54 protein-coding genes, 1 other RNA gene, 1 pseudogene and 1 riboswitch (2 of these 57 running past the window's edge) are annotated in these 56472 nt (G+C 62.0%); of the genes and pseudogenes, 40 read left to right on the plus strand and 16 right to left on the minus strand.

The genetic code is table 11. The features are described 5' to 3' along the window. Together mqo and BT179_RS20635 are read right to left on the minus strand one after the other, a co-directional pair. Window positions 1-841: the 5' portion of a malate dehydrogenase (quinone) gene (gene mqo / locus BT179_RS20630; protein WP_072396860.1), read on the minus strand. The gene continues 668 nt to the left of window position 1, outside the view; only the first 841 of its 1509 coding nucleotides appear in the window; it begins with the start codon at window positions 839-841; its stop codon lies beyond the left edge, outside the window. 737 nt (window positions 842-1578) lie between these two features. After that, window positions 1579-1812: a hypothetical protein gene (locus BT179_RS20635; protein ID WP_072396871.1), complete on the minus strand. Its 234-nt coding sequence runs from the start codon at window positions 1810-1812 to the stop codon at window positions 1579-1581. 198 nt (window positions 1813-2010) lie between these two features. On the opposite strand from BT179_RS20635, the gene BT179_RS20640 reads away from it, so the two are divergent. Then, the gene (locus BT179_RS20640; protein ID WP_072431558.1) at window positions 2011-2595 is read left to right on the plus strand and encodes a YajG family lipoprotein; all 585 of its coding nucleotides are present in this window, start codon (window positions 2011-2013) and stop codon (window positions 2593-2595) included. A 115-nt stretch (window positions 2596-2710) separates the two neighbouring features. Here BT179_RS20640 and BT179_RS20645 read toward each other — a convergent pair whose 3' ends face one another. Then, the gene (locus BT179_RS20645; RefSeq protein ID WP_003185312.1) at window positions 2711-2917 is read right to left on the minus strand and encodes a hypothetical protein; all 207 of its coding nucleotides are present in this window, start codon (window positions 2915-2917) and stop codon (window positions 2711-2713) included. A 349-nt stretch (window positions 2918-3266) separates the two neighbouring features. On the opposite strand from BT179_RS20645, the gene BT179_RS20650 reads away from it, so the two are divergent. Next, complete coding sequence (locus tag BT179_RS20650; RefSeq protein ID WP_072396875.1) at window positions 3267-3551, plus strand: hypothetical protein; 285 nt, start codon at window positions 3267-3269, stop codon at window positions 3549-3551. Window positions 3552-3753: 202 nt separating this feature from the next. Here the strand turns inward: BT179_RS20650 and BT179_RS20655 are convergent, their stop codons facing one another. After that, window positions 3754-4920 carry a 1-acyl-sn-glycerol-3-phosphate acyltransferase gene (locus BT179_RS20655; protein WP_072431559.1) on the minus strand — a complete coding sequence of 389 codons (1167 nt, stop codon included), beginning with the start codon at window positions 4918-4920 and terminating at the stop codon, window positions 3754-3756. Between the two features lie 140 nt (window positions 4921-5060). On the opposite strand from BT179_RS20655, the gene BT179_RS20660 reads away from it, so the two are divergent. Genes BT179_RS20660 through BT179_RS20670 form a run of 3 tightly spaced genes read left to right on the plus strand, consistent with a single transcriptional unit; the run spans window position 5061 to window position 6174 of the window. After that, window positions 5061-5243: a CPXCG motif-containing cysteine-rich protein gene (locus BT179_RS20660; protein ID WP_053146513.1), complete on the plus strand. Its 183-nt coding sequence runs from the start codon at window positions 5061-5063 to the stop codon at window positions 5241-5243. 11 nt (window positions 5244-5254) lie between these two features. Then, on the plus strand, window positions 5255-5515 hold the full coding sequence (locus tag BT179_RS20665; protein ID WP_072396879.1) for a putative signal transducing protein: 261 nt from the start codon (window positions 5255-5257) through the stop codon (window positions 5513-5515). A gap of 35 nt (window positions 5516-5550) precedes the next feature. Beyond that, window positions 5551-6174 carry an SOS response-associated peptidase gene (locus tag BT179_RS20670; protein ID WP_072396881.1) on the plus strand — a complete coding sequence of 208 codons (624 nt, stop codon included), beginning with the start codon at window positions 5551-5553 and terminating at the stop codon, window positions 6172-6174. Between the two features lie 57 nt (window positions 6175-6231). On the opposite strand, the gene BT179_RS27310 is transcribed toward BT179_RS20670, so the two are convergent. Both BT179_RS27310 and BT179_RS27315 read right to left on the minus strand, forming a co-directional pair. Next, window positions 6232-7074: a methyl-accepting chemotaxis protein gene (locus BT179_RS27310; protein WP_371264418.1), complete on the minus strand. Its 843-nt coding sequence runs from the start codon at window positions 7072-7074 to the stop codon at window positions 6232-6234. A gap of 15 nt (window positions 7075-7089) precedes the next feature. Continuing rightward, window positions 7090-8370: pseudogene (locus tag BT179_RS27315) on the minus strand (HAMP domain-containing protein); the annotation flags it as partial. Window positions 8371-8586: 216 nt separating this feature from the next. On the opposite strand from BT179_RS27315, the gene BT179_RS20680 reads away from it, so the two are divergent. Continuing rightward, window positions 8587-9402 (plus strand): M48 family metallopeptidase, encoded by an 816-nt coding sequence (locus tag BT179_RS20680; RefSeq protein ID WP_053146507.1) that lies wholly within the window; start codon window positions 8587-8589, stop codon window positions 9400-9402. Between the two features lie 109 nt (window positions 9403-9511). Here the strand turns inward: BT179_RS20680 and BT179_RS20685 are convergent, their stop codons facing one another. The 3 genes from BT179_RS20685 to BT179_RS20695 form a co-directional block, all read right to left on the minus strand. Further along, the gene (locus tag BT179_RS20685) at window positions 9512-10096 is read right to left on the minus strand and encodes a TMEM165/GDT1 family protein (protein WP_072396885.1); all 585 of its coding nucleotides are present in this window, start codon (window positions 10094-10096) and stop codon (window positions 9512-9514) included. A gap of 91 nt (window positions 10097-10187) precedes the next feature. Continuing rightward, window positions 10188-10308, minus strand: a riboswitch (yybP-ykoY riboswitch). Between the two features lie 50 nt (window positions 10309-10358). After that, window positions 10359-11357 carry a class I SAM-dependent methyltransferase gene (locus BT179_RS20690; RefSeq protein ID WP_072431560.1) on the minus strand — a complete coding sequence of 333 codons (999 nt, stop codon included), beginning with the start codon at window positions 11355-11357 and terminating at the stop codon, window positions 10359-10361. Window positions 11358-11390: 33 nt separating this feature from the next. Next, on the minus strand, window positions 11391-12356 hold the full coding sequence (locus BT179_RS20695; protein WP_072431561.1) for a 2-hydroxyacid dehydrogenase: 966 nt from the start codon (window positions 12354-12356) through the stop codon (window positions 11391-11393). Window positions 12357-12472: 116 nt separating this feature from the next. On the opposite strand from BT179_RS20695, the gene BT179_RS20700 reads away from it, so the two are divergent. The 6 genes from BT179_RS20700 to BT179_RS20725 all read left to right on the plus strand — a co-directional run bounded on the left by BT179_RS20700 (window position 12473) and on the right by BT179_RS20725 (window position 22379). After that, window positions 12473-13102, plus strand: a complete 630-nt coding sequence (locus BT179_RS20700) for a LysE family translocator (RefSeq protein WP_072396892.1) — start codon at window positions 12473-12475, stop codon at window positions 13100-13102. 164 nt (window positions 13103-13266) lie between these two features. Continuing rightward, on the plus strand, window positions 13267-14949 hold the full coding sequence (locus tag BT179_RS20705) for a fatty acid--CoA ligase (protein WP_072431562.1): 1683 nt from the start codon (window positions 13267-13269) through the stop codon (window positions 14947-14949). 334 nt (window positions 14950-15283) lie between these two features. Then, window positions 15284-17143, plus strand: a complete 1860-nt coding sequence (locus BT179_RS20710) for a DUF1302 domain-containing protein (RefSeq protein WP_072396897.1) — start codon at window positions 15284-15286, stop codon at window positions 17141-17143. A 24-nt stretch (window positions 17144-17167) separates the two neighbouring features. Next, a complete protein-coding gene (locus BT179_RS20715; protein ID WP_072396899.1) occupies window positions 17168-18532 on the plus strand; it encodes a DUF1329 domain-containing protein in 1365 nt (454 codons plus the stop codon). A 372-nt stretch (window positions 18533-18904) separates the two neighbouring features. After that, window positions 18905-21652: a winged helix-turn-helix domain-containing protein gene (locus BT179_RS20720; RefSeq protein WP_072431563.1), complete on the plus strand. Its 2748-nt coding sequence runs from the start codon at window positions 18905-18907 to the stop codon at window positions 21650-21652. A 226-nt stretch (window positions 21653-21878) separates the two neighbouring features. Then, entirely contained in the window at window positions 21879-22379 is a 501-nt protein-coding gene (locus tag BT179_RS20725) for a methylated-DNA--[protein]-cysteine S-methyltransferase (RefSeq protein WP_072396903.1), read from the plus strand. Between the two features lie 78 nt (window positions 22380-22457). On the opposite strand, the gene BT179_RS20730 is transcribed toward BT179_RS20725, so the two are convergent. Further along, window positions 22458-22895 carry a Z-ring associated ZapG family protein gene (locus BT179_RS20730; RefSeq protein ID WP_072396905.1) on the minus strand — a complete coding sequence of 146 codons (438 nt, stop codon included), beginning with the start codon at window positions 22893-22895 and terminating at the stop codon, window positions 22458-22460. 148 nt (window positions 22896-23043) lie between these two features. Here BT179_RS20730 and BT179_RS20735 point away from each other — a divergent pair, with 148 nt between their 5' ends. From BT179_RS20735 to zapE, 3 genes are all read left to right on the plus strand, one after another. After that, on the plus strand, window positions 23044-23673 hold the full coding sequence (locus tag BT179_RS20735; RefSeq protein ID WP_072396908.1) for an alpha/beta hydrolase: 630 nt from the start codon (window positions 23044-23046) through the stop codon (window positions 23671-23673). Between the two features lie 24 nt (window positions 23674-23697). Beyond that, window positions 23698-25053 carry a tryptophan--tRNA ligase gene (locus BT179_RS20740; RefSeq protein ID WP_072431564.1) on the plus strand — a complete coding sequence of 452 codons (1356 nt, stop codon included), beginning with the start codon at window positions 23698-23700 and terminating at the stop codon, window positions 25051-25053. Window positions 25054-25154: 101 nt separating this feature from the next. Further along, window positions 25155-26249 (plus strand): cell division protein ZapE, encoded by a 1095-nt coding sequence (gene zapE / locus BT179_RS20745; RefSeq protein ID WP_072396921.1) that lies wholly within the window; start codon window positions 25155-25157, stop codon window positions 26247-26249. Between the two features lie 191 nt (window positions 26250-26440). Here zapE and BT179_RS20750 read toward each other — a convergent pair whose 3' ends face one another. Further along, window positions 26441-27337: a GlxA family transcriptional regulator gene (locus tag BT179_RS20750; protein WP_172834656.1), complete on the minus strand. Its 897-nt coding sequence runs from the start codon at window positions 27335-27337 to the stop codon at window positions 26441-26443. A gap of 244 nt (window positions 27338-27581) precedes the next feature. Between BT179_RS20750 and BT179_RS20755 the strand changes: the two genes are divergently transcribed. After that, window positions 27582-28718, plus strand: a complete 1137-nt coding sequence (locus BT179_RS20755) for an acyl-CoA dehydrogenase family protein (protein ID WP_072396925.1) — start codon at window positions 27582-27584, stop codon at window positions 28716-28718. Between the two features lie 130 nt (window positions 28719-28848). Here BT179_RS20755 and BT179_RS20760 read toward each other — a convergent pair whose 3' ends face one another. Continuing rightward, window positions 28849-29889, minus strand: a complete 1041-nt coding sequence (locus BT179_RS20760) for an NADP(H)-dependent aldo-keto reductase (RefSeq protein ID WP_072396928.1) — start codon at window positions 29887-29889, stop codon at window positions 28849-28851. A 245-nt stretch (window positions 29890-30134) separates the two neighbouring features. Here BT179_RS20760 and rplM point away from each other — a divergent pair, with 245 nt between their 5' ends. The 7 genes from rplM (at window position 30135) to BT179_RS20795 (ending at window position 35008) form a co-directional block, all read left to right on the plus strand. Further along, window positions 30135-30563: a 50S ribosomal protein L13 gene (gene rplM, locus BT179_RS20765; protein ID WP_053146474.1), complete on the plus strand. Its 429-nt coding sequence runs from the start codon at window positions 30135-30137 to the stop codon at window positions 30561-30563. A 14-nt stretch (window positions 30564-30577) separates the two neighbouring features. Beyond that, window positions 30578-30970 carry a 30S ribosomal protein S9 gene (rpsI, locus tag BT179_RS20770; protein ID WP_072396930.1) on the plus strand — a complete coding sequence of 131 codons (393 nt, stop codon included), beginning with the start codon at window positions 30578-30580 and terminating at the stop codon, window positions 30968-30970. Window positions 30971-31225: 255 nt separating this feature from the next. Beyond that, a complete protein-coding gene (petA, locus tag BT179_RS20775; RefSeq protein WP_039591565.1) occupies window positions 31226-31819 on the plus strand; it encodes a ubiquinol-cytochrome c reductase iron-sulfur subunit in 594 nt (197 codons plus the stop codon). Then, a complete protein-coding gene (locus BT179_RS20780; RefSeq protein ID WP_053146468.1) occupies window positions 31819-33030 on the plus strand; it encodes a cytochrome b in 1212 nt (403 codons plus the stop codon). The genes petA and BT179_RS20780 overlap by 1 nt, the downstream gene beginning before the upstream one ends. Further along, entirely contained in the window at window positions 33030-33812 is a 783-nt protein-coding gene (locus BT179_RS20785; protein ID WP_072396932.1) for a cytochrome c1, read from the plus strand. Before BT179_RS20780 ends, BT179_RS20785 begins: the two co-directional genes overlap by 1 nt. A 151-nt stretch (window positions 33813-33963) precedes the next feature. After that, entirely contained in the window at window positions 33964-34581 is a 618-nt protein-coding gene (locus BT179_RS20790; protein ID WP_072396934.1) for a glutathione S-transferase N-terminal domain-containing protein, read from the plus strand. A gap of 16 nt (window positions 34582-34597) precedes the next feature. Continuing rightward, window positions 34598-35008, plus strand: coding sequence for a ClpXP protease specificity-enhancing factor (locus tag BT179_RS20795; RefSeq protein ID WP_072396936.1), 411 nt, complete (start codon window positions 34598-34600; stop codon window positions 35006-35008). Between the two features lie 182 nt (window positions 35009-35190). Here BT179_RS20795 and BT179_RS20800 read toward each other — a convergent pair whose 3' ends face one another. The 4 genes from BT179_RS20800 to BT179_RS20815 all read right to left on the minus strand — a co-directional run bounded on the left by BT179_RS20800 (window position 35191) and on the right by BT179_RS20815 (window position 38643). Then, entirely contained in the window at window positions 35191-35769 is a 579-nt protein-coding gene (locus tag BT179_RS20800; protein ID WP_072396938.1) for a BON domain-containing protein, read from the minus strand. Beyond that, entirely contained in the window at window positions 35766-36359 is a 594-nt protein-coding gene (locus BT179_RS20805; RefSeq protein ID WP_007928463.1) for a phosphoheptose isomerase, read from the minus strand. Before BT179_RS20805 ends, BT179_RS20800 begins: the two co-directional genes overlap by 4 nt. Window positions 36360-36469: 110 nt before the next feature. Continuing rightward, window positions 36470-36832, minus strand: coding sequence for a YraN family protein (locus BT179_RS20810; RefSeq protein WP_072396940.1), 363 nt, complete (start codon window positions 36830-36832; stop codon window positions 36470-36472). Then, window positions 36832-38643 (minus strand): penicillin-binding protein activator, encoded by a 1812-nt coding sequence (locus BT179_RS20815; protein ID WP_072396963.1) that lies wholly within the window; start codon window positions 38641-38643, stop codon window positions 36832-36834. The genes BT179_RS20810 and BT179_RS20815 overlap by 1 nt, the downstream gene beginning before the upstream one ends. A 240-nt stretch (window positions 38644-38883) precedes the next feature. Here BT179_RS20815 and rsmI point away from each other — a divergent pair, with 240 nt between their 5' ends. The 17 genes from rsmI to ftsZ all read left to right on the plus strand — a co-directional run. Further along, on the plus strand, window positions 38884-39756 hold the full coding sequence (gene rsmI / locus BT179_RS20820) for a 16S rRNA (cytidine(1402)-2'-O)-methyltransferase (RefSeq protein WP_072431565.1): 873 nt from the start codon (window positions 38884-38886) through the stop codon (window positions 39754-39756). A gap of 74 nt (window positions 39757-39830) precedes the next feature. Next, window positions 39831-40184, plus strand: an RNA gene (rnpB, locus tag BT179_RS20825) — RNase P RNA component class A. 308 nt (window positions 40185-40492) lie between these two features. Further along, complete coding sequence (gene mraZ, locus BT179_RS20830) at window positions 40493-40948, plus strand: division/cell wall cluster transcriptional repressor MraZ (RefSeq protein WP_003205355.1); 456 nt, start codon at window positions 40493-40495, stop codon at window positions 40946-40948. Beyond that, window positions 40945-41892, plus strand: a complete 948-nt coding sequence (rsmH, locus tag BT179_RS20835; protein ID WP_072431566.1) for a 16S rRNA (cytosine(1402)-N(4))-methyltransferase RsmH — start codon at window positions 40945-40947, stop codon at window positions 41890-41892. Before mraZ ends, rsmH begins: the two co-directional genes overlap by 4 nt. Then, window positions 41889-42182 (plus strand): cell division protein FtsL, encoded by a 294-nt coding sequence (ftsL, locus tag BT179_RS20840; RefSeq protein WP_053146444.1) that lies wholly within the window; start codon window positions 41889-41891, stop codon window positions 42180-42182. The genes rsmH and ftsL overlap by 4 nt, the downstream gene beginning before the upstream one ends. Then, the gene (locus BT179_RS20845; protein ID WP_172834658.1) at window positions 42182-43921 is read left to right on the plus strand and encodes a peptidoglycan D,D-transpeptidase FtsI family protein; all 1740 of its coding nucleotides are present in this window, start codon (window positions 42182-42184) and stop codon (window positions 43919-43921) included. The genes ftsL and BT179_RS20845 overlap by 1 nt, the downstream gene beginning before the upstream one ends. Further along, window positions 43921-45384 carry a UDP-N-acetylmuramoyl-L-alanyl-D-glutamate--2,6-diaminopimelate ligase gene (locus BT179_RS20850; protein ID WP_072397004.1) on the plus strand — a complete coding sequence of 488 codons (1464 nt, stop codon included), beginning with the start codon at window positions 43921-43923 and terminating at the stop codon, window positions 45382-45384. Before BT179_RS20845 ends, BT179_RS20850 begins: the two co-directional genes overlap by 1 nt. After that, entirely contained in the window at window positions 45377-46744 is a 1368-nt protein-coding gene (gene murF, locus BT179_RS20855) for a UDP-N-acetylmuramoyl-tripeptide--D-alanyl-D-alanine ligase (protein ID WP_072431567.1), read from the plus strand. Before BT179_RS20850 ends, murF begins: the two co-directional genes overlap by 8 nt. Next, on the plus strand, window positions 46744-47826 hold the full coding sequence (gene mraY, locus BT179_RS20860; protein WP_072397008.1) for a phospho-N-acetylmuramoyl-pentapeptide-transferase: 1083 nt from the start codon (window positions 46744-46746) through the stop codon (window positions 47824-47826). Before murF ends, mraY begins: the two co-directional genes overlap by 1 nt. A 5-nt stretch (window positions 47827-47831) precedes the next feature. Further along, entirely contained in the window at window positions 47832-49178 is a 1347-nt protein-coding gene (murD, locus tag BT179_RS20865) for a UDP-N-acetylmuramoyl-L-alanine--D-glutamate ligase (RefSeq protein WP_072397010.1), read from the plus strand. Beyond that, entirely contained in the window at window positions 49175-50392 is a 1218-nt protein-coding gene (gene ftsW / locus BT179_RS20870) for a putative lipid II flippase FtsW (protein WP_072397012.1), read from the plus strand. Before murD ends, ftsW begins: the two co-directional genes overlap by 4 nt. Continuing rightward, entirely contained in the window at window positions 50382-51452 is a 1071-nt protein-coding gene (murG, locus tag BT179_RS20875) for an undecaprenyldiphospho-muramoylpentapeptide beta-N-acetylglucosaminyltransferase (RefSeq protein WP_072397014.1), read from the plus strand. Before ftsW ends, murG begins: the two co-directional genes overlap by 11 nt. Further along, a complete protein-coding gene (murC, locus tag BT179_RS20880) occupies window positions 51445-52905 on the plus strand; it encodes a UDP-N-acetylmuramate--L-alanine ligase (protein WP_072397016.1) in 1461 nt (486 codons plus the stop codon). Before murG ends, murC begins: the two co-directional genes overlap by 8 nt. After that, complete coding sequence (locus tag BT179_RS20885; protein WP_072397018.1) at window positions 52902-53867, plus strand: D-alanine--D-alanine ligase; 966 nt, start codon at window positions 52902-52904, stop codon at window positions 53865-53867. Before murC ends, BT179_RS20885 begins: the two co-directional genes overlap by 4 nt. Before the next feature lie 2 nt (window positions 53868-53869). After that, entirely contained in the window at window positions 53870-54736 is an 867-nt protein-coding gene (locus BT179_RS20890) for a cell division protein FtsQ/DivIB (protein WP_042729561.1), read from the plus strand. 15 nt (window positions 54737-54751) lie between these two features. After that, window positions 54752-56011, plus strand: a complete 1260-nt coding sequence (gene ftsA, locus BT179_RS20895; RefSeq protein WP_053149737.1) for a cell division protein FtsA — start codon at window positions 54752-54754, stop codon at window positions 56009-56011. 100 nt (window positions 56012-56111) lie between these two features. Further along, window positions 56112-56472: the 5' portion of a cell division protein FtsZ gene (gene ftsZ / locus BT179_RS20900; RefSeq protein ID WP_072397020.1), read on the plus strand. 833 nt of this gene lie beyond the right edge of the window; 361 of the gene's 1194 nt are visible here — the first part of the coding sequence; the start codon lies at window positions 56112-56114; the stop codon falls past the right edge of the window.

Consider the following 56472-nt stretch of genomic DNA (forward strand, 5'->3'; position numbering starts at 1 on the left):
GCTTGACCACGTCCGGGTTGTCGCAACGCAGCCACTGGCCGCTGACCGGGAAGCCGCCGAAGCCCTTGCTTTCCTCGATGCCCGAGGCTTGCAGCAACGGCAGCGCCGCGCCGCCGGCGCCCAGGAAGACGAACCTGGCATCGACTTCACGAGTGCTGCCGGAATTGACGTCCTTGATGCTGACCGTCCAGCCGGCGCCATTGCGCTTGAGGCCGGTCACCCGCTTGCAGTACTTGACCTGGGCGTCCGGGGCACTGGTCAGGTGCTGGAGCAACTGATTGGTCAGGGCGCCGAAGTTGACGTCGGTGCCGTTCATGACCCGGGTGGCGGCGATGACTTCGTCGTCCGGCCGGCCGGGCATCATCAACGGCATCCACTCGGCCATCTTGGCCTTGTCCTCGGTGTATTCCATGTCGGCGAAGGCGTGATGCTGCTTCAACAGTTCGAAGCGCTTCTTCAGGAACGCCACGCCTTTCTCGCCCTGCACGAAGCTCAGGTGCGGCACCGGTGCGATGAAGGACCTGGACGAGCCGAACGTGCCCTTGCGGGTCAGGTAGGTCCAGAACTGCTTCGACACCTCGAACTGGGCGTTGATATGCACGGCTTTTTTGATGTCGATACTGCCATCGGCCGCCTGGGGGGTGTAGTTCAGCTCACACAGCCCGGCGTGGCCGGTACCGGCGTTGTTCCAGGGGTTGGAACTCTCCGCAGCACCGGAATCCATCAGCTCGACGACTTCCAGCGAAATCGCGGGGTCGAGCTCCTTGAGCAGCACGGCCAGGGTGGCACTCATGATGCCGGCCCCTACCAGAACTACATCGACTGCTTCGTTATGCGCCATTTAACGCGTCTCCAAAATCTGCAGCACCAAATTGTCGGCATAGCGGCCAGGAGTGGCGGGGCAAGGTCAGTTGCGCCCCAGGTACCCATGGCCAGGATCGCCATGTCCGAATCTTCGCAATTCATTCGCAACACTGCGGATGCATGCAGCCTGGCCTCAAGAGTCATATGAACTCATTTAAGCGCCGGGCAGGCAATTCGACTTATGGCCGAGACATCCACTCGTGCAACCAAATCCGTAGCGGACAGGCTTCAGGCGCCAGTTCTTGAGCGATATCCGGTCCTGTGTCGTTGGGCTATTCCAGACGCTGATGGTGCTTGTTCAGACGCAAAACTCTTCATTTGCTCGCCACACTCTCGTGAAGTTGTGAAAACCCGTTTTTTCACGCTCTTTTGAAGACGTGAACCTCAAAAAAGGGCTGTCCCAGCCTGGCACCGTGCCCGGATCGGTTGCCCCCATGGAGTACATGACAGGCAAAACGGGCAGACAGCTCAGTGACCGAGCGTAATGACAGCTCTGCAGATTCGCGAAAAGTGGTGATTGGCCCGGAAACAGCAGGCGCGCCAGCTTCACTCGATCTGTGTGGGCGGCTCTCTGTGGGCGATGCTGGATGCCGATGACCATGCATCAGCGGTGTTGCGAGGCCCGATCAGGAGACGTCCTTATAATCGGGGGGAGATTGTAACGAAGAAACGCAGGGAAATGGTCGTGTTTAATGACTTTTATTAGCCATCTGGTCAGATGGCCAACAATTGACGGTTGCGAGCGCGGGCACGAAGCGGTTGTACGCGGGCGCTGGCGGGCAAGGGCTGGTTCAGCCAGCTGAGCCGGATCTCTTCGATTTCCACCCAACCTTCGCCCATGGGTTGCAGGCTGCATTGCTTGAACGCCTGGCAGCGACCGTCGCGGTCCAGCAGGGCGAAACTGCGGTGATGGGGGCGAGGGGTAAACAGGGAGATAAGGAGGCGCATGATCGTTACCGTGTCGGGATGCTTGGGAACAGCCTGGCATTGGGTCATGACATGCCGGTGTAAGGACCGTGACAATGGAGTGACAGGAACCGAGATAGCCGGTTCATGTCAGATATTTCAGCATTCATCGGCTGGTTCGCCGCGGTGGCGCACCGCTATACTGCGGGCTTGTCAGTGCCCGATTCTGGAGAGAAGAGCATGTTGCAACGCCTGTTGTTCGGTTTGATCGCTGTGACCAGTCTGACCCTCGTCGGCTGCGCCCACAGCCCGCAACAACTTAACCCTGAACCCAGGCTCAACGCCCAGCTGGCGCCAGTCGGACGTGGCCAGCCAGTAGTCGTGCGTGTGGTGGACGGTCGTCCCTCGCCAACCCTCGGTACCCGTGGCGGACTGTACCCGGAAACCAGCGTGATCACCGTGCAGGGTGCGCAGATCCTGCCCAAGCTGCAGGCCCAGGCCGAAGCCGCTGTACGTTTGCTGGGCTTTACCCCGACCGCGAACGCGATGAATGCACCGCAACTGACCGTGACCCTGGCCGAGCTCAAGTATCAGTCGCCCAAGGAAGGCATGTACGTGACGGAAGCCACCATCGGCGCGACGTTCCGCTCCGATGTGCAGAACGCCAACCGTCGCTACAGCGGTCGGTATGGTGCTTCGCTGGACCAGCGTTTCGGCATGGCGCCCAACCAGGACACCAACACCAAGCTGGTCAGCGACGTGTTGAGCGATGCCCTGACCCGGCTGTTCAAGGATCCGACCATTGGCCAGGTGCTGGCTGAGTAAGCATTAAGTCCTGTAATCCTTGTGGGAGCGAGCTGGCTCGCGATAGCGGTGGATCGGCCAACATCGAGAGGGCTGACACTCGTCTATCGCGAGCCAGCTCGCTCCCACAGTTTTTTCAGGCGGCCTGGGAATAGAATTCCAGCACGCTGATCCCGGTCAGCAGGTCTGTCTCAGGCAAGTCGGCATGCTGGTGGCCGCCCAGGGCGCAATACACCAGCCAATGGCGGTCCTGCACATTGAAGGACAGGCTGTCGACGAGGTTCTGTTGTTCGTCGCTCGGGCTGATGAGGTAGAGGCGATCCTGGTTTTCGGCGTGCAGCATGACGGGTTCCGTGCAGGTTGGGAGGGCGACAGAGTGGCCTATCCAGATGACGAAACCGTGACGCGAAGAATTACGATGGATCACGGCCTTTCTGCCGTGGCGAAGGGATCTATTCCCGCTCGAGTGCGTGGCACTCGCAGGCGCTTGGGCCCGGCAGGAAGCCCGGGGCTGCTTCGCAGCCGGCGGGGATCAATCCCTCTGCCACAAAGTCGCTACGCCAGCATCCGAAGCACCGAACAGATCGTTACTGGTCGGAAAAAATGCGGCAGTGCGCCGGCCTTTCGGTAGAATCCGCGCCCTGTTCGCTGTCGCGGGCCGCGTCCTGTCCGTTTTTTCCTTGAGGTTTGTGATGTCGCTGCATCTGTTTTCGCTGTTCGCCGCCCACCCTGCCAAACTGATCAACCTGCTGGCCTTGTTGTTTGCCTGCCCTGGAGGTTGGTTGCTGCACGCCACGCGTCGTCGCGAGCTGCGGGCGCGGGCCAGCCTGCAAGCGCGCAGTGGCAACGGCGAGGAGCGCTTCGAAGCACTGCTGGACCTGGCCACCCAGCGCATGAACCGATTCTTCTATCGGTTCGGTTTTGCCTGCCTGGCGCTGGCGTTGCTGGTGTCGTGGATCAGTACGCAGGTTCACTGAAAAACGCGAAATGGCGGCTTGCACCGCCGGTCACGGATGTTTTTGTGGCGAGGAGATTGATCCCCGCTGGGCTGCAAAGCAGCCCTTCGAACCCAATAGATCAGCCTTGATCTACAGCCATTTTGCGGTGGCTGCGCAACCGAGCGTGCGACGTTTCGCCAAACCCTTCGCCAGATATCCTTGTATCGGCAGCTAGGCGGCGTTACAACGGCAACCCCGCCTTGACCCGATACTGATTACGCACCGGCGTCGCGTATTGCAATACCAGGAACGGCCGGTGTTCTGCCGGGCAAGCGTCCAGCCGGCGTTGCCATTCCTCCTCGGCCTTGGCCAGCTCTTCGGCACCGAACATCTGCGCCGCCCTGGGAACCTGCAATTGCGGGTCCGCGTCGGCCCATTGGGCGTAGGCCAGGTAGTGCACCGGGAACAGGCGATAACCGCCGAGAATCTGCCGGTCCATTTCCTGGGCCAGTTGCTTGGTGTCCTCGAACAGCTCGGTGATCGGCGCGGCGAAGTTCACATGGACCCGGCCCTTGTAGCCGGTGATGCCCTTGGCGATGCTCACGTCATCCTCGCCCGGTGCCTTGGTGTAGCTGCCGGTGGTGGCGCGGATATACAGCTCGCGGGCCTTGGCCTGGTCGCACGGGTCGTATTCATAGCTGATCGACACCGGCGTGAGGTTCAGCGACTGGATCACCTCGCCGAACGGTTCGTCCTTGCGGCTCATGTGGAACATCTTGAGGATCGCCGACTCGGTACGGTCGTCGCCGTCCTTGGCCCGGCCTTCGGCCTGGGCGATCCAGATCGAAGCGCAGTCGTGGCGGATCGAGTGGTTGATGTACGCCGAGAGCAACTGATAGGCCGCCAGTTTCTCCTTCCGCCCGGTGAGGGAGCGGTGCACGATGAAACTCTTGTTCAGGCGCATCAGGTCGCTGACGAAGGGTTTCTGCAGCAAGTTGTCGCCGATGGCGATGCGCGGGGTCGGCAGGCCGGCGTGGTACACGGCGTAGTTGACGAAGGCCGGGTCCATCACGATATCGCGATGATTGGCGATGAACAGGTAGGCGCTGCCGGACTTGAACTGCTCCACCCCGGTATAGGTCACGCCGTCGGTGGCGCGCTCGATGGTGTGGTCGACGTAGAACTCCACTTTGTCCTGCAAGGTGGCGACCGACGTCACGTCGGCGAACTCACGGCGCAATCTTTGCGCTATAAGAGGTTTGAGCAGCCAGCCGAAGGCTCCGGCCAGGCGCGGAAAGCGGAAGTGGGTGAGGATATCTAGAAACGCCTTGTCACCGAGCAGCCGAGCCAGTACCGCTGGGACTTCGCTGTCGTTGTAAGGTCGGATGGCATCGAATTCGCCCATCATGCTCTCTTGTTGGAAACGGCTAGGGTAAGTTAAGGGTTCGATCAAAAAACCGACAGGGCACGGCCTGGAAGATAAGCCAGACGAAAATAGCCCTGCAAATAGACCGGCGATTATACGCACAAGTCACCTGGGAGACCGCGATGCTGGAAACCGAGCGCTACGAATGTCCTTATTGCGGTGAACCGGCTGAAGCGGTTCTGGACCTGTCCGGTGGCGACCAGACCTATATCGAGGACTGTCCGGTGTGTTGCCGCCCGATCTATTTCATCCTGCAAACCGATGGCCATGAATGGTTGCTCGAGGTTCACAGCGAGAACGAATGACGGGGGCGTCCATGCAGCGAATCTACGAACTGGAAAACCTGATGGAAGGCGAGCTGCTGCAAGGCATGCTCGCCAGCGAAGGCATCACGGCGCACCTGGTGGGCCGCGACCTCGTGGGCGGTGCTGGCGAGTTGCCCATGCAGGGGCTGCTGGGGCTGGCGGTGGAGGATGAGCAGGCCCAGTACGCCCGCGAGCTGATCGCCGCGTACAATGTCGCGCTGCCGTTGCCCGGCGATGAACCGGACAGCTATCCCGGTACCCTGGTCTGTTAGGCTGACGGCCGTTCAATCGAGAGTCCTGTTGCCCCATGTGTGGACGTTATGCCCTGTTTCGCTGGAATCCCGCTTTCGCGGCCCTGCCTGGCTTTCCCGCCGACCAGAAGGCCCAATGGAATATTTCGCCCAACGATTCGGTGCTGATGCTGCGGGCCGGCGCCGAAGGCCAGCGCGAACTGGCCCGGGCTCGCTGGGGGCTGACCCCGGCGTGGCTGACGGACCTGTCGCGTACACCGGCCCATGCCCGGGCCGAAACCGTGGCCGAGCAACCGATGTTCCGCGAAGCCCTGCGCCTGCGTCGCTGCCTGTTGCCGGCCAACGGCTTCTACGAATGGCGTGGCGGCACGCGCAAGCGACCCTACTGGCTGACGCCGGGGGAGGGTTCGTCACTGTTTTTTGCCGCGATCTGGGAAGCCTATCCGGTGCAGGAGCAGGTGTGGTTGAGCACGGCGGTCATCACCCTGCCGGCGGCGGGCCAGCGCCGGCCGTTGATCCTGGATGAAGAAGGGCAGCGGCTGTGGCTCGATCCCCAGACGCCGTTGCATGCCTTGCAAGGGTTGCTGGCGAGCGAGCCGGCGCCATTGCGCGAGCGGGTGCTGGCCAACCTGGTCAACGATCCGAAACTCAACGGGCCGGAGTGCCTGACTCCGGCGTGAGTGTCGCGGTGCCCATGCGGGCCTCATCGCGAACCTGCTTGCGATGAGGCCCCGGGGTCAGACCCTGAACTGATTGATCAAGCGCCGCTGCTGCTCTGCCAGTTTGGTCAGGCCGGCACTGGCCGCGCTGGACTCGTCCGCGCCGCCCGCCACTTCGTTCGCCACTTGCCCGATGTTGATGACGTTGCGGTTGATGTCATCGGCCACGGCACTCTGTTCCTCGGCGGCGCTGGCGATCTGGGTGTTCATGTCATTGATCACCGACACGGCCTGGGTGATGGTTTCCAGGGCCTGGGCGGCCTTTGCGGCATGCTGGACACTTTCATCGGTACGGTGCTGGCTGTCTTCCATCACCCGCACCACATCCCGGGTGCCCTGTTGCAGTTGCTGGATCATCGACTGGATTTCTTCCGTGGCTTGCTGGGTCTTCTGCGCCAGGTTGCGCACTTCATCGGCCACCACCGCAAAACCACGACCCTGTTCACCGGCCCGGGCGGCTTCGATGGCTGCGTTGAGGGCCAGCAGGTTGGTCTGCTCGGCGATCCCGCGGATGGCAGTGAGAATCGCGTTGATGTTCTCGCTGTCCTTGGCCAGGTTTTGCACGACGCCTACCGCCCTGCCGATTTCCTGGGCCAGGGCGCCGATGGACGTGGAGGTGTCCTGCACGATCCGCATGCCCTGGCTGGCGGCCTGATCGGCATGACTGGCGGCCTGGGCCGCCTGGGTCGCGTTGCGCGCCACATCCTGGGCAGTGGCGGTCATTTCGTGCACGGCGGTGGCGACCTGATCGATCTCCGCCATCTGCTTGTGCACGCCCTGGTTGGTACGTATGGCGATATCGGCGGTGTGCTCCGACGAGTCGCTGACGCTCTGCACGGATATCACCACCTGGCTGATCATCCCCTGCAATTTGCTCAGGAACGTGTTGAACCCCTTGGCGATAGCCCCCAGCTCATCGGCGCGGTCGCTGACCAGGCGCCGAGTCAGGTCGCCTTCACCCTGGGCGATGTCATCGAGCATGGCCACCATCTGCTTGAGTGGCCGGGCGATGCCATGGCCCACCAGCCAGATCACCAGCAGGCCAATACCGGCGATCACCAGGCCCACCACGGTCATGCCGAGGATGTCGGACTGGCGCTGATCGTCCAGGTCATTCTGCAAGGCTTGCAGATCGGCCATTACCGCGTTCAGCGGCAGTTGCAGCATCAGCGTCCAGCGGGCGTTGGTTTCGCCGATGCCGAATGGCATGTACACCTCGATATGCCCATGTGCTTGATCGATGTCGTAGCGCACTTCGCCGATGCTGAGGCGGGTCAGGTTATCCAGTTCGTTGGCGTCCAGCAGGTCACTGCCTTTTTCCCCCAGTTTGCTCGGGTCCTTGGTAAAGGCCACCAGGCGGTTGTTGGTGGACAGCAAGGCCATTTCCCCGGCTCCGTCGTACAGCTTGGCGTCGGCGGCCACGAGCATGTCCTGGATGAAGTTCACCGACAGGTCCGCCCCGGCGATGCCCTGGAATGCGCCGTTGATCATGATCGGTTCGATGAACGAGGCGAGCATGGTCATGGTGTCGCCGACGCGGTACGGCGCCGGGTCGATCACGCAGGCTTTCTTGCTGTCCTGGGAGCACAGGTAATATTCGCTGGCGCGAATGCCGGTGGAGAGCATTTTCTGGTCGGCCACGTCGGCAAGTTTTTCCAGGCCCAGGGTGCCGTCCTGGTTGCGGAACCACCAGGGCAGGAAGCGCCCGTTGGTTTCCATGCCCAGGACCTGGCTGTTCACGTAACTGGCGTCGTCGTGGTCGATGGCGTTGGGCTCCCAGGCGATGTAGGCGCCAAGGACTTTCGGGTTGCGCACCACGGTTTCACGCAGCAGGTTGATCAACTGCTCGCGTGGCACTTTCAATTGCGGGCTGCCATCCGTGCCGGCCATGCCCATGAGGGCGTTGGTTGTGGCCAGGCCCTTGGCGAGGGACAGCGGCGCCTCCAGTTCCCGCTGGATCAGGCTGGCCTGGGTGCGGGCCAGGGCGCTGAGGCGTTGCTCGATCTGTTGCTTGAATTGCGCCTTGGTTCGCTCTTGCACCATCTCCTGGGTGCGCGCACCGGCGAACAGCGCGTACAGCACCAGGGCACCGACCACGCTGAGGACGATGGCGCCCGCCAGGGCGGCCACGGAAAACTGGATAGATCTGAACTTCATAAAGACTCCGGACGTGTAAATGACGCCTGGACGCTGTATCGGCGTTTGCGTGGCCCTGCATGAGTGGCTGTTCGTCGGGTGACTGTTTTGGAATCGTGGGTGTCGCAAATGGACTTCGATGAGATCCGTCCGAATTAGCTGTAATCCCTCGCTGTGTATCTGGCGCAGATACAAAACCGCGCATAGGATACGCCCACGTTTTCAGGGAGCTTCGTTATGAACAAGACATTGATGGTAAGTGCACTGAGCGCGGGCCTGTTGCTTGCCGGTTGCCAGTCGGTCAACACCACCAGCGGCGGAGCCGTGGGCGTAGAGCGCAAGCAGTACATGTTCAGCATGCTGTCCAGCGCCGAGGTCAACCAGATGTACGCCCAGTCCTATCAGAAGACCATGGGCGAGGCGAGCGCCAAGGGCGTGCTGGACAAGACCAGCGCCGATGCCAAGCGCGTCCAGGTCATTGCCGACCGGCTGATTGCCCAGGCCCCGGTGTTCCGCCCGGATGCGGCGCAATGGAACTGGGAAGTGAACCTCATCAAGAGCGACGAGCTCAACGCCAACTGCGGCCCCGGCGGCAAGATCATGTTCTACACCGGGCTGATCGACCAGTTGAAGCTGACCGACGCTGAAATCGCCGCGATCATGGGCCATGAAATCGCCCATGCCCTGCGCGAGCATGGGCGCGAAGCGATGTCCAAGGCTTATGGGATCGAGATGGCCAAGCAGGGCGCCGGTGCGTTGTTCGGCCTGGGCCAGGACAGCCTGGCATTGGCCGACACCGTGGCGAACTATGGCATGACCTTGCCCAACAGCCGTGGCAACGAAAACGAAGCCGACCTGATCGGTCTAGAACTGGCCGCTCGCGCCGGCTACGATCCGAACGCCGCGATCACCCTGTGGAACAAGATGAGCAAGGCTTCGGAAGGTGCTCCACCGGAATTCATGAGCACCCACCCTTCGTCGAGCAGCCGGATCGCTTCGTTGCAGGCGGCGATTCCCAAGGTCATGCCGCTGTATCAGCAGGCCAGGAAATAAGCATCGTCATGCGGTGAGGCGGCTGGCCTCGTCGCGAGCAAGCGCGTTCCCACAATGATCTTCAGCCCCTGTGGGAGCGAGCTTGCTCGCGATGAACGATGACGCGGTATCAAACCCACCCACTGCTCTGCATCGCCTTGTACACCGCGACGATCGCCAGGATGAAAAACGCCGAGGCGGCCAGGCGGCGGATAAGGGCGAGGGGCAATTTCTCGGCGGCGAAATTACCCGCCAGAACCACTGGCACGTTAGCGATCAACATACCCACGGTCGTGCCGATGATCACCAGCCAGAGCTCCGGGTATTGCGCGGCGAGCATCACCGTGGCGATCTGCGTCTTGTCGCCGATCTCTGCCAGGAAAAAGGCGATCAGTGTGGTCAGGAACGGCCCGAACCTGCGGGCGGTATTGGCCTCTTCATCGTCCAGCTTGTCCGGGACCAGGGTCCAGAGAGCCGTGGCCGCAAAGCTTGCCGCCAGGATCCAGTGCAGGACTCCATCCGAGAAAATGCTGCTGACCCAGGCGCCCACCGCACCGGCGGCGGCGTGGTTGGCGAGTGTCGCGGCGACGATGCCGGCGATGATCGGCCAGGGTTTGCGAAAGCGAGCCGCCAGGATAAGCGCGAGCAATTGTGTCTTGTCGCCGATTTCGGCCAGCGCAACGATTGCGGTCGGTACCAGGAAAGAGTCCAGCATCAGGGGGATTCCTAAAGGGGCGGGTCGACACGGCTATGACACGTACAGCCTTCCCGCCCCGGGTAAGGTGTGCGTGTCATAGGTCTTGTCAAACCCAGCGACCATCTGCGTGGACGCTTGGGCCGCATACGCCATGGTCTGCTGACCAAGTATGTTGACGTATGCCGGGCGAGCAGGGCGCTCGCGGGAGACTACTCCCCTAGGACGGAGCGGATTCTGCCTAGGCAAATCCGATAGGGCAAGTGCTGTTTCGTGAAAAAATTCAGCCGCGCTTGGCCCGGTAGATGCGGAACCCCTGACCCTCGGCCTTGATCGTGCAAACCCCCAGGTGTTCTTCGATCAACGGCTGGTACTTGAGGAAACTGTTCGCCACCAACCGAAGTTCGCCGCCATTTTTCAGGTGTTTGGCAGCTTTTCTCAGCAAGTTCTCCGTGGCCTGGTAATCGGTGTGCACACCGACATGGAAGGGCGGATTGCTGAGGATGGCATTCAGGCCCATGGGCGCTGCGTCGATACCGTCTGCGGTCAGTACTTCGGCCTCCAGCCCGTTGGCAGCCAGGGTCAGGCGGCTGCTGGCGGTGGCGAAAGCGTCCACGTCCAGCAGGGTGACGCTGTTGTGTGGGTAACGTCGCTTGACGGCCGCTCCCAGCACGCCGGCACCGCAGCCGAAATCCAGCAGGTGGCCGCTGGGCAGTTTATCCAGGTGCTCGAGCAACAGCGCAGTGCCGCGATCCAGCCGACCGTGGCTGAACACCCCCGGCAGGCTGACGATCTTCAGAGGGCCTTCGGCCAGGGGCAGCTCGTAGGTCTGGGCCAGGCTTTCCAGGGGCTTGGCCTCGGGGGCATTGGCGACGGTGACCTGCCACAACTGGCAATGCCGTGCGCTGTCGAGCTTGCGCGGCTTGCCGAATGGGTTGAGTTGCTTGGATGCGCTTTCGATGCCGGCGCGTTTTTCGCCCACCAGATAGACCTCCCGACCGGCCAGGCGCGCCGCCACGGCGTTGAGCAGGTAATCGGTGAGGTCCTTGGCCTTGGGCAGGAACACCACCGCAGTGTCGAATGCGCGCTCGGGAACGTTCACGCCGAAGTGGCTGCGCTCAGGGAAACGCGCGTCCAGTGCGGCCTGGTCCCCTGCGTGCCAGCACCAGCCATGGGCCCCGGGCAGGCGGCCGAGCAGGTCGTCGGCGGGCAGCCCGGCCAGCAAGACCGATCCTTGGAATAACTCGGCCTGACGAAGCAGTACTTCACTGCGCGGATCCATGGTCTGCTCCTTGAAAAAAAGTGCGGCAGTTTATCAACTGACGACTCGTCGTGCTGCACCGCTGAAAAAGCCCTGGGCGTTTTCAGTCAGTTGACCGACGATCCGCTGCCGCGCCTCGCGGCTGCCCCAGGCGTTGTGGGGCGTGACGATCAGGCGGGGAATATCGGCGGCCAGCAGTGGGTTGCCCTGGGTCGGTGGTTCCACGCTCAGCACATCGGTGGCGGCGCCGCCCAGGTGGCCGCTGCGCAGGGCATCGGCCAAGGCCTGTTCGTCGATCAGACCGCCTCGGGCGGTGTTGAGGACAAAGGCCCCGGGCTTGAGCAGCGCCAGTTCCCGCGGGCCGATGAAGTGGCGGGTGTGCTCGTTGAGCGGACAGTGCAGGGTCAGGGCATCGACTTGCGGCAGCAACTGATCCAGCGGCAGGCGATCGGGGCGGGCAGGGCGACCAGGGACCTGCCCCAGCAGCACGCGCATGCCAAATGCCTCGGCCAGCCGGCCGACGGCGCTACCCAGCTCGCCGTGGCCGAGCAAACCCAGGGTCTTGCCTTGCAGTTCGACGATGGGATAGTCCAGCAGGCAGAACTGCGCGGCCTGTTGCCAACGACCTTCACCCACTGCTTTTTGATAATCGGCCAGGCGCGTCGCCAGGTTCAGCAACAGCATGATCGTGTGCTGGGCCACCGACGGCGTGCCGTACCCCTGGCAGTTGCAGACGGTGATGCCGTGGCGACGAGCCGCCTGCAGGTCGACATTGTTGGTACCGGTGGCGCTGATCAGGATCAGCTTGAGGCTGGCGTTTGCGGCCATGGCCGCTGCGTCGATCACGACCTTGTTGGTGATCGCCACCGTGGCGTCCTGGAGTCGTTCTGTCACCTGGCCGGGCAGGGTCCGGGCGAACAGTTGCAGTTCGCCGAAGCAGTTGCGCAACGGGGCCAGGTCCAGGTCACCCAGGTCCAGGGAAGAATGGTCGAGAAAAACGGCGCGGACGGTGTTCGTCATCAACTGTACCTTTTGTGTCAGAAGCCGAAGGCGTAATGTGGCGAGCCTATCAGATGAGTTGCGGCCCTGGCGCCGCACGGCATCCACTCAACAAGGCCTACCCACGAGGAGCCCCCATGTACCTCACCGAATTCCTCACTGTCGCCCTGATCCACCTGTTGGCGGTCGCCAGCCCCGGGCCGGATTTCGCCGTGGTGGTGCGCGAAAGCGTGACCCACGGCCGGCGCGCGGGAACCTGGACGGCGCTGGGCGTCGGCACGGCGATTTTCCTGCACGTGGGCTACTCGCTGTTGGGTATCGGCCTGATCGTGTCGCAATCGATCGTGCTCTTCAACGCGTTGAAGTGGGCCGCTGCCGCCTACCTGCTGTACATCGGCTTCAAGGCGCTGCGGGCCAAGCCAGCCGGTGCTGCCGAAGACCACCTGCACAAGGAGGTGGGTGAGCGTAGTGCCCGTGGCGCGTTCACCTCGGGCTTCATCACCAACGGCCTGAATCCCAAGGCGACGCTGTTCTTCCTGTCGCTGTTCACCGTGGTCATCAACCCGCATACACCTTTGGCGGTACAGGCCGGTTACGGCGTATACCTGGCGGTCGCCACGGCCTTGTGGTTCTGCATGGTCGCCATGTTGTTCAGCCAGCAGCGGGTGCGCGCCGGTTTCGCCCGCATGGGCCACTGGTTCGACCGCACCATGGGCGCGGTGCTCGTGGCCATCGGCGTGAAGCTGGCGTTCACTGAGACGCATTGATCTGCGAGCGTATCCGTCCAGGCTGCGTGACGCGTGCAAATACTGGCTCAAGGCTAGTATTTGCCTGCTGAATAAATCATTCCTTTGGCTGATTTGATCCGTGTATAAGCGCTCTAGAGTGCTCACCTCCAGCCACGACTATGCAGTCAGAAAAAGGGATTCTTATGTTGCAGACTCGCGTTATTCCTCCTGCCGAAGGCGCTTATCAATACCCGCTGCTGATCAGGCGGCTGTTGATGTCCGGGGCCCGTTACGAGAAAACCCGCGAGATCGTCTATCGTGACCAGTTGCGCTACAACTATCCGACACTGGTCGAACGGGTCGCGCGGCTGGCCAATGTGCTGACCGAAGCCGGGGTCAAGGCGGGCGATACCGTCGCAGTGATGGACTGGGACAGCCATCGGTATCTGGAATGCATGTTCGCGATACCGATGATCGGCGCGGTGATCCATACGATCAACGTGCGCCTGTCGCCGGAGCAGATCCTCTACACCATGAACCATGCCGAGGACCGTTTCGTGCTGGTCAACAGCGAGTTCGTCGGGTTGTACCAGGCCATTGCCGGCCACCTGACCACGGTGGAAAAGACGCTGCTGCTGACCGACTTGCCGGAAAAGACCGCCGACCTGCCGAACCTGATGGGTGAATACGAGCAACTGCTGGCCGCGGCGAGCCCCGTCTACGACTTCCAGGACTTCGACGAGAACTCGGTCGCCACCACCTTCTACACCACCGGCACCACGGGCAACCCCAAGGGGGTGTACTTCACTCACCGGCAGTTGGTGCTGCATACCCTGGGCGAGGCGACCATCATGGGGGCCATCGACAGTGTGCGGCTGCTGGGCTCCAATGACGTGTACATGCCCATCACGCCGATGTTCCATGTACATGCCTGGGGCCTGCCGTACGTGGCGACCATGCTCGGCCTCAAGCAGGTCTATCCCGGCCGGTACGATCCGGAATTCCTGGTCCAGCTATGGCGCAATGAGAAGGTCACGTTCTCCCACTGCGTGCCCACCATCCTGCAAATGGTCCTCAACGCCAAGAGCGCCCAGGACGCCGATTTCGGCGGCTGGAAAATCGTCATCGGCGGCAGTGCCCTGAACCGTAGCCTGTATGAAGCCGCCAAGGCCAAGGGCATCCAGCTCACCGCCGCCTACGGTATGTCGGAAACCGGCCCCCTGGTGTCCTGTGCCCACCTGAACGACGAATTGATGGCCGGCAGCGAAGACGAGCGCATCACCTACCGGATCAAGGCCGGCGTACCGGGGCCCCTGGTGGAGGCGGCGATCGTCGATGCCGAGGGCCGCTTCCTGCCTGCCGACGGCGAGACCCAGGGGGAGCTGGTACTGCGGGCGCCCTGGCTCACCGAGGGTTATTTCAACGAGCCGCAGAAAGGCGCCGAGCTCTGGGCCGGTGGCTGGCTGCACACCGGTGACGTCGCCACGCTGGACGGCATGGGCTTCATCGACATCCGCGACCGTATCAAGGACGTGATCAAGACTGGCGGCGAATGGATCTCCTCCCTGGACCTGGAAGACCTCATCAGCCGTCACGTGGCGGTACGTGAAGTAGCAGTGGTGGGTATTCCGGATCCACAGTGGGGCGAGCGTCCGTTTGCCTTGCTGGTGATTCACGAAGGGCACCAGATCGGGGCTCGGGAGCTCAAGGATCACCTCAAGCCGTTCGTCGAGCAGGGGCACCTGAGCAAGTGGGCGATTCCGAGCCAGATTGCCCTTGTTACGGAAATTCCCAAGACCAGTGTCGGCAAGCTCGACAAGAAGCGCATCCGCGTCGATATCGTCGAATGGCAAAGCAACAACAGCACCTTCCTTTCCACGCTTTGAAGCGTTCCTGCCGTGCCCGAAAGGGCACGGCAGCCCCACCAAGCAAGCGCTTGCCTTGTCAAACCGGAAAAATCAGCCATCCTTGCGGTGCCGATATCTGTCGGCCTGGCGAAAGGACTGTTCCAGAGTGGTCGAGGGCTGCAAATCACACTTTAGAGGGATCAAGCCGTACTACCTGCTGGCTATAGTCCGCTCACGGATTTTTCAGGAACGGGGCGCACGCACGAAAGAGCGATGCGACTTCCGCGGGGTATCGGGGCGTTGCCGCGCCCAGGCCGTCGAAGTGTTCCTGGAACGTTCACTGCCATAACAATAAGCACATGGAGTAGCGTCGATGACCACAGCAACCACGTTCTGGCGCCGGGCAAAATTGCCTCTGGCGGTCAGTCTCGCCTCTTCGCTCGCCGGGCCGGCATTTGGCGTCAGCTTCAATATCGGTGAAATCGAAGGCCAGTTCGACTCGTCCCTGTCGGTGGGCGCAAGCTGGTCCACGGCCAAGCCCAACAGCGACCTGATTGGTGTCAACAACGGCGGCAAGGGGTTGTCGCAGACCTCCGATGACGGACACCTGAACTTCAAGCGTGGCGAAACCTTCTCGAAGATCTTCAAGGGCATCCACGACCTGGAACTCAAGTATGGCGATACCGGCGTGTTCGTACGCGGCAAGTACTGGTACGACTTCGAGCTGAAGGACGAAAACCGCCTGTACAAGGACATCAGCGACAGCAATCGCAAGGAAGGCGCCAAGTCTTCCGGCGGGCAGATCCTCGATGCGTTCGTCTATCACAACTACGCCATTGCCGATCAACCGGGCTCGGTGCGCCTGGGCAAGCAGGTGGTCAGCTGGGGTGAGAGTACCTTCATCCAGGGCGGCATCAACTCCATCAACCCGATCGACGTGTCCGCGTTCCGTCGTCCCGGTGCCGAGATCAAGGAAGGCCTGATCCCGGTCAACATGTTCTACGTGTCCCAGAGCCTGACCGATAACCTGTCGGCCGAGGCCTTCTACCAGATTGAATGGGACCAGACCGTGGTGGATAACTGCGGTACGTTCTTCTCCCAGCCCGATGTGATTGCCGATGGTTGCAATGACAACCTGCGGGTATTGAACAAACGCTCAAGCATTCCGTTTCCGGGTATTGTCCTCCCGATACTGGAAGGCCAAGGCGTCGACATCAACGAAGAAGGCGTGCTGGTGCGTCGCGGTCCGGACCGCGATGCCCGCGACAGCGGCCAATGGGGCGCGTCTCTGAAGTACATGTTCGAGCCGCTGGACACCGAGTTTGGCGCCTACTTCATGAACTACCACAGTCGTGCGCCGATCTTCAGTGCTACCGGTGCGCCGCAGTCGGTCTACAACAGCGCTCCGCTTTTTGGTCAGCTGGCGCCCCTGATCGTGGCGGGTAACTCGAATTATTTCGTCGAATATCCTGAAGACATCCGTTTGTATGGCCTGAGCTTCTCCACGACGCTGCCCACCGGTACGGCGTGGAGCGGTGAACTGAGCTACCGTCCGAATGCCCCGGTGCAATTGAGCACCACCGATATCCTGTTTGCCGGTGTCACCCCATTGCCCGGGCTCGGCAATGCCTCGGTGCTCCAAGGCACTCCGGGCCAGGACCTGCATGGCTATCGCCGCAAGGAAATCACCCAGTTCCAGACCACCTTCACCCACTTCCTCGATCAGGTCATGGGCGCCAGCCGCCTGACCCTGGTTGGTGAAGTCGGTGTCACTCACGTCGGTGGCCTGGAAAGCAAATCCGATGCTCGTTACGGTCGTGATCCGGTGTTCGGTCCAGGCCAGTTGCCCAACGGCTTCTGCAGCACGCTCAACTCTTCGACCGCCGCAGGTGGTGGCCAGACCGCCGCCAACGTGAACAGCAACTGCAACAACGACGGCTTCACCACCTCCACCTCCTGGGGCTACCGCGCTCGCGCCATCTGGGAATACCCGGACGTGTTCGCCGGTGTGAACCTCAAGCCCAACGTGGCCTGGTCCCATGACGTCAAAGGCTACTCGCCAGGCCCTGGCGGCAACTTCGAGGAAGGCCGCAAAGCTGTCAGCCTCGGTCTGGATGCCGAATACCAGAACACCTACAACGCGAGCCTGGCCTACACCAACTTCTTTGGTGGCGACTTCAGCACCGTTGACGATCGCGATTTCCTGGCGCTCAGCGTCGGCGTGACCTTCTAAGCACCGTATTTCAGGATGATCACTATGAAAATAACAAAGAGTCTGTTGCAGGTCGGTGCGTTGGGGCTTTCCCTGCTGGCCGCCAGCGTCATGGCGGCGGTGCCTGCCGCCGAAGCCGACAAACTGGGCAAGAGCCTGACGCCGATGGGCGCCGAGATGGCCGGCAATGCCGACGGTTCGATCCCAGCCTGGAAACCCATGGCCAAGAACGCCGGTTCCGTGGACAGCAAGGGTTTCCTGTCCGATCCGTTCGCCAGTGAAAAACCGTTGTTCACCATCACCGCGCAGAACGTCGACCAGTACAAGGACAAGCTCGCGCCGGGCCAGTACGCGATGTTCAAGCGCTACCCGGAAAGCTTCAAGATGCCGGTCTACCCATCCCATCGCGGTGCCACCGTTCCGGATGAGGTGTTCGCCTCCATCAAGAAGAATGCGGTCAACACCAAGCTGGTATCCGGTGGCAACGGCCTGGAGAACTTCGAGACGGCCATTCCGTTCCCGATTCCCCAGAGCGGCGTCGAAGTGATCTGGAACCACATCACCCGTTATCGCGGCGGCAGCGTGACCCGCCTGGTGACTCAGGCCACCCCGCAGCCCAACGGCTCCTACAGCCTGGTGTACTTCCGCGACCAGTTCGTGTTCCGCGACAAGATGAAGGACTTCGATCCAGCCAACCCCGGCAACATCCTGTTCTACTTCAAGCAGCAAGTGACCGCGCCGGCGCGCCTGGCCGGTGGTGTGCTACTGGTGCACGAAACCCTCGACCAGGTGAAGGAACCTCGCTCGGCCTGGGTCTACAACGCCGGCCAGCGCCGTGTGCGCCGTGCGCCACAAGTGTCCTATGACGGCCCGGGGACCGCCGCCGACGGCCTGCGTACCTCCGACAACCTGGACATGTACAACGGTGCGCCGGATCGCTACGACTGGAAACTGGTAGGCAAGAAAGAGCTGTACATCGCCGCCAACAGCTACAAGATCGACTCGCCGCAACTCAAGTACGCCGACATCCTCAAGGCCGGCCACGTCAACCAGGACCTGGCGCGCTACGAGCTGCGTCGTGTCTGGCATGTGACCGCGACCCTGAAGGAAGGCCAGCGCCATATCTACGCCAAGCGTGACTTCTTCATCGATGAAGACACCTGGCAAGCCGCGGTGATCGATCATTACGACGGTCGTGGCCAGCTCTGGCGCGTCGCCGAGGCCCATGCCGAGAACTACTACGACAAGCAGGTGCCGTGGTACGCCCTGGAAACCCTCTATGACCTGCAGTCCGGGCGCTACCTGGCCCTGGGCATGAAGAACGAGGAGAAATCGGCCTACGACTTCGGCTTCACCGCCAGCACCGCCGACTTCACCCCGAACGCGCTGCGCCAGGACGGTATCCGCTAATCGCTTTACCCGAGGCCGCATCCTCGAAAAAACGCCCCGACTGGTTCGGGGCGTTTTTTTGTTGGGGCTAAACACAAATGAGCGGGTAAACACAACGTTGTGGCGCGGGGTTCATCCCCGTTGGGTCGCGAAGCGGCCCCTCAACCCGCCAACTCGAAGCGACAGATAGATGCCTTCAATCTTTGGGGCCGCTTCGCAGCACAACGGGGATGAACCCCTCGCCACAGAAGTCATGCCTGACGCGCCTTTCAAGTTGAATCGACGTGTAGTCTTTTTGTAGCCATTTGTAGCACTCCCTTCAATACCTTCCCGTTTACCGCTAGTCTGCGAAAATCTGCAACGCCGCCATCCGTAATTCAACAAGAGCCGGCCATGACTGATTTGTCTGCACCTGCACACTCTGACCGCGCAGCCATCGCGGTACGGGACGGGCGCTTCTACCGACCGCCGCTGCCCGATGGGCACGTCGCGCGTCCACGGTTGTGCGAGCGCTTGAGCGCGGGGCTCGGTGGTCGGTTGCTGCTGGTGAGTGCACCGGCGGGGTTCGGGAAAAGCTCCCTGGCCGTGGAGTTCTGCCAGAGCCTGCCGGCCCATTGGCAAAGCCTCTGGCTGGGTCTCAATACCCGCGATAGCGACCCGGGGCGTTTCCTGGAGCGGCTGCTCGAAGGGCTCCAGGCCTTTTTCCCCCAGTTGGGAGGCCGTGCGCTGGGGTTGCTGAAGATGCGTCAGCGCCACCAACCCTTCGCGTTCGAAGAGTGGCTCGACGGCCTGCTGGATGAACTGACCACCCACCTGTCGCCCTGCTTCCCCTTGCTGCTGGTGCTCGACGATTATCACCTGGCCCAGGGCGCCGTCCTGGATCGTTGCCTGCAGTTTTTCCTCAACCACCTGCCTGACGGATTACTGGTGCTGGTTACCAGCCGCCAGAGACCGGACTGGCATCTGGCGCGCCTGCGCCTGTCGCGGCAACTGCTCGAACTGAACGAGCAGGACCTGCGCCTGACTCACGACGAAGCCCAGATACTGCTCGAGCATCACAGCATTTCGTTGCGCGGCGAAGCCCTGGAGAATCTCATCCAGCGCAGCGAAGGCTGGGTGGCGGGGTTGCGTTTCTGGCTGCTGGCGGCCTCCGAAGCCGGCACCGAGGGCCGATTGCCCCAGGCGCTGCATGGCGGGGAAGGGCTGATCCGCGATTATCTGCTGGAGGAAGTGATCGACTGCCTACCTGCCGATGTGCAGGCGTTCCTCTACGACACCGCGCCGCAGGAGCGCTTCTGCAGCGAGTTGTGCGACGCCGTGCGTGAAGCCCATGACAGCGCCGAGATCCTGCGCTACCTGGCGGCCCACCAGGTCTTTCTGGTGCCATTGGACGAACATGGTCGCTGGTATCGTTATCACCATCTGTTCTCCGATCTGCTGCGCAGCCGTCCCAGCGAGTCGGCCATGGTGCCCGCGGCCACCTTGCACCTGCGGGCCTGTCGCTGGTTCAACGCCCAGGGCCTGATCGACGAGGCCGTGGAACAGGCCTTGCGGGCAGGGCACCTGGACGTGGCGGCAAACCTGGTGCAGAACCTTTCGGAAGAGCAATTGCTGGCCGAGCAGAACGTCGGCATGTTGCTGCGCTGGAAAATGGACCTGCCGGACAGCCTGCTCATCAGTACGCCTCGGCTCATCGTGCTCTACAGCTGGGCGCTGGGGCTGGCCTGCCAACTGGATGCGGCCGAGGAGCTGGCCGCCCACTTGAGTCGTTTCCTGCCGGCGCCTTCGGCTACCGCGCAGAAGTCCATGCTTGCCCAGTGGCTGGCGCTGAGCGGTATCGTCGCCCGAGGGCGTGGGGATCGTGAGGCCACGGTGCGTTATTGCACCGAAGCCCTGGAGAGCCTGCCGCAAAAGCGCTATGGCCAGCGCCTGATGTGTCTGTCCACACTCTCGAACCTGGCGATTGCCGACGGCGACCTGTGGCGTGCACGCAACCTGAATCGCGATTCCCTGGAACTGGCGCAGCGGGTCGGCAACCCCTTGTTCGAAGCCCTGGCCCATTACGATCGCGCCCGGGTGCTGCAGGCCCGGGGGGAAATCGTGCGGGCACTGGATGAGGTGCGCCAGGGCCAGCAGCGCCTGCACAAGCTGTCGCCACAACGGCTGTATGCGGTGCGGGCGCGGTTGACCCTCTACGAGGGCTTCCTGCTGACCTTGCGCATGCAGCCCGAGGCCGGACTGACGCGGTTGCAGGCGGGCCTCACCGAAGCCCGCGCCTGTCGCGATATCAGCGTTTTGATTGGCCATTGCGTGATCGCAAGGGTCGAAGGCCATAACGGCGAGTTTGCCCGCGCTTTCGCCGAACTGGCCGAGGCCGAACGCCTGATGCATATCTGGGACGTTCCGCCGGTCTACTACCTGGCGATGATCACCCTGGTCAAATGCGAGCTCTGGCTGGCCCAGGGACGCACCGATCTCGCCGAGGCCTGGCTGTTGCGGTTGGGGCGGACCTACACGGGCGAGCGGGCCGCCGCGCCGCCGGAGTTCCATCCGCAATTGCCGTTGCATGTGGAATTGCAGCAGGCCGTACTGGAATCTATCCGGGGCCAACCGATGCTGGCCGAAGGGCGGCTCAATGCCTTGCTCGAACATGGCCAGCAGACCGGTCGGCAGATGCTCAGCGTGATGGCGCTGAACCAGAAAGTGGCGCTGCTGTTGAGCATCGGCCGCGAGCCGGCCGCTCGCAGTGCCCTGGCCCAGGCGTTCGAAGCCGCCGCCGGCGGTGTGCTGCAACCGTTCCAATGGCTATTGGCCGAGGAACATCGGGACTGGCTGCGTGAGCAACTGCTGCACGCGCCGTCCACGCCCCTGTGCCAGAGCCTGCTGGAGCGCCTGCCGTCGGCGACGGCGCAAGCAGCCCAAGCAGCCGATGCCCCGGCGCCTGTCGAAGCCCTCAGCGGCCGCGAGCGCGCGGTGTTGCAACTGATTGCCCGAGGCTGTTCGAACCAGGAAATCAGCGAGCAACTGTTCATTTCGCTGCACACCGTCAAGACCCACGCCAGCCACATCAACAGCAAGCTTGGCGTGGAGCGGCGTACCCAGGCCGTGGCGCGGGCGAAGGAGTTGGGGTTGCTGGGCTGAGTGTGTTCCAGGCTCTGTACGAAAACTGCCTGCGCGACGATCATGCTGCGTTGAAAACAGGCTCATGCGCGAGTCCGATCGGAATGCTCATCTACAATCAGTCAACTCCGCTTTCTTGTCGGTTTTCGCCGTGCCTGATTACCGCTTGGCGACGTTTCGTATAGAGCCCGATGATGTCGAGAGGCTCCGTGGCGATAACGGCCAGGGGCAGTAGAGGAATGAATCGATGTTACCCAGCTGCAAGACCATTCAATCTCCCGTGGGTCAACTGATCCTCGTGGCCCGGGAGACGAAACTGGCCGCCGTCCTGTGGGAAAACGAACGACTCAACCGCGTGCGCCTGGGGCCCCTGGAAGAAGACAGCCAGCACCCGGTGCTCAAGGAAACCGAACGCCAGCTCATGGAGTATTTCGCCGGCCAGCGTCGCCGTTTCGAGCTGGAGCTGGACTTTGCCGGTACGGATTTCCAGGTGCGGGTCTGGCAGGCGCTGCTGGGCATTCCTTTTGGCGAAACCCGCAGTTACCGCGACATCGCCATCCAGATCGGCCAACCGACCGCCGTGCGAGCGGTGGGCGCCGCCAATGGCCGCAATCCCATCTCGATCATCGCACCGTGCCACCGTGTCATCGGCACTTCCGGCAGCCTCACCGGTTTCGCCGGCGGGCTCGCCGCCAAGCAGTTGCTGCTCAGCCTCGAGGGCCAGCAAACCCTGCAACTGGCGTTCTGAGCCGGCCGCTGCGCGAGCTCACGAAAAAGCCCGCCGGGATCACAGGATCGGGGCGGGCTTTTTCGTGTCGCTGCCTGATTACTTTTTCAAGCCGTAATGCTCATCGAGCATGCCGGGGGAGTTGGGCGCCTTGGGCGCGTAGTCCCGTGGCGGTTCCTGAACCTCTCGTGGCGGGGTCAGGCGTTCCCGGGGAGCCTGTCCTGCATCGGCGTGCAGGGCGGCCAGCAGGCGTTGGCGAGTCTGCTCGTCCAGGGCCAGGCGGTTGGCGCCCTCGGACAGGTGATCCTGGACATCCTGGTAGCTCTGGGTGAGTTTCTTCACCAGGGCAGCGGTGCTGTTGAAGTGAGTGACCACTTCATTCTGATAACTGTCGAAACGTTCCTGGATGTCGTCCAGCTGGCGTTGCGTGCTGTTGGGCACCGCATTGGGCAGCAGTCGGGCAAGCAGGAATCCAATGGCGACACCGGCGACCAGGGCAAGAGTCGGCAACAACCAAACTAAGAGCGAGTGTTCCACGAGTCCTTCCTCTATAAACGGCTTTGCTTTACGTTAACGGCTCGGACCTGCGCTGTATACCGCGAAGAACATCGCAATCATGCCAGGCACAGACTTTTAGCTAGACGAGTCGACCCAATTCGGGGTCACGGAGTTCTTTCCCTTGCTTATGCGCGAAACCCCTGTAGTCATTGATGGCCCAGTGGGCCAACTGGAAGCCTTGTACCTGGACAGCGAGGCGCCCCGCGGCCTGGCGCTGATCTGCCACCCGAACCCGGTGCAGGGCGGGACCATGCTCAACAAAGTGGTGTCGACCCTGCAGCGCACCGCCCGGGACGCCGGCCTGGTTACCTTGCGTTTCAATTATCGTGGCGTTGGCGCCAGCGCCGGCAGCCACGACATGGGCACCGGCGAAGTGGACGATGCCCAGGCTGCGGCGGCGTGGCTGCGGGAAAAACACCCTGACTTGCCCCTGACCCTGTTCGGTTTTTCCTTCGGCGGCTTCGTCGCTGCCAGCCTTGGCGGACGGCTCGAAGCCCAGGGCCAGTCGCTCAAGCACCTGTTCATGGTGGCCCCGGCGGTGATGCGCCTGGATGAACAGTCGCCCCTGCCGACCGGCGGTGCGTTGACCGTGATCCAGCCGGAAGACGACGAAGTGGTCGAGCCCCGCCTGGTCTACGAATGGTCCGATGCGCTCCAACGCCCCCATGAGCTGCTGAAAGTGGCAGAATGCGGACACTTTTTTCATGGCAAGCTGACCGATCTCAAGGATCTTCTCCTGCCGCGCCTCTCGAACTGACAGCAGCCTGACAAGCGATAACCCATGACCACTCGTACCCGCATCCTGACCGGCATCACCACCACCGGCACCCCGCACCTGGGCAACTACGCTGGCGCCATCCGCCCGGCGATCCTTGCCAGCCGCGACAGCAATGCCGATTCGTTCTACTTCCTGGCGGATTACCATGCCCTGATCAAGTGCGATGATCCGCTGCGCATCCAGCGCTCGCGCCTGGAGATCGCCGCGACCTGGCTGGCCGGCGGCCTGGATGTGAACCGCGTGACCTTTTATCGCCAGTCCGATATTCCCGAGATCCCGGAACTGACCTGGTTGCTGACCTGCGTCGCCGCCAAGGGCCTGCTCAACCGCGCCCATGCGTACAAGGCCTCGGTGGACAAGAACGTCGAGGCCGGTGAAGACCCGGACGCCGGCATCACCATGGGCCTGTACAGCTATCCGGTGCTGATGGCCGCCGACATTCTGATGTTCAATGCCCACAAGGTGCCGGTCGGTCGTGACCAGATCCAGCACGTGGAAATGGCCCGGGACATCGGCCAGCGCTTCAATCACCTGTTCGGCCAGGGCAAGGAGTTCTTCACCCTGCCCGAGGCACTGATCGAGGAGAGCGTCGCCACGCTGCCGGGCCTGGACGGTCGCAAGATGTCCAAGAGCTACGACAACACCATCCCTCTGTTCAGCAGCGCCAAGGACATGAAAGAGGCGATCTCGCGGATCGTCACCGACTCCCGCGCCCCGGGCGAAGCGAAGGATCCGGACACCTCGCACTTGTTCACGTTGTTCCAGGCGTTCGCCACCCCGGAGCAGGCCGCCGAGTTCCGTAGCGAGCTGTTGCAGGGCCTGGGTTGGGGCGAGGCCAAGAACCGTCTGTTCCTGCTGCTGGACGAACAGTTGGGGGAGTCCCGCGAGCGTTATCACCAGTTGATCGAGCGTCCGGCGGACCTGGAAGACCTCCTGCAACTGGGCGCGAAGAAAGCCCGGGCCGTGGCGACGCCGTTCCTCAACGAACTGCGCGAAGCCGTCGGCCTGCGTTCGTTCGTCAGCCAGGTCCAGGTGGCCGCCAGCACGAAGAAGAAAGCCGCCAAGGCTGCGCGCTTCGTCAGCTTCCGCGAGGACGACGGCAGCTTCCGCTTCCGGTTGCTGGCGGCCGATGGCGAGCAATTGCTGTTGTCTCGTCATTTTGCCGATGGCAAGACGGCCGGCCAGGTCACCAAGCAACTGCAATCCGGCCAACCCTTGGACGTGCGCAGCGAGGCATTGGCCTTCAGTGTCTGGCTCGAAGGTGAATGCGTGGCAGACAGCCCGGCGTTCGCGGACGAAGCCGCCCGGGATGCCGCCATCGAGGCGCTGCACGTTGCGCTGACACCCGCGCAGGACTGATTCGAAGCACCACCCGACCATCGGCCCGAATAAGGGCCGATTGCCATTCCTCGGGGCCGTCGCTACAGTGGCTGCCCGTTTTTGTTGCCTTGCTAACGAATATGACACCCCTAGAACGATATCAAGCTGATCTGAAACGCCCGGAGTTCTTCCACGACGCAGCCCAGGAAACGGCAGTGCGGCACTTGCAGCGCCTGTACGATGACTTGATCGCCGCGTCGAACAACAAGCCGGGCTTGTTGGGCAAACTGTTCGGCAAGAAGGAGCAGGCACCGGTCAAGGGCCTGTACTTCTGGGGTGGCGTGGGCCGTGGCAAGACCTACCTGGTGGACACATTCTTCGAAGCGCTGCCGTTCAAGGAAAAGACCCGGACGCACTTCCACCGCTTCATGAAGCGGGTGCACGAAGAAATGAAGACCCTGGGCGGCGAGAAGAACCCGCTGACCATCATCGCCAAGCGTTTTGCCAGCGAAACACGGGTGATCTGCTTCGACGAATTCTTTGTCTCCGATATCACCGATGCCATGATCCTCGGCACCTTGATGGAGGAGTTGTTCAAGAATGGCGTGACCCTGGTCGCCACCTCCAACATCGTGCCGGACGGCCTCTACAAGGACGGCCTGCAGCGAGCGCGCTTCCTGCCGGCCATTGCGCTGATCAAGGAACACACGGAAATCGTCAACGTCGACAGCGGCGTCGACTATCGCCTGCGTCATCTCGAGCAGGCGGAACTGTTCCATTACCCCCTGGACGCCGCTGCCGAAGAAAGCCTGCGCAAGAGCTTCCGTGCCCTGACACCGGAATGCACCCAGGCGGTCGAAAACGACGTGCTGATCATCGAGAATCGCGAGATCCGTGCCATTCGCACCTGTGACGACGTGGCCTGGTTCGACTTCCGCGAGCTGTGCGACGGCCCTCGTAGCCAGAACGACTACATCGAGCTGGGCAAGATCTTCCATGCCGTGCTGCTCAGTGGCGTCGAACAGATGAGCGTCACCACCGACGACATCGCTCGCCGCTTCATCAACATGGTGGACGAATTCTACGATCGCAACGTCAAGTTGATCATCTCGGCCGAAGTCGAACTCAAGGACCTCTACACCGGCGGTCGCCTGACCTTCGAATTCCAGCGGACCCTGAGTCGCCTGCTGGAAATGCAATCCCACGAGTTCCTGTCGCGGGCGCACAAGCCGTAGGGTGATTCGGAAAACAAGAAAGGCCTGCGATCGCAGGCCTTTTTTGTGCGCGCCAGATCAGCAGTTCACGGATAACCCTGTGGCAGCGAGCTTGCTCGCGCTGGCGTCTTGTCAGTCAACATCAGTGCTGCCGAACCATCGCCATCGCGAGCAAGCTCGCTCCCACAGTGGATCGTTGCCAAGCCCTCGGCCTACGCCGCCTGCTGGAACTGCTGGCGATACTGATTCGGCGACAGGTCGGTGTGTTGTCGGAACAGCCGCGCGAAAAAGCTCGCATCGTCGTAGCCCACTTCATAGCTGATGGTCTTGATGCTCTTGCGGCTACCGGACAGCAGGCCCTTGGCGGTCTCTATTCGCAGCCGCTGCAGGTAATGCAGCGGTTTGTCCCCGGTGGCGGTCTGGAAGCGACGCATGAAGTTGCGAATGCTCATGCCATGTTCCCGGGCGACGTCCTCGAAGCGGAACTTGTCGGCGAAGTGTTCTTCGAGCCATTGCTGGATCTGCAGGATGATCACATCCTGATGCAGCTTCTGGCCACCGAAGCCGATCCGGCCCGGCGAATAGTTGCGCTGCACTTCATACAGGATGTCCCGTGCCACGGCCTGGGCCACGTTGGCGCCGCAGAAGCGTTCGATGAGATAGATGTACAGGTCGCAGGCCGACGTCGTGCCGCCGGCGCAGAACAGATTGTCGGCATCGGTCAGGTGCTTGTCCTGGTTCAGGTGCACCTGGGGAAAACGTTCCTTGAACGCGTTGAAGAAGCGCCAGTAGGTGGTGGCTTCCTTGCCGTCGAGCAATCCGGCTTCGGCCAGCCAGAAAACCCCGGTGGCTTCGCCGCACAGCACTGCGCCGCGGGCATGTTGCTCCCGCAGCCAGGGCAGGATCTGAGGGTAGCGCTGGCAAAGGCTGTCAAAATCATCCCAGAACGCGGGCAGGATGATCACATCGGTGTTTTCCAGGCCTCCGTCCACCGGGATGATCACATCGCTGAAGCTGTTCACCGGCTTGCCGTCGGGGCTGACCAGGCGGATTTCAAATGCCGGGGTCAGGCCTTGGCCCAGTTGTTTGCCATAGCGCAGGCTGGCCAGATGGAAAAAATCCTTGGCTTGCATGAGAGTGAAGGCGAAGACCCGGTCGATAGCCAGGATGCTGACGCGCCGCAAGGGCGTGGAGACGTGCTTGGACATAATTCATCTTTATTTTTATAGGGGATAGTGGTCACCAGACGGCTGGATCGTCTTATTTTTTGTCGGATGTGTCCAGTGTCCTGTCACTCCCCGCAGGCTTAGGCTCTGTGGGATAACCACATCCAACAATAACGAAAGGTGCGTCATGATCCCAAGAACCCTGTTCAGTCCCGAGCACGAATTGTTCCGTGACAGCGTACGAACCTTCCTTGAAAAAGAAGCCGTGCCCTACCACAGCCAGTGGGAAAAACAGGGTCATATCGACCGCCAGCTCTGGAACAAGGCGGGGGAGGCGGGCATGTTGTGTTCCCATCTCCCCCAGGCTTATGGCGGGCTGGAGGCGGACTTTCTCTACAGCGCGGTGGTGATCGAGGAAATCGGCCGCCTGGGCCTGACGGGCATCGGTTTCTCACTGCACTCGGACATAGTCGCGCCTTACATCCTGCATTACGGCAGCGAAGCGTTGAAGCACAAGTACCTGCCGAAACTGATCTCCGGCGAGATGGTCACGGCCATCGCCATGACCGAGCCGGGCGCCGGTTCCGACCTGCAAGGGGTGAAGACCACGGCCGTGCTGGACGGGGATGAGTATGTCCTCAACGGTTCGAAAACCTTCATCACCAATGGCTTCCTGGCCGACCTGGTGATCGTGGTCGCCAAAACTGACCCGAAGGCCGGCGCCAAGGGCACCAGCCTGTTTCTGGTGGAGTCGGGCACGCCTGGCTTCGAAAAAGGCAAGCGCCTGGAAAAGGTCGGAATGAAGGCCCAGGACACATCGGAACTGTTTTTCCAGGATGTCCGCGTGCCGAAGGAAAACCTGCTCGGGCAGGCTGGAATGGGCTTCGCCTACTTGATGCAGGAGCTGCCCCAGGAGCGCCTCACTGTCGCCATCGGCGGCCTGGCCTCGGCCGAAGCCGCGCTGCAGTGGACGCTGGACTACACCCGCGAGCGCAAGGCGTTCGGTAAATCCATTGCAGACTTCCAGAACACCCGTTTCAAGCTCGCGGAAATGGCCACCGAAATCCAGATCGGCCGGGTTTTCGTCGATCGCTGCCTGGAATTGCACCTGCAAGGCAAGCTCGACGTGCCGACCGCGGCGATGGCCAAGTACTGGGGCACCGATCTGCAATGCAAGGTGCTCGACGAGTGCGTGCAGTTGCATGGCGGCTACGGCTTCATGTGGGAATACCCGATTGCCCGTGCGTGGGCCGATGCCCGGGTGCAGCGGATCTATGCAGGGACCAATGAAATCATGAAGGAGATCATTGCGCGGTCGCTTTGATGCGGTGGTGAGCCTGGGTTCGCTATCGCGAGCAAGCTCGCTCCCACAAGGGTTCTGTGCTTTTCACAATGTGATCAGACACAAATCGCCTGTGGGAGCGGGCTTGCTCGCGATGGGGCCTATGAATCAATCAAGGCGCCGGGTTCGGCTGATCCTTGTGGATCGCCTCGATCCCCGCCAGCACCTCGTCCGACAGCTTCAGGTCGAGGCTTTCGATGTTGCTGTCCAGTTGCTCCAGGGTGGTGGCGCCAATGATGTTGCTGGTCACGAACGGCTGTTGGGTGACGAACGCCAGCGCCATCTGCGCCGGGTCCAGGCCGTGCTCGCGGGCCAGCGCCACGTACCGGCTGCACGCGGCTTCCGATTGAGGGTTGAAATAGCGTGTGAAACGGCTGTAGAGGGTCAAACGACCCTTGGCCGGCCGTGCGCCGTTCTCATATTTGCCCGACAGGAAGCCAAACGCCAAGGGTGAGTAGGCCAGCAGGCCGCACTGTTCACGAATGGCAATTTCTGCAAGGCCGACTTCGAAGCTGCGGTTGAGCAGGTTGTACGGATTCTGGATCGACACCGCGCGCGGCCAGCCACGGGCTTCGGCCAGGGCAAGGAATTTCATGGTGCCCCAGGGTGTTTCGTTGGACAGGCCGATATGCCGGATCTTGCCGGCCCGCACCTGTTCGTCCAAGGCCTCGAGGGTTTCTTCCAGTGGCGTGAAGTTTTCATCGGCCTTGTGCTGGTAGCCCAGTTGCCCGAAGAAATTGGTGCTGCGCTCAGGCCAGTGCAGTTGGTAGAGGTCGATCCAGTCGGTCTGCAGGCGCTTGAGGCTGGCGTCCAGCGCCTGGACGATGTGCTGGCGGTTGTGCTTAAGGTTCTTGTCGCGGATGTAGTCGATGGTGTTGCCGGGACCGGCGATCTTGCTCGCCAGGATCCAGTCGGCGCGGTCGCCGCGGCTCTTGAAGTAGTTGCCGATGTAGCGTTCGGTGGTGGCGTAGGTGTCGGCTTTCGGCGGGACCGGATACATCTCGGCGGTGTCGATGAAATTGATGCCGGCACCCTTGGCGCGTTCGATCTGGGCAAAGGCCTCGGCTTCGCTGTTCTGTTCACCCCAGGTCATGGTTCCGAGACACAGGGCGCTTACGTTCAGATCGGTACGGCCTAGCTGGCGATAGTCCATCGGGGACTCCTCGGGCAAAGCAAGCATAAAAGCAGGTTGAATTATTTTTCGCAATCTGCATAATTGCGCACCTCTTTCTGCAGTGGAAGTGATGCCCCGCCGCCGAAGAATCTTGCCGTTGAACGGACGCGCCGACCCGAGCCCCCGAAAGCGTCTGTATCCGGCTGCCTTTGACTTGTCAAAGTACGCACTATTCAGTAAGATCCGCCGTCTAATTTACAGGGCGGCCCCTGAGGCTATAAAGAATGAAAACTTTTACTGCTAAACCGGAAACAGTAAAGCGCGACTGGTTCGTCGTCGACGCTGCTGGTCAGACCCTGGGTCGTCTGGCCACCGAAATCGCGAGCCGTCTGCGTGGCAAGCACAAGCCTGAGTACACTCCTCACGTCGACACCGGTGACTACATCGTTGTGATCAACGCCGAGCAGGTACGTGTGACGGGTGCCAAGACCTCTGACAAGATGTACTACTCCCACTCCGGTTTTCCTGGTGGCATCAAGTCGATCAACTTTGAAAAGCTGATCGCCAAAGCCCCTGAGCGCGTGATCGAGACCGCGGTTAAAGGCATGCTGCCTAAGAACCCGCTGGGTCGCGACATGTATCGTAAGCTGAAGGTTTATGCGGGCGCTGCTCACCCTCATACTGCTCAGCAGCCCCAAGAACTGAAGTTTTAACGGAATAGTTCATTATGTCGGCGACTCAAAATTACGGCACTGGCCGTCGCAAGACTGCAACCGCACGCGTTTTCCTGCGTCCGGGCACTGGCAACATCTCCATCAACAACCGCTCCCTGGATAACTTCTTCGGCCGCGAGACTGCTCGCATGGTCGTTCGCCAGCCGCTGGAACTGACCGAGACCATCGAGAAATTCGATATCTACGTCACTGTCATCGGTGGTGGTGTAAGTGGTCAGGCTGGCGCCATCCGTCACGGCATCACTCGTGCCCTGATGGACTACGACGAAACTCTGCGCAGCCCACTGCGCAAAGCCGGCTTTGTTACTCGCGATGCTCGCGAAGTTGAACGTAAGAAAGTCGGTCTGCGTAAAGCGCGTAAGCGTCCTCAGTACTCGAAGCGTTAATTCGTCTTCGCGTTCAAAAAAACGCCCAGTTCCATACGGAGCTGGGCGTTTTTTTATGGGTAAAATAATTTGCTGTGACAACTTGCCACATCCGTAGAGTCCCTATACTACAAGGCTTGGCGGTATGACCGCTCGGTAATTACCTTGTCAGAATTGGGGGTTTTCATTACCATTCGGCAAAATTTTTATAAGTTCAGATTTTTACTTAGTAGACGCCTGATTCAACAGGCCACAAAGCTGATGGGAGAGGACTGAATGAGCAATGACGGCGTGAATGCAGGCCGGCGTCGCTTCCTGGTAGCAGCCACATCCGTGGTGGGTGCTGCAGGAGCGGTGGGGGCTGCGGTCCCGTTCGTGGGGTCATGGTTTCCCAGCGCCAAGGCGAAAGCTGCCGGCGCACCGGTGAAAGTGAATGTCAGCAAGATCGAGCCAGGCCAGCAGATGATTGCTGAGTGGCGCGGCCAGCCGGTGTTCATCGTCCGCCGTACGGAGGAAATCCTGGGGAATCTGAAAAAGATCGAGGGTCAGTTGTCCGACCCATCCTCCAAGAACTCGGTCCAACCGGAATACGTCAACCCTGAAACGCGTTCGATCAAGCCGGAAGTCCTGCTGCTGATCGGTATCTGTACGCACCTGGGTTGCTCGCCAACGTTCCGTCCCGAAGTGGCTCCTGCCGACCTGGGCAAGGATTGGGTCGGCGGCTATTTCTGCCCTTGCCACGGCTCCCATTACGACCTGGCCGGTCGCGTCTACAAGTCGCAACCCGCACCTCTGAACCTGCCAGTTCCCCCGCATTCCTATGAGACCGATGACATCATTGTCGTTGGCGTCGATACGGAGAAAGCGTGATGAGCAAATTAATGGATTGGTTCGATGCGCGCTTTCCCGCGACCAAAATGTGGGAAGACCATCTCAGCAAGTACTACGCCCCGAAGAACTTCAACTTCTTCTACTTCTTTGGCTCCCTGGCACTGCTCGTTCTGGTCAACCAGATCGTTACCGGTGTCTGGCTGACCATGAGCTACACCCCGTCGGCGGAAGAGGCGTTTGCCTCCGTCGAGTACATCATGCGCGACGTCGAGTACGGCTCGATCCTGCGTCTGCTGCACTCCACCGGTGCCTCGGCATTCTTCATCGTGGTCTACCTGCACATGTTCCGCGGCCTGCTCTACGGTTCGTACCAGAAGCCTCGTGAGCTGGTGTGGGTCTTCGGCATGCTGATCTACCTGGCGCTGATGGCCGAGGCCTTCATGGGCTACCTGCTGCCGTGGGGCCAGATGTCTTACTGGGGTGCCCAGGTGATCATCTCGCTGTTCGGTGCGATTCCTGTCATCGGCGACGACCTGACCCAGTGGATCCGTGGCGACTACCTGATCTCGGGTATCACCTTGAACCGCTTCTTCGCCCTGCATGTGGTGGCCCTGCCGATCGTGATCCTCGGCCTGGTGGTGCTGCACATCCTGGCGCTGCATGAAGTCGGTTCGAACAACCCTGACGGCGTGGATATCAAGAAACTCAAGGACGAAAACGGCGTACCGCTGGATGGCATTGCCTTCCACCCGTACTACACCGTGAAGGATATCGTCGGCGTGGTGGTGTTCCTGTTCATCTTCTGCTCCATCGTGTTCTTCTTCCCGGAAATGGGCGGTTACTTCCTGGAGAAACCGAACTTCGAGCAGGCGAACGCCTTCAAGACGCCTGAGCACATCGCTCCCGTCTGGTACTTCACACCGTTCTACGCGATTTTGCGGGCGGTTCCGGACAAGCTGCTGGGGGTCATCGCCATGGGCGCGGCCATCGCGGTGCTGTTCGTGCTGCCGTGGCTGGACCGCAGTCCGGTCAAGTCGATGCGATACAAAGGCTGGCTGAGCCGGATCTGGCTCGTGGTGTTCTGCATCTCGTTCGTGATCCTGGGCGTGCTGGGCGTATTGGCGCCAACGCCGGGTCGTACGTTGCTGTCGCAGGTCTGCACCTTCCTGTACTTCGCCTACTTCATTCTGATGCCTTTCTATACCAGGCTCGAGAAGACCAAACCGGTTCCGGAAAGGGTGACTGGCTGATGAAAAAACTATTCGCTGTATTGATTCTCGCTGCCATGCCTGTCCTGTCCTTCGCGGCCGAACACGGCGGACCAGAACTGGAAAAAGTCGACATCGACGTTTCCGATAAGGCCGCCATGCAGGACGGTGCCCGTACTTTCGCCAACTACTGCATGGGCTGCCACAGTGCCAAGTTCCAGCGTTACGAGCGCGTGGCCAATGACCTGGGCATCCCTCATGAGTTGATGCTGGAGAAGCTGGTATTCACCGGCGCCAAGTTGGGCGACCACATGAACATCGGCATGCAGCCGGCAGACGCCAAGACCTGGTTCGGCGCCGCGCCGCCCGACCTGACCCTGGTCGCTCGCGTGCGCGGGACCGACTGGCTCTATGGCTACCTGCGTTCGTTCTATGAAGATCCGGCGCGTCCATGGGGCGTGAACAACAAGGTCTTCCCGAACGTGGGCATGCCGAACGTCCTGGTTGGCCTGCAGGGTCGCCAGGTCGTGGGCTGCAAGCAGGTCCAGATCGTCGAGGACGGCAAGAAGCAATTCGACCCGCTGACCGGCACTGCCTTGACCCATGAGGCCTGTGACCAGTTGACGATCCTGCCCAATACCGGCAGCCTCACTCCCGAGCAGTTCGATGAGAAGGTCAAGAATCTGGTAACCTTCCTGGCTTACTCGGCGAACCCGGTGAAGCTGGAGCACCAGCGCATTGGTACCTACGTGTTGCTGTACCTGGCGTTCTTCTTCGTATTCGCCTATCTGCTCAAGCGTGAATACTGGAAAGACGTACATTGATAAAGCTGTAAGCCGTTGCTGTTAATCGTGCGCGCCCAAGGGCGTCTCTGAAGGTGTAACGAGCCTGGTTGGCCAGGTGTTACGGGAGACGCCCTCTGGGCGCGCTCGTTTTTCCGTTTTTCAAGAATTTCAACAAGCGAGGAGGATCGCCATGGGCGTGACCAATCGGTTGGCCTGTTACTCCGACCCCGCCGACCACTATTCCCACCGGGTACGTATCGTACTGGCAGAGAAAGGTGTCAGCGCCGAGATCATTTATGTCGAGGCGGGTCGTCAACCGCCAAAGCTGATCGAGGTGAACCCTTACGGTAGCCTGCCTACGCTGGTCGATCGTGACCTGGCGTTATGGGAGTCGACCGTGGTGATGGAATATCTGGATGAGCGTTATCCGCATCCACCTTTGCTGCCGGTGTACCCTGTCGCTCGTGCGAACAGCCGTCTGCTGATTCATCGTATCCAGCGCGACTGGTGCGGATTGGTGGACCTGATCCTGGATCCGCGAACCAAGGAGTCGGATCGGGTGGTCGCGCGCAAGGAATTGCGCGAAAGCCTGACAGGCGTATCGCCGCTGTTCATCGACAAACCGTTTTTCCTCAGTGAGGAACAAAGTCTGGTGGATTGCTGCCTATTGCCCATACTCTGGCGTTTGCCGATTCTGGGTATCGAACTGCCGCGGCCCGCCAAGCCGCTGCTTGATTATATGGAGCGCCAATTCGCGCGTGAGACGTTCCAGGCAAGCCTGTCTGGTGTCGAGCGCGACATGCGCTGAGGCTTAGGGAGCCGCTATGAACTCCAGTCGACCTTATCTGGTCCGCGCGCTCTATGAGTGGATTGTGGACAACGATTGCACCCCGCATATGCTGGTCAACGCCGAGTATCCTTCGGTGCAGGTGCCGCAGGGTTTTGCCAGTGATGGGCAGATTGTCCTCAACGTTTCGCCGGCCGCCGTGCGCCATCTGCACATGGACAACGACGCCGTAAGTTTCGAAGGGCGCTTTGGTGGTGTGCCGCACACGCTGTATGTGCCTATTGCTTCGATCCTCGGGATCTACGCCCGGGAGAATGGCCAGGGCATGGTGTTCGAGTTGGAAGCGCCATTGGATGGCGAGGATGAGTATGAGGCGGATGATGACTTGCCGCCGGATGACGAGCCGCCGCGGCCTAGTGGGCGGCCTAGTCTTAAGGTGGTGAAGTAGCGGGGCGCCGTTTTTTTTGACTGCTTGGTGTGTATATCCGTTTCTTCGATAACGGCTGCTTACGGTTCCGCAGAAACGGATATACACACAAACCAACCCCCCAAAAAAAACGGCACTTCCCCATCTGAAGAAGCACCGTTTTCCAGCCAAGCCAAGCGCAGCATCAAGAACCGCAACTGCCCTCAGTCAATATACTCAAACAACTTAACGATCTTCTGCACCCCGGAAACTCCCTGCACCAGATTGGTCGCCTGGGCGGCCTCTTGCTTGGTCAGCAGACCCAGCAGATAAACAATACCGTTCTCGGTCACGACCTTGATGCGCGAGCCTGGAATACTGGCATCGGTGAGCATCTGGGTCTTGATCTTGGTGGTCAGCCAGGCGTCGTTCTGGCGCGCCAGCAGCGAGGAGGGTGGCAGGACCTGCAACTCGTTATGGACGGTCTTGACCCGTTGCACGGCGCTGGCGGCTTGCTCGGCCTTGGCCTTGAGGTCTTCCCTCGGGGTCTGGCCGGCCAGCAGCACGACACCGTTGAAGCTGGTGACGACGATATGCGAGTTGTTGTCCAGGTCCGGGTCGGCCTTGGCGATGTTCACGCCGGCCTTGGTTTCGATCAGAGAGTCGTCGATCTTGCTGCCGAAGGTGCGGGTGCCGCGGTCGTCTTCAATCGGCTTCTCCCGGCTGGCGTTCACCACCGATGTGCAGCCGCTGATGCCGAGGCACAGGGTCAGGGCCAGAAGGCCAAGGCGATTAGGGGTCATTCTTCACTCCCGAACAGTTGGCTGTCGATCAAGTCGCAGAGACAGTGGATCGCCAGCAGGTGGACTTCCTGGATACGTGCGGTGACATTGGCCGGTACGCGAATCTCGACGTCCTCGGGCAAGAGCAGTGATGCCATGCCGCCGCCATCGCGTCCGGTCAATGCTACGACAATCATTTCGCGATCATGTGCGGCCTGGATCGCCTGAATAATGTTGGCCGAGTTACCGCTGGTGGAGATCGCCAGCAATACATCGCCAGGCTGGCCCAGGGCGCGGATCTGTTTGGAGAAGACTTCGTTGTAGCTGTAGTCGTTGGCGATGGAGGTGATCGTCGAGCTGTCGGTGGTCAGGGCGATGGCCGGCAGGCTCGGGCGCTCGCGCTCGAAGCGATTGAGCAGCTCCGACGAGAAGTGCTGGGCGTCGCCGGCCGAGCCGCCGTTGCCGCACGACAACATCTTGCCCTCGTTGAGCAGGGCGTTGACCATCACCTGGCTGGCTTGCTCGATGTGCGGTGCAAGTACGTCCATCGCCTGCTGCTTGGTGTCGATACTGGCCTGAAAAAGCTGGCGGATTCGCGATTGCATGTCCATCTGTGTGACCTTAAGTAGCGCGACTTATCGGCACAGGCGTGTGCGGCGCGCAAAGCAAAGAGCAAAAATTGAATGAAGGTGTCCGGCCCGGTTCGTCATGACGTTGGCGTTCAACTGTCGAAGGCGTTCTGTAGCCAGTTCAACTGATCGGCGTTGCTGTCGATGGCAACCACGTCGAAACGACAGGGGTGATCGGCCCATTGAGATTCGCATTGCAGAAAATACTGCGCGGCGAATATCAGCTTCTGGCGCTTGCGCGCGTCGATGCTGTCGAGGGCGCCACCCCATTGGGTGTTTTTTCTGTAGCGGACTTCGACAAATACTACTGTATCGCCATCAAGCATGACCAGATCAAGCTCGCCGCGTTTACACAACCAGTTCTGCGCCACCAGGCGCAGACCGTGTTGCTGGAGATGCGCGAGGGCGAGGCCCTCGGCATTCCGACCGCTTTGCTGGCGTGATCGCTCGGGCATCAGCGCTGAGTGTCCGGCAGGCGCTGCACTTGACCGTTGACGAACTCGGCCCAGGGCAGTTGCCGCTGGATCCGCTGGGATTGCGACACCGCCAGGCTACCCGACAGGCCTTCGATACGGCTGTCCGGCAGGGTCTTGAGCTGACCCAGGCGTGGCGCCAGGCGGTAGGCATCCGCGCCCATCGCGTACAACCGGCCCAGGCTGCCGCCGGCCTGGGGCCATTGTGCGGTGACCTGCTTGCGCAGCGGGTCGTTGGCATCGAGCAGCCACGGGGTTTCGCAGAAACGGATACCGTTCATGTCGTTGTACTGGTTCTGGTCGCCGCTGGCACTGAACACCTGGGACGTTGCGTAGACCGGCACGTCGCCAGCGTATTGGAAGTTCAGGGTCGGCTTGATCTGCTGGGCCTGTTGCGGAGTCGAGGCCAGGAAAATGAATTCGATGTCCTGGCGACGGGACGGCTGGGCCGCAACCGTGGTGCCCACGGTGCTCTGCAGGCTCTTGGCGCGGGCTTCGCTCTGGCGCAGCTGGAACATGTCGGCGATCTGCTGGGCCAGTTGTACTGGCTGGTCGACGCGTTCGATAGCGACGATGGTGCCGCCGTTGGCTTGCCAGTCCTGGCTGAAGGCCTTCAGTACCCGATCACCCCATTCGCCTTTCGGCACCATCGCGGCCGCGCGATGCAGGCCGTCGGCGCGGGCGCGACGAGCGACTTCGCGAGCTTCGTCCTCCGGAGCCAGGCCGAACTGGAATAGCTGGGGTGGGCCTTGCTCGCCTTCGCTGTAGTTCAGCGCCAGGGTGGTGATCGGCAATTGCGGCCGCGTGCTGATCTGCTTGACCAGCGGTTTTTCCAGGGGGCCTACCACCAATTGCACGCCGTCCGCCTGGGCCTTGCGATAGAACTCGTCCATGGAGGTCAGGTTGGTGCTGTCGTAGAACTGGATGCTGGGTGGATTCTGCCCGGCCTGTTGGGCCTGGTAGTGGGCGGCCATGAAGCCTTCGCGCAGGGCCTTGGCAACCGTAGCCAGCTGGCCATTCTGGGGCAGCAGCAATGCGATTTTGCTCAGTGGCTGGCTGGCCAGCTCCTTGAGCTTGACCAGGGGTGTCGGCAGCTGGATCGCGGCGGGATGCTTGGGATTCTGCTCGCGCCAGCTATCGATGGCGGCCTGCTGCTGCTCCAGGGTGCCGGCGGTTTTCACCGCACGGGCCAGGCTCAGCCAGCCTCCGAGGTCATCGGTGGTGCTCGGTTGCAGTTGATCGGTGGGCAGCGAGGCGATCAGCGACCAGATGGCTTCGTGGTTTTTCGCCGCGGCCTCGTTCTCGAGCAGTGGTGCGATGAAGATCCGTTCCCGGGCGGCCGCCAGGGTCTGGCCATCGGCCTCCAGGGCACGGGCATGCACGGTGCCGGTACGGATCTGTTGTTCAACCGGCATTTCGCCTAGGTGCTGCTGGCTCGGATGGCTCAGGGCAGCCAGCGCCGCCTTGGGCTGATTGCGTGTCATGGCCAGTTCCGCCGACAGGGTGCTGGCGAAGATCTGCTGGCCAGGCTTGAGCTGTTCCAGCGGCACCTGTTGCAGGATCTGCGCGGACTGGCCGGCATTGCCTTGACGGTAGGCCAGGTCCGCCGCGCTCAGGCGCAGCAGGGCGGCTTTTTCCGGAGTTTTGCTTTGGGCGGCCTGTTCGAGCAGTTGCTCGATACTGGCATCCGGGGTCCGTGGAAGCTCGCCAAGGCTGGACGAGGGCGAGCTGGCGCAGGCCGCCAGAAGGGCAGCGAGGCAGAGAGCGGAAAACAGCCGCAGGCAAGCGATCATGTAAATGTTCCTGATACGAGATCAAATTAGCGTCGAATTGTACCCAAGCGCTGGCCGGGGTGCGATGTCGGTGGCGTGAATCGATCGATTTAGCTATTTCAAAGGGTGCGGCGCGCCACAAAAGTCAGGTATTGACCTGTGGCCAGGGGGCGCGCTCCCTGGCCACAATGGCTGAAGTGAACAGCCGAGACGGCCGGCACACGCTACAATGGCGGTTTTACCGATCATGAGGTATGCGCTTTGACTGTTCCAGGTGCTTTGAATTCCGCCGCCGGCTCGCTTTATGTGGTGGCGACGCCCATCGGCAACCTGGACGATATCAGCGCCCGGGCGCTGAAGATTCTGCAGGATGTTGCCCTGATCGCGGCCGAAGACACGCGCCATTCCCAGCGTCTGCTGCAGCATTTCGGCATAGGCACGCCGTTGGCGGCCTGCCATGAGCACAATGAGCGCGATGAAGGCAGTCGCTTCATCACGCGCCTGTTGGCGGGCGATAACGTTGCGCTGATTTCCGATGCCGGTACGCCGCTGATTTCCGACCCCGGCTATCATCTGGTGCGCCAGGCCCGTGCCGCCGGTATCAATGTCGTACCGGTGCCGGGAGCCTGCGCGCTGATCGCAGCGTTGTCGGCGGCCGGCCTGCCGTCGGACCGTTTCATCTTCGAAGGTTTCCTGCCGGCCAAGGCGGTGGGGCGGCGGGCGCGCCTGGAGTCTATAAAGGAGGAGCCTCGTACCCTGATTTTCTACGAAGCACCGCATCGGATCCTGGAATGCCTGCAGGACATGGAGTCGGTATTCGGTCCCGAGCGCCCGGCGCTACTGGCCCGCGAGCTGACCAAGACCTTCGAAACCCTCAAGGGGCTACCGTTGGCGCAGTTGCGGGCTTTCGTCGAAAACGATAGCAACCAGCAGCGTGGCGAATGCGTGGTGCTGGTGGCAGGTTGGACGGCGCCGGAAAATGAGGAGGGTGTCAGCGGCGAGGCGATGCGCATCCTGGACCTGTTGCTCGAGGAAATGCCGCTCAAGCGCGCCGCCGCGCTTGCCGCGCAGATTACCGGCGAGCGCAAGAACGTGCTGTATCAGGTAGCGCTGGATAAACAGAAGGCCCGGTAAAACCGGACAGGCAACCTGGCCAAAGGCTTTTAGCGCTTGTTCTTCGCACGCTCTGCCGTTAACCTTCGCGGCGGAGAGTCGATCGGACAGTCGCTGCCCTCTATGAGAATTAGGGGGGGGAGGAAAGTCCGGGCTCCATAGGGCGAAGTGCCAGGTAATGCCTGGGAGGCGCGAGCCTACGGAAAGTGCCACAGAAAATAACCGCCTAAGCGCTTCGGCGCCGGTAAGGGTGAAAAGGTGCGGTAAGAGCGCACCGCACGGCTGGCAACAGTTCGTGGCTAGGTAAACCCCACTTGGAGCAAGACCAAATAGGGTCCCAAGGCGTGGCCCGCGCTGGGACCGGGTAGGTTGCTAAAGATGTCCAGTGATGGCCATCGTAGACGAATGACTGTTCAAGACAGAACCCGGCTTACAGATCGACTCTCCACCTTTTCCCTCCCTGCTGAAATCATCGGCAGCAGCAGTTGCTAATACCAAAAAAATCTTACTCTTAACAAATCACTTTAACTTGTGAGCGCAGTTTCCTGTGTTCGCTCGAATTATGGTGAAAAATCCTACGTCAGATTCCTGTTAGCCCTCCAGATCCGCTCCTAAATCTCCGATCTATAAGGCTTTTCCTTCAATCCGCGCCTTGACGGTGCAGTGGGCGCGTTCCTATAGTGTGCGCGAGTGGAGGAAAGTGGCATGAAGTGGGTTTTTTGGGCGGTAAAACGCTGAATCTGGGAGAAACGCTGACGTGTTTCGCGGAGCTAACGCCATCAGTCTCGATGCAAAGGGCCGTCTCGCCATGCCGAGCCGGTACCGTGACGAGCTCGTTTCGCGTAGTTCCGGGCAATTGATCGTCACGATCGATGCTGTTGACCCCTGCCTGTGCGTCTACCCCCTCGATGAATGGGAAATCATCGAAACCAAACTGCGCGCACTGCCTTCGCTGCGTGAAGAAAACCGCCGTCTGCAACGTTTGCTGATCGGTAATGCCGTCGATCTCGAGCTCGACGGCAGTGGTCGTTTCCTGGTCCCGCCGCGCCTGCGCGAATACGCCAAGCTGGACAAGCGCGCGATGCTGGTGGGCCAACTGAACAAGTTCCAATTGTGGGACGAAGATGCCTGGAATGCGGTTTCCGCCGCCGACCTCGCTGCTATTCAACAACCGGGTGCCATGCCCGATGAACTGCGTGATCTGATCCTGTGACTATTGATAGCGGCTTCAAACACATCACCGTACTGCTGGACGAGGCCGTCGACGCTCTCGCCGTACGTCCTGATGGTTGCTATCTGGACGGCACGTTCGGGCGCGGTGGGCACAGCCGGCTGATTCTCAGCCAGCTCGGTCCGGACGGCCGGCTGCTGGGGTTCGACAAGGATCCTCAAGCGATTGCCACCGGGCAAGCGCTGGCGGCCGAAGACGGCCGCTTTGTCGTTGTGCAGCGCAGCTTTGCCGAGCTGGGTTCGGAAGTCGCCGAGCGGGGCCTGGCCGGCAAGGTCAGCGGCGTCCTGCTCGACCTGGGCGTGTCTTCGCCGCAACTGGACGACCCGGAGCGCGGTTTCAGTTTCCTCAACGATGGCCCGCTGGACATGCGCATGGATCCTTCCCGTGGCATCAGTGCGGCCGAGTTCGTCAATACCGCCCCAATGGAAGAAATCGCCCGCGTCTTCAAGGAATATGGCGAAGAGCGTTTTTCCGGGCGCATGGCGCGTGCCGTGGTGGAACGGCGCGAGATCAAGCCTTTCGAACGCACTGGTGACCTGGCCGAAGTGCTGAAGGTCGCCAATCCGGCGTGGGAAAAGGGCAAGAATCCGGCGACCCGTGCTTTCCAGGGGCTGCGCATCCACGTCAATAATGAATTGGGCGATCTCGAAGCCGGCCTCGAAGCGGCCCTCGATGCGCTGGAGATCGGTGGTCGGCTGGTGGTGATCAGCTTCCATTCCCTGGAAGACCGTATCGTCAAGCTGTTCATGCGCAAGCTGACCAAGGGCGAAGCCGATAACCTGCCGCGCAACCTGCCGGTGCGTTTCGAAGCCTTCGTGCCCAGGATCAAGATCCACGGCAAGGCCCGGTTCGCCTCCGAGGCTGAGCTCAAGGCCAATCCACGCGCCCGTAGTGCCGTCATGCGTGTCGCGGAGAAGTTGCGGTGAGCCGGCTCTTCGCCAAGCCCCTGCCAGGCGGCAGCTTTTTCATGCTGCTGCTGTTTATCGGCGTGCTCGTGTCGGCCATTGCCGTGTCCTACAGTGCCCACTGGAACCGTCAGCTGCTCAATACGCTTTACAACGAACTGAGCGTGCGCGACAAGGCGCAGGCCGAATGGGGGCGGTTGATCCTGGAGCAAAGTACCTGGACGGCCCATAGCCGTATCGAAGTGCTGGCCACCGAACAACTGAAAATGCGCATCCCGGGCGCTGCCGAAGTGCAGATGGTGGCGCCATGATGAAGCTCGAAGGGGCGCTGTTCCCGTGGCGGTTCCGTCTGGTCCTGGGGTTGCTCGGGATCATGGTGGCTGCCATTTCGTGGCGCATCATCGACCTGCAGGTCGTCGACCGTGATTTCCTCAAGGGGCAAGGTGACGCCCGCAGTGTGCGTCATATTCCTATTCCGGCTCACCGCGGCCTGATCACCGACCGCAATGGCGAACCCCTGGCCGTGAGTACGCCGGTGACCACCTTGTGGGCCAATGCCAAGGAAATGCAGCTGGCCAAGGACAAGTGGCCCGCCCTGGCGGCCGCTCTCGGGCAGGATCCCAAGGCTTTGGCCGAGCGTCTCGAAGCCCAGGCCAACAAGGAGTTCATCTATCTGGTTCGCGGCCTGACCCCGGAACAGGGCCAGAGCGTGCTCGACCTGAAGGTGCCGGGTGTCTATGGCATCGAAGAGTTCCGGCGTTTCTATCCCGCCGGGGAAGTCACGGCCCACATGGTCGGATTCACCGACATCGATGACCGCGGCAGGGAAGGGGTCGAACTGGCCTACGATGAATGGCTTGCCGGGGTGGCCGGCAAGCGGCAAGTCATCAAGGATCGGCGCGGCAGGCTGATCAAGGATGTCCAGGTCACCAAAAACGCCAAGGCCGGAAAGCCCTTGGCGTTGTCCATTGATCTGCGCCTGCAATACCTGGCCAACCGCGAGCTGCGCAATGCCATCGTCGAGAACGGTGCCAAGGCCGGCAGCCTGGTGATCATGGACGTGAAGACCGGCGAGATCCTCGCCATGGTCAACCAGCCGACCTACAACCCCAACAACCGTCGCAACCTGCAGCCGGCGATGATGCGTAACCGCGCGATGATCGACGTGTTCGAGCCTGGTTCCACCATGAAGGCGGTCTCCATGGCCGCCGCCCTGGAGACCGGACGCTGGAAACCGAGCGACACCGTCGAGGTGTATCCGGGGACCTTGCAGATCGGCAAGTACACCATTCGCGACGTGTCCAAGACCGAAGGCCCGGTGCTCGACCTGACCGGTATCCTGATCAATTCCAGTAACGTCGGCATGAGCAAGATCGCCTTCGACATCGGCGGCGAAACGATCTACCGCCTGGCCCAGAAGATCGGCCTCGGCCAGGACACCGGCCTGGGGTTCCCGGGTGAACGTGTCGGCAACCTGCCGAACTATCGGGAATGGCGCAAGGCCGAAACGGCCACGCTGTCCTATGGCTACGGTGTCTCCGTGACGGCGATCCAGTTGGTCCACGCATTTTCGGCGTTGGCCAACAATGGCCGTATCGCACCCCTGACCCTGATCAAATCCGACAAGCCGCCGCAAACCACCCAGGTGATCCCGGAGAATGTCGCCAAGACCATGCAGGGCATGCTGCAGCAGGTGATCGAGGCGCCGCGCGGGGTGTATCGCGCCCAGGTGCCGGCCTATCACGTCGCGGGCAAGTCGGGTACGGCCCGCAAGACCTCCGTGGGGACCAAGGGCTATGCCGAGAACTCCTACCGTTCGCTGTTCGCCGGCTTCGGCCCGATGAGCGACCCTCGCTACGCCATCGTGGTGGTCATCGACGAGCCGAGCAAGGCCGGTTACTTCGGTGGCCTGGTTTCAGCGCCGGTCTTCAGCAAGGTCATGTCCGGCACCCTGCGCCTGATGAACATTACTCCGGATAACCTGCCGCCGACCCAGCAGGCGAGTACCGCGCCGGTCGTCCCCTTGAAAGCCGATGGAGGGCGTGGCTGATGTCCCTGAGCCTGAACAAGATATTCGCCCACGCCGGTCACGATCTGCTGATTCGCGAACTGGCCCTGGACAGCCGCAACGTCCGTGCCGGGGATCTGTTCCTGGCCGTGCCGGGCGCGCGTTCCGATGGCCGTGCCCATATCGCCGATGCCTTGAAGCGCGGGGCTGCCGCCGTGGCCTATGAAGTGGAAGGCGCCACCGTGCTGCCGATCACCGATGTCCCGCTGATCCCGGTGAAGGGGCTGGCGGCGCAGCTGTCGGATATCGCCGGTCGCTTCTATGGCGAGCCGAGCCGTCACCTGAACCTGATTGGCGTGACCGGCACCAACGGCAAGACCAGCGTTACCCAACTGGTGGCCCAGGCGCTGGACCTGCTGGGCCAGCATTGCGGCATTGTCGGGACACTGGGCAATGGTTTCCACGCAGCGCTGGAAAGCGGCCTGCATACCACGCCGAACCCGATCGCCTTGCAGGCGACCCTGGCCGACCTGAAGAAGGCTGGGGCCAAGGCCGTGGCCATGGAAGTTTCCTCCCACGGTCTGGACCAGGGCCGCGTGACCGCCCTGGCATTCGACGTCGCGGTGTTGACCAACCTGTCCCGCGACCATCTGGATTACCACGGCACGATGCAGGCCTATGGCGAAGCCAAGGCACGGCTGTTTGCCTGGAACGACCTGAAATGCCGGGTCATCAATATCGACGACGCGTTCGGCCGGCAATTGGCCGCCGAGCACCGCGAGTCCCGGTTGATCACCTACAGCCTGGAAGATGCCAGCGCCTACCTTTATATACGCCAGGCGCAATTCACCGACGAAGGCGTGCGCGCCACGCTGGTCACGCCCCAGGGCGAACATCACCTGCGCAGCACCTTGCTGGGGCGTTTCAACCTGAGCAACGTGCTGGCCGCGGTGGGCGCCTTGCTTGGCCTGGACTACCCGCTGGATGAAATCCTCAAGGTCCTGCCGAAACTCGAAGGCCCGGCCGGTCGCATGCAGCGCTTGGGTGGCGGTACGCAACCGCTGGTGGTGGTCGATTACGCCCATACCCCCGATGCCCTGGAGAAAGTCCTGACGGCCCTGCGGCCTCACGCCCGGGGCAGGTTGCTGTGCCTGTTCGGCTGTGGTGGCGATCGCGACCGCGGCAAGCGTCCGCTGATGGCCGAAGTGGTCGAGCGGCTGGCCGATGGCGTGCTGGTCACCGACGACAACCCGCGGACCGAAGACCCGATGCGGATTTTCGACGACATCCGCGCCGGATTCACCGCTGTGGATAACGTCACGTTCGTGGCCGGCCGTGCTCAGGCGATTGCGCAATTGATCGCTGGCGCTTCGGCGGACGACGTCATTGTCCTGGCTGGCAAGGGCCACGAGGACTATCAGGAAATCAATGGCGAACGCCACGCTTTCTCCGATCTGGTGGAAGCCGATCATGCCTTGACCGCGTGGGAGGTGGCCCATGCTTAAGGCCTTGAAACTCAGTGAACTGACCCATGCCTTGAACGGGCGCCTCGTCGCCGCGGACGCTACCTTCGACGGCGTGAGCATCGACAGCCGGGCCATTGTCGCCGGGCAGCTCTTCGTGGCCCTGGCCGGGCCGCGTTTCGACGGCCATGACTACCTGAACGAGGTCGCCGCCAAAGGCGCGGTCGCCGCGTTGGTCGAGCGGGAAGTGAGCAACAGCACGTTGCCGCAATTGCGGGTGGATGACACCCGCCAGGCCCTGGGCCAACTGGGCGCATTGAACCGTGCGGCGTTCGACAAGCCGGTCGCGGCCATCACCGGTTCCAGCGGCAAGACCACGGTCAAGGAAATGCTTGCCAGCATCCTGCGCACCCGTGGGCCAGTGCTGGCGACCCGTGGCAACCTGAACAACGACCTCGGCGTACCCCTCACCCTGCTGGAGCTGGCGCCGGAACACAGTGCCGCCGTCATCGAGCTCGGGGCCTCGCGGCTCGGCGAGATTGCCTACACCGTGGCCATGACCAGGCCTCACGTGGCGGTGCTCAACAATGCCGGTACCGCCCACGTCGGCGAGTTCGGCGGTCCGGAGAAAATCGTCGAGGCCAAGGGCGAGATCATCGAGGGGCTGGATGCCAATGGCGTCGCCGTGTTGAATCTCGATGACAAGGCTTTCGAAATCTGGAAGGCCCGGGCCGGTGAGCGCAAGGTGCTGACCTTCGCCCTGAGCAACCTCGCCGCGAACTTCCATGCCAGCGACCTCGATCGCGATGCCCGCGGCTGCCCGGCCTTCAACCTGCACGGTCCCGACGGCGCCGAGCGGGTCCAGTTGAACCTCCTTGGCACCCATAACGTTGCCAACGCCCTGGCCGCGGCGGCGGCTGCCCATGCCCTGGGCATTTCGCTGCCGGGCATCGTCGCCGGGTTGAACGCGGTGCAACCGGTCAAGGGGCGCTCGGTCGCGCAATTGGCCAGTAACGGCATGCGCGTGATCGACGACACCTATAACGCCAACCCGACGTCCATGTGCGCAGCGGTGGATATCCTGACCGGGTTCTCCGGTCGCACCGTGCTGGTGCTGGGGGATATCGGCGAGCTGGGCGAGTGGGCGCAGCAAGGCCATCACGATGTCGGGGCCTATGCCCGTGGCAAGGTCGACGCGCTGTATGCGGTCGGCCCGATGATGGCCCATGCGGTCGCCGCCTTTGGCGAGCACGCGCGGCATTTCACCACTCAGGCCGAGCTGATCGAGGCCCTGGGTGCCGAACAAGACCCGAACACCACTTTATTGATCAAGGGCTCTCGTAGCGCCGCGATGGAAAACATCGTCGCGGCGCTGTGCGGCACCCGTATGGAGAAACATTGATGCTGCTGCTGCTAGCGGAGTACCTGCAACAGTTCCACAAAGGCTTCGCGGTCTTCCAGTACCTGACCCTGCGCGGGATCCTGGGCGTGCTGACCGCGTTGTCGTTGTCGCTGTTCCTGGGCCCGTGGATGATCCGCACCCTGCAGAACCTGCAGATCGGCCAGTCGGTGCGTAACGACGGCCCGCAGTCGCACCTGTCCAAGTCCGGTACTCCCACCATGGGCGGTGCGCTGATCCTGTCGTCCATCGGCATCAGCACCTTGCTCTGGGCCGACCTGGCGAACCGCTACGTCTGGGTCGTGCTGTTGGTGACCCTGTTGTTCGGCGCCATCGGTTGGGTCGACGACTACCGCAAGGTCATCGAGAAGAACTCTCGTGGGCTGCCAAGCCGCTGGAAGTATTTCTGGCAGTCGGTGTTCGGCCTGTGCGCGGCGATCTTCCTTTATATGACCGCCGCCTCGCCGGTGGAAACCACCCTGATCCTGCCGATGCTCAAGGACTACAGCATCCCGCTGGGCGCCGGCTTCATCGTGCTGACCTACCTGGTGATCGTCGGTTCCAGCAACGCGGTCAACCTCACCGACGGCCTCGACGGCCTGGCGATCATGCCCACGGTCATGGTCGGCGGCGCGCTGGGGATATTCTGCTACCTGTCGGGTAACGTGAAATTCGCCGAATACCTGCTGATTCCCTACGTACCGGGGGCGGGTGAGTTGATCGTGTTCTGCGGCGCCCTGATCGGTGCCGGCCTGGGCTTCTTGTGGTTCAACACCTACCCGGCGCAAGTCTTCATGGGCGACGTCGGCGCCCTGGCGCTGGGCGCGGCCCTGGGCACCATCGCCGTCATCGTTCGCCAGGAAATCGTCCTGTTCATCATGGGCGGCGTGTTCGTGATGGAGACCCTGTCAGTCGTCATTCAGGTTGCTTCCTTTAAATTGACCGGCCGCCGCGTATTCCGCATGGCACCGATCCACCACCACTTTGAACTCAAGGGCTGGCCCGAGCCACGCGTGATCGTCCGTTTCTGGATCATCACCGTGATCCTGGTGCTGATCGGCCTTGCCACCCTGAAACTGAGGTAGAACGAGTGTCCCTGATCGCTTCTGACCACTTCCGCATCGTTGTCGGCCTCGGCAAGAGCGGCATGTCCCTGGTTCGCTTCCTGGCGAACCGGGGCGTGTCGTTTGCCGTGGCCGATACGCGGGAGAATCCACCTGAGCTTGCGACGTTGCGTCGCGACTATCCGCAGGTGGACGTGCGTTGTGGCGAGCTGGACGTCGAGTTCCTGTGCCGCGCCGATGAGCTCTACGTGAGTCCCGGCCTGGCCCTGGCGACGCCGGCCCTGCAGGCGGCCGCTGCCCGTGGCGTGAAATTGTCCGGTGACATCGAGCTGTTCGCCCGCAACGCCAAGGCGCCGATCGTTGCCATCAGCGGTTCCAACGCCAAGAGCACCGTCACCACCCTGGTGGGCGAGATGGCCGCGGCCGCCGGCAAGCGGGTCGCCGTCGGTGGCAACCTGGGCACTCCGGCCCTGGACCTGCTCAGCGATGACGTCGAGCTGTATGTGATGGAGCTGTCGAGCTTCCAGCTCGAAACCACCGACCACCTGGGCGCCGAAGTGGCCACCGTGCTCAATATCAGCGAAGACCACATGGACCGCTACAGCGGCCTGCCGGCCTATCACCTGGCCAAGCACCGGATCTTCCGGGGCGCCCGGCAAGTGGTGTTCAACCGCCAGGATGCCCTGACCCGCCCGTTGTTGGGCGAGGGCATGCCGTGCTGGTCCTTTGGCCTGGGGGTACCGGACTTCAAAGGGTTCGGGTTGCGCGAAGAGAATGGCGAGAAATACCTGGCCTTCGAATTCCAGAACCTGATGCCGGTGCGCGAGCTCAAGATCCGTGGCGCCCATAACCAGGCCAATGCCCTGGCGGCGTTGGCCCTTGGACATGCGGTCGGCCTGCCGTTCGATGCCATGCTCTCGGCCCTGCGGACCTTCGCCGGGCTCGAGCACCGTTGCCAGTGGGTGCGCGACCTCGATGGCGTGGCCTGGTACAACGATTCCAAGGCCACCAACGTCGGCGCTGCGCTGGCCGCCATCGAAGGCCTGGGCGCGGACATCCAGGGCAAGCTCGTGCTGATCGCCGGCGGCGACGGCAAGGGCGCCGACTTCAAGGACCTGCGCGATCCGGTGGCGGCCAACTGCCGCGCCGTGGTGCTGATGGGGCGTGACCGCGAATTGATTGCCCAGGCCATCGGCGATGCCGTGCCGCTGGTTCGCGTCGACTCCCTGGACGAGGCCGTGCGGCAATGTCGCGCCCTTGCCCAGCCGGGCGACGCGGTGCTGTTGTCGCCGGCCTGCGCCAGTTTCGACATGTTCAAGAACTACGAAGAGCGTGGGCAGCTGTTTGCCCGGGCGGCGGAGGACTTGGCATGAGCCTCATGAATATCATCAAGCCGTACCCGTCGCCGTTGATCACCGGCCGTGGCATCGACCTGGACTTCCCGATGCTTGCCGGCTGCCTGGCGCTGCTGGGCCTGGGCCTGGTGATGATCACTTCGGCGTCCTCGGAAGTGGCCGCGGTGCAATCGGGCAACACGCTTTACCACATGATCCGTCACCTGATCTATCTGGTGATCGGCCTGGGCGCGTGCATCGTCACCATGATGGTGCCGATCGCCACCTGGCAACGCCTGGGCTGGATGATGCTGCTCGGCGCCTTTGGCCTGCTGGTGCTGGTGCTGGTGCCGGGGATCGGTCGCGAGGTCAACGGTTCGATGCGCTGGATCGGCTTCAGCTTCTTCAACGTGCAGCCTTCGGAAATCGCCAAGGTCTTCGTGGTGCTCTTCCTGGCCGGCTACCTGGTGCGGCGCCAGAAGGAAGTGCGCGAGAGCTGGATGGGCTTCTTCAAGCCATTCATCGTCCTGCTGCCCATGGCGGGCCTGTTGCTGATGGAGCCGGACTTCGGTGCCACGGTGGTGATGATGGGCGCTGCGGCGGCCATGCTGTTCCTGGGGGGCGTCGGACTGTTCCGTTTCATCCTGATGGTGGCGCTGGCGGTCGCGGCCGTGACCGTACTGGTACAGGCGCAGCCCTACCGGATGGCGCGCCTGATCACCTTCACCGACCCGTGGGCCGACCAGTTCGGTTCCGGCTACCAGCTGACCCAGGCCCTGATCGCCTTCGGGCGCGGGGAGTGGCTGGGTGTTGGGCTGGGCAACAGCGTGCAGAAGCAATTCTACCTGCCGGAAGCCCACACCGACTTCGTGTTCTCGGTCCTGGCCGAGGAGCTGGGCGTGGTGGGTTCGCTGTGCACCGTCGCGCTGTTCGTCTTCGTCTGCGTGCGGGGCATGTACATCGGCCTGTGGGCCGAGAAAGCCAAACAGTTTTTCGCCGCGTACGTGGCGTACGGCCTGTCGTTCCTGTGGATCGGTCAATTTTTGATCAATATCGGGGTGAACGTCGGCCTGTTGCCGACCAAGGGCCTGACCCTGCCATTTCTCAGCTATGGCGGCAGTTCCCTGGTGATCTGCTGCGCCTGCCTGGGCCTGCTGCTACGCATTGAATGGGAAAGCCGGACTCACCTGGGCAGCGAAGAAATGGAATTCCATGAAAGCGACTTCGCCGAGGAGCCGACTCATGGGCGCTAACGTGCTGATCATGGCGGGCGGTACCGGCGGGCACGTGTTCCCGGCGCTGGCCTGTGCCCGTGAGTTCCAGGCCCGTGGCTACACCGTGCACTGGCTGGGCACGCCGCGGGGCATCGAGAACGAGCTGGTGCCCGGCGCCGGCCTGGAGCTGCACCGGATCGACGCCAGCGGGCTGCGAGGCAAGGGCCGGTTGTCGTTGCTCAAGGCGCCACTGATGCTGCTCAGGTCGATCTGGCAGGCGCGGGCGATCATTCGGCGGCTGCGGCCGGTATGCGTGGTGGGGTTTGGCGGTTATGTGACCGGTCCCGGTGGGGTCGCGGCGAAACTGGCCGGCGTACCGGTGATCGTTCACGAGCAGAACGCCGTGGCCGGTACCGCCAATCGGTTACTCGTGCCGTTGGCCGCCCGGGTCTGTGAAGCCTTTCCCGACACCTTTACCCTGTCGGGCAGCCGGCGCACCACCGGCAATCCGGTGCGTACCGAGCTGTTTCTCGATACACCGCGCCCGGCCCTGGCCGGACGCAAGGCGCGTTTGCTGGTCCTGGGCGGAAGCCTGGGAGCGGAACCGTTGAACAAACTGCTGCCCGAAGCCTTGTCGCAGGTCGCCCCCGAACTGCGGCCGGAAGTGTTTCATCAGGCCGGCAGGAACCACGATGAAGTGACCGCCGAGCGCTACCGCGCCGCAGGCGTCGAGGCGCAAGTGCAGCCTTTCATCAAAGACATGGCCCAGGCCTATGGCTGGGCCGACCTGGTGATCTGTCGCGCAGGCGCGCTGACCATCAGTGAACTGGCTGCCGCCGGTCTGCCCTCGATGCTGGTGCCTCTGCCCCACGCCATCGACGATCACCAGACCCGTAATGCCGATTATTTGGCCCGTGAAGGCGCTGCCTTCCTGATGCCGCAAAGAACGACTGGCGCCGCGGATCTCGCCGCGCGCCTGACAGAGGTATTGATGCAGCCGCAACGACTCGAAGACATGGCCCGCGCCGCGCGCCGCCTGGCCAAACCCGATGCTACGACCCAAGTGGTCGATACCTGCCTGGAGGTGGCCCATGGTTGAGAATCGCAAAGCCATGCCACAACCGGAAATGCGCCGTATCCGCCGCATCCACTTCGTCGGGATCGGCGGAGTGGGCATGTGCGGCATCGCCGAAGTGCTGTTGAACCTGGGCTACGAAGTTTCAGGCTCCGACTTGAAGGCTTCGCCGGTCACCGAGCGACTGGAGTCCTTCGGTGCGCAGATCTTCATCGGCCACCGCGCCGAGAACGCCGCCAATGCCGACGTGCTCGTGGTGTCCAGTGCCGTGAACACTTCCAACCCTGAAGTGGCCACTGCCCTGGAACGCCGTATTCCCGTGGTGCCACGCGCCGAAATGCTGGCCGAGCTGATGCGCTACCGCCACGGCATCGCCGTGGCCGGCACCCATGGCAAGACCACCACCACCAGCCTGATCGCCTCGGTGTTCGCCGCCGGAGGCCTGGATCCGACCTTCGTCATCGGTGGCCGTCTGAACGCCGCGGGCACCAATGCCCAACTGGGCACCAGCCGCTACCTGATCGCCGAAGCCGACGAGAGCGATGCGAGCTTCCTGCACCTGCAACCGCTGGTGGCGGTGGTGACCAACATCGATGCCGACCACATGGCAACCTACGATGGCGACTTCAACAAACTGAAGAAGACCTTCGTCGAGTTCCTGCACAACCTGCCGTTCTACGGGTTGGCGGTGGTGTGCCTGGACGACCCGGTCGTACGCGAGATCCTGCCGCTGATCAAGCGGCCGACCGTGACCTACGGGTTCGGTGAAGACGCCGATGTGCGGGCCATCAATGTACGCCAGCAGGGCATGCAGACCTTCTTCACCGTGCTGCGTCCCGAGCGCGAGCCGTTGGATGTGTCGGTGAACATGCCGGGTAACCACAACGTGCTCAATGCACTGGCAACCATCTGCATCGCCACCGACGAAGGTGTCAGCGACGAAGCCATTGTCCAGGGGCTCTCCGGGTTCCAGGGCGTGGGCCGGCGCTTCCAGGTCTACGGCGAACTGCCGGTGGATGGCGGCAACGTGATGCTGGTGGACGACTACGGCCATCATCCGACCGAAGTCGCGGCGGTGATCAAGGCCGTGCGCGGTGGCTGGCCGGAGCGGCGCCTGGTGATGGTCTACCAGCCGCACCGCTACAGCCGTACCCGCGACCTGTACGACGATTTCGTCCAGGTGCTGGCCGATGCCAACGTGCTGCTGTTGATGGAAGTCTATCCGGCCGGCGAAGAGCCGATTCCCGGTGCCGACAGCCGCCAGTTGTGCCACAGCATTCGCCAACGCGGCCAATTGGACCCGATCTACATCGAGCGCGGCGTGGACCTGGCGCCGCTGGTCAAGCCGCTGCTGCGCGCCGGTGACATCCTGCTGTGCCAGGGTGCCGGCGACATCGGCGGGCTCGCTCCGAAACTGTTGAAAAGTCCGTTATTCGCCGGGGCCGTCGTGGCATCCAGCGAGGGGAAACTGAAATGACTGCTGCCTACGCCAACCTGGTCTCGACCCTCGACCCGAAAGCTTTCGGCCGTGTCGCCGTGCTGTTCGGTGGCAAGAGCGCCGAGCGCGAGGTGTCCCTCAAATCCGGCAGGGCCGTGCTCGAAGCCCTGCAAAGCGCCGGTGTCGATGCGTTCGGCATCGACGTGGGCGATGACTTGCTGCAGCGCCTGCTGAGCGAAAAGATAGACCGCGCATTCATCATTCTCCACGGGCGCGGCGGCGAAGACGGCAGCATGCAGGGCCTGCTCGAATGCCTGGGCATCCCCTACACCGGCAGCGGCATCCTGGCTTCCGCGCTGGCGATGGACAAGCTGCGCACCAAGCAGGTCTGGCACAGCCTCGGCATTCCGACGCCGCGGCATGCCGTGCTGGCATCCGAGGCCGACTGTATTTCGGCGGCCACGGAACTGGGCTTCCCTTTGATCGTCAAACCGGCCCATGAAGGTTCAAGTATCGGCATGGCGAAAGTGAATTCGCTGCCTGAATTGACCGCGGCATGGAAAGACGCCAGTTCCTACGATTCGCAAGTGTTGGTCGAGCAGTGGATCACCGGTCCCGAGTTCACCATCGCCACCCTGCGTGACCAGGTGTTGCCCCCGATTGCCCTGGGCACGCCGCACACGTTCTACGACTACGACGCCAAGTACATCGCCAACGATACCCAGTACCGCATTCCCTGCGGGCTGGACGCCGCCAAGGAAAAAGAACTGATGGACCTCACGGCCAAGGCTTGTGAGGCGCTGGGTATCGCCGGTTGGGGCCGGGCGGACGTGATGCAGGACGCCGAGGGGCAGTTCTGGTTCCTGGAGGTCAATACCGCTCCGGGCATGACCGATCACAGCCTGGTACCGATGGCGGCCCGTGCCGCCGGTCTGGATTTCCAGCAACTGGTGCTGTCGATCCTGGCGGCCAGTGTCGGCACGCAAGAGGCAAGAGGTTAAGCATGCAAGGCGCATCGCTTCGTCATCAGCCCTCCGCACCCGGCCGCAAGCCGGTGCCGCGGGGTGCCAGCCGAATGGTGGCCAAGGAGCCGATGTCGGCGCGCCTGCCGAAAGCCAATTTTGGTTTCCTGAAGAGCCTGTTCTGGCCGGTACTGCTGGTGGCGTTGGGGTTCGGTACGTATGAAGGGGCGCAACGGCTGCTGCCCTATGCCGACCGGCCGATCGCGCGGATCAACGTCCAGGGCGACCTGAGCTACATCAGCCAGCAAGCGGTGCAGCAGCGGATCGCCCCGTTCGTGGCGTCGAGCTTCTTCACCATCGACCTGGCGGGCATGCGCACGGAGCTGGAGCAGATGCCCTGGATCGCCCACGCCGAGGTCCGCCGGGTGTGGCCCGACCAGGTGTCGATCCGCCTGGAGGAACAGTTGCCGGTGGCCCGTTGGGGCGACGAGTCGTTGCTGAACAACCAGGGGCAGGCGTTCACGCCACGGGAACTGGCCAACTACGAACATTTGCCACAGCTGTTCGGCCCTCAGCGGGCCCAGCAGCAGGTGATGCAGCAATACCAGGTGTTGAGTCAGATGTTGCGGCCGCTGGGCTTCTCCATCGCGCGCCTGGAATTGCGCGAGCGCGGCAGCTGGTTCCTGACCACTGGCGCGGGCAGCTCGGGACCGGGCATCGAGCTGTTGCTCGGTCGCGGCAACCTGGTGGAAAAGATGCGCCGCTTCATCGCCATCTATGACAAGACGCTCAAAGAACAGATTACGAACATCGCGCGCATCGATCTGCGCTATGCCAACGGCCTGGCCGTCGGCTGGCGGGAACCTGTGGCGCCCACGACGGCCGAACCCGCCGTCGCGAAGAATTAAGAAGAGGCAGGACCCATGGCAAACGTGCAAAGCGGAAAAATGATCGTCGGGCTGGATATCGGCACTTCCAAGGTGGTTGCGCTGGTAGGTGAGGTCGCGGACGACGGCACGCTGGTCATCGTCGGGATCGGCACCCATCCGTCCCGCGGCTTGAAGAAAGGCGTGGTGGTGAACATCGAGTCCACCGTGCAGTCGATCCAGCGCGCCATCGAAGAGGCGCAACTGATGGCCGGTTGCCGGATCCACTCGGCGTTCGTCGGCGTGGCGGGCAATCACATCCGCAGCCTGAACTCCCACGGCATCGTGGCGATCCGTGATCGCGAAGTCAGCTCCGCCGACCTCGAGCGCGTACTGGACGCAGCCCAGGCCGTGGCGATCCCGGCTGACCAGCGTGTGCTGCACACCCTGCCGCAGGACTACGTGATCGATAACCAGGAAGGCGTGCGCGAGCCCCTGGGCATGTCCGGCGTGCGCCTGGAAGCCAAGGTCCACGTGGTCACCTGCGCTGTTAACGCCGCGCAGAACATCGAGAAATGCGTGCGTCGCTGTGGCCTGGAGATCGACGACATCATCCTCGAGCAACTGGCCTCGGCCTATTCGGTGCTGACCGACGACGAGAAAGAACTGGGCGTGTGCCTGGTGGACATCGGCGGCGGCACCACCGACATCGCGATCTTCACCGAAGGCGCCATCCGCCACACGGCCGTGATCCCGATTGCCGGCGACCAGGTGACCAACGACATCGCCATGGCGTTGCGCACCCCGACCCAGTACGCCGAGGAAATCAAGATCCGCTACGCCTGCGCCCTGGCGAAACTGGCTGGCGCCGGTGAAACCATCAAGGTGCCCAGCGTTGGCGACCGTCCGCCGCGCGAGCTGTCGCGCCAGGCCCTGGCCGAAGTGGTCGAGCCGCGTTACGACGAGCTGTTCACGCTGATCCAGGCCGAGCTGCGTCGCAGCGGCTACGAAGACCTGATCCCGGCCGGCATCGTGCTGACCGGTGGTACGTCGAAGATGGAAGGCGCGGTCGAGCTGGCCGAGGAGATCTTCCACATGCCGGTACGCCTGGGCGTGCCCCATGGCATCAAGGGCCTGGACGACGTGGTTCGCAACCCGATCTATTCCACGGGCGTGGGCCTGTTGATGTACGGCTTGCAGAAACAGTCCGACGGGATCTCGTTCTCGGGGATCGGCAGCCGCGACAGCTACAGCAGCGACGAGCCCAAGGCGCCGCTTTTCGAGCGGCTCCAGGCTTGGGTCAAAGGCAATTTCTGAACCAGGTTCAACACTTCAGGCGGCGAGTCTCAGGCTTGGCGCCGGAAGGCAGTAAAAACGCAGTAGGCGAAAAAAACTAGAGAATGTAAGGAGAGGGAAAATGTTCGAACTCGTAGACAACATCCCCGCTAGCCCGGTTATCAAAGTAATCGGTGTCGGCGGTGGCGGCGGCAACGCTGTCAATCACATGGTCAAGAGCAACATCGAAGGCGTCGAATTCATCTGCGCCAACACCGATGCTCAAGCGCTGAAGAACATTGGCGCGCGGACCATCCTGCAACTAGGTACCGGCGTGACCAAGGGCCTGGGTGCCGGCGCGAATCCCGAGGTTGGCCGTCAGGCTGCCCTGGAAGACCGCGAGCGCATCGCTGAAGTCCTGGCCGGCACCAACATGGTGTTCATCACCACTGGCATGGGTGGTGGTACCGGTACCGGTGCGGCGCCGATCATCGCCGAAGTGG

The sequence above is a fragment of the Pseudomonas sp. NFACC43 genome, assembly GCF_900119645.1.
Lineage (GTDB): Bacteria > Pseudomonadota > Gammaproteobacteria > Pseudomonadales > Pseudomonadaceae > Aquipseudomonas.

Bases quoted from the DNA above. Each gene is read 5' to 3' on its own strand.
- BT179_RS20815 (WP_072396963.1), bottom strand. From the start codon at position 38,643: ATGATCGCTTGCCTGCGGCTGTTTTCCGCTCTCTGCCTCGCTGCCCTT.
- ftsA (WP_053149737.1), top strand. From the start codon at position 54,752: ATGGCAAACGTGCAAAGCGGAAAAATGATCGTCGGGCTGGATATCGGC.
- rplM (WP_053146474.1), top strand. From the start codon at position 30,135: ATGAAAACTTTTACTGCTAAACCGGAAACAGTAAAGCGCGACTGGTTC.
- BT179_RS20850 (WP_072397004.1), top strand. From the start codon at position 43,921: ATGTCCCTGAGCCTGAACAAGATATTCGCCCACGCCGGTCACGATCTG.
- BT179_RS20735 (WP_072396908.1), top strand. From the start codon at position 23,044: ATGCGCGAAACCCCTGTAGTCATTGATGGCCCAGTGGGCCAACTGGAA.
- mraY (WP_072397008.1), top strand. From the start codon at position 46,744: ATGCTGCTGCTGCTAGCGGAGTACCTGCAACAGTTCCACAAAGGCTTC.
- murF (WP_072431567.1), top strand. From the start codon at position 45,377: ATGCTTAAGGCCTTGAAACTCAGTGAACTGACCCATGCCTTGAACGGG.
- BT179_RS20665 (WP_072396879.1), top strand. From the start codon at position 5,255: ATGCAGCGAATCTACGAACTGGAAAACCTGATGGAAGGCGAGCTGCTG.
- murC (WP_072397016.1), top strand. From the start codon at position 51,445: ATGGTTGAGAATCGCAAAGCCATGCCACAACCGGAAATGCGCCGTATC.
- BT179_RS20650 (WP_072396875.1), top strand. From the start codon at position 3,267: ATGTCGCTGCATCTGTTTTCGCTGTTCGCCGCCCACCCTGCCAAACTG.
- BT179_RS20845 (WP_172834658.1), top strand. From the start codon at position 42,182: ATGAAGCTCGAAGGGGCGCTGTTCCCGTGGCGGTTCCGTCTGGTCCTG.
- BT179_RS20680 (WP_053146507.1), top strand. From the start codon at position 8,587: ATGAACAAGACATTGATGGTAAGTGCACTGAGCGCGGGCCTGTTGCTT.
- BT179_RS20760 (WP_072396928.1), bottom strand. From the start codon at position 29,889: ATGGACTATCGCCAGCTAGGCCGTACCGATCTGAACGTAAGCGCCCTG.
- BT179_RS20635 (WP_072396871.1), bottom strand. From the start codon at position 1,812: ATGCGCCTCCTTATCTCCCTGTTTACCCCTCGCCCCCATCACCGCAGT.
- BT179_RS20645 (WP_003185312.1), bottom strand. From the start codon at position 2,917: ATGCTGCACGCCGAAAACCAGGATCGCCTCTACCTCATCAGCCCGAGC.
- murG (WP_072397014.1), top strand. From the start codon at position 50,382: ATGGGCGCTAACGTGCTGATCATGGCGGGCGGTACCGGCGGGCACGTG.
- BT179_RS20640 (WP_072431558.1), top strand. From the start codon at position 2,011: ATGTTGCAACGCCTGTTGTTCGGTTTGATCGCTGTGACCAGTCTGACC.
- BT179_RS20890 (WP_042729561.1), top strand. From the start codon at position 53,870: ATGCAAGGCGCATCGCTTCGTCATCAGCCCTCCGCACCCGGCCGCAAG.
- rpsI (WP_072396930.1), top strand. From the start codon at position 30,578: ATGTCGGCGACTCAAAATTACGGCACTGGCCGTCGCAAGACTGCAACC.
- BT179_RS20885 (WP_072397018.1), top strand. From the start codon at position 52,902: ATGACTGCTGCCTACGCCAACCTGGTCTCGACCCTCGACCCGAAAGCT.
- BT179_RS20710 (WP_072396897.1), top strand. From the start codon at position 15,284: ATGACCACAGCAACCACGTTCTGGCGCCGGGCAAAATTGCCTCTGGCG.
- BT179_RS20785 (WP_072396932.1), top strand. From the start codon at position 33,030: ATGAAAAAACTATTCGCTGTATTGATTCTCGCTGCCATGCCTGTCCTG.
- BT179_RS20660 (WP_053146513.1), top strand. From the start codon at position 5,061: ATGCTGGAAACCGAGCGCTACGAATGTCCTTATTGCGGTGAACCGGCT.
- BT179_RS27310 (WP_371264418.1), bottom strand. From the start codon at position 7,074: ATGATCAGCCAGGTGGTGATATCCGTGCAGAGCGTCAGCGACTCGTCG.
- BT179_RS20695 (WP_072431561.1), bottom strand. From the start codon at position 12,356: ATGACGAACACCGTCCGCGCCGTTTTTCTCGACCATTCTTCCCTGGAC.
- BT179_RS20795 (WP_072396936.1), top strand. From the start codon at position 34,598: ATGAACTCCAGTCGACCTTATCTGGTCCGCGCGCTCTATGAGTGGATT.
- BT179_RS20705 (WP_072431562.1), top strand. From the start codon at position 13,267: ATGTTGCAGACTCGCGTTATTCCTCCTGCCGAAGGCGCTTATCAATAC.
- BT179_RS20810 (WP_072396940.1), bottom strand. From the start codon at position 36,832: ATGCCCGAGCGATCACGCCAGCAAAGCGGTCGGAATGCCGAGGGCCTC.
- BT179_RS20655 (WP_072431559.1), bottom strand. From the start codon at position 4,920: ATGATGGGCGAATTCGATGCCATCCGACCTTACAACGACAGCGAAGTC.
- BT179_RS20755 (WP_072396925.1), top strand. From the start codon at position 27,582: ATGATCCCAAGAACCCTGTTCAGTCCCGAGCACGAATTGTTCCGTGAC.
- BT179_RS20685 (WP_072396885.1), bottom strand. From the start codon at position 10,096: ATGCTGGACTCTTTCCTGGTACCGACCGCAATCGTTGCGCTGGCCGAA.
- BT179_RS20715 (WP_072396899.1), top strand. From the start codon at position 17,168: ATGAAAATAACAAAGAGTCTGTTGCAGGTCGGTGCGTTGGGGCTTTCC.
- BT179_RS20725 (WP_072396903.1), top strand. From the start codon at position 21,879: ATGTTACCCAGCTGCAAGACCATTCAATCTCCCGTGGGTCAACTGATC.
- ftsW (WP_072397012.1), top strand. From the start codon at position 49,175: ATGAGCCTCATGAATATCATCAAGCCGTACCCGTCGCCGTTGATCACC.
- BT179_RS20670 (WP_072396881.1), top strand. From the start codon at position 5,551: ATGTGTGGACGTTATGCCCTGTTTCGCTGGAATCCCGCTTTCGCGGCC.
- BT179_RS20700 (WP_072396892.1), top strand. From the start codon at position 12,473: ATGTACCTCACCGAATTCCTCACTGTCGCCCTGATCCACCTGTTGGCG.
- BT179_RS20790 (WP_072396934.1), top strand. From the start codon at position 33,964: ATGGGCGTGACCAATCGGTTGGCCTGTTACTCCGACCCCGCCGACCAC.
- petA (WP_039591565.1), top strand. From the start codon at position 31,226: ATGAGCAATGACGGCGTGAATGCAGGCCGGCGTCGCTTCCTGGTAGCA.
- BT179_RS20800 (WP_072396938.1), bottom strand. From the start codon at position 35,769: ATGACCCCTAATCGCCTTGGCCTTCTGGCCCTGACCCTGTGCCTCGGC.
- BT179_RS20780 (WP_053146468.1), top strand. From the start codon at position 31,819: ATGAGCAAATTAATGGATTGGTTCGATGCGCGCTTTCCCGCGACCAAA.
- BT179_RS20740 (WP_072431564.1), top strand. From the start codon at position 23,698: ATGACCACTCGTACCCGCATCCTGACCGGCATCACCACCACCGGCACC.
- BT179_RS20805 (WP_007928463.1), bottom strand. From the start codon at position 36,359: ATGGACATGCAATCGCGAATCCGCCAGCTTTTTCAGGCCAGTATCGAC.
- BT179_RS20690 (WP_072431560.1), bottom strand. From the start codon at position 11,357: ATGGATCCGCGCAGTGAAGTACTGCTTCGTCAGGCCGAGTTATTCCAA.
- BT179_RS20720 (WP_072431563.1), top strand. From the start codon at position 18,905: ATGACTGATTTGTCTGCACCTGCACACTCTGACCGCGCAGCCATCGCG.
- zapE (WP_072396921.1), top strand. From the start codon at position 25,155: ATGACACCCCTAGAACGATATCAAGCTGATCTGAAACGCCCGGAGTTC.